Origin of the sequence: Promicromonospora sp. NPDC050262 (genome assembly GCF_040655935.1) — a bacterium.
GTDB lineage: Bacteria > Actinomycetota > Actinomycetes > Actinomycetales > Cellulomonadaceae > Promicromonospora.
The window spans coordinates 173,014-230,684 of record NZ_JBFAKX010000009.1 but is presented as its reverse complement, the minus strand read 5'-3'; the positions used below and the strand labels follow the sequence as shown (position 1 = coordinate 230,684).

Annotated in this window: 45 protein-coding genes (2 of these 45 only partly in view); 23 read left to right on the top strand and 22 right to left on the bottom strand. The window is 73.2% G+C overall.

Features of this window, described 5'->3' with window-relative positions:
- Positions 1–346, top strand: partial view of a DUF3499 domain-containing protein gene (locus AB0I29_RS15885; protein WP_026366101.1) — the 3' portion only. 17 nt of this gene lie to the left of the window's left edge; only the last 346 of its 363 coding nucleotides appear in the window; its start codon lies beyond the left edge, outside the window; it ends in the stop codon at positions 344–346.
- Positions 347–418: 72 nt separating this feature from the next.
- Here AB0I29_RS15885 and manA read toward each other — a convergent pair whose 3' ends face one another.
- On the bottom strand, positions 419–1,669 hold the full coding sequence (gene manA / locus AB0I29_RS15880) for a mannose-6-phosphate isomerase, class I (protein ID WP_285108203.1): 1,251 nt from the start codon (positions 1,667–1,669) through the stop codon (positions 419–421).
- 180 nt (positions 1,670–1,849) lie between these two features.
- Here manA and AB0I29_RS15875 point away from each other — a divergent pair, with 180 nt between their 5' ends.
- Both AB0I29_RS15875 and AB0I29_RS15870 read left to right on the top strand, forming a co-directional pair.
- On the top strand, positions 1,850–3,355 hold the full coding sequence (locus AB0I29_RS15875) for a phosphomannomutase/phosphoglucomutase (protein WP_357482940.1): 1,506 nt from the start codon (positions 1,850–1,852) through the stop codon (positions 3,353–3,355).
- On the top strand, positions 3,352–3,552 hold the full coding sequence (locus tag AB0I29_RS15870) for a hypothetical protein (protein WP_285108206.1): 201 nt from the start codon (positions 3,352–3,354) through the stop codon (positions 3,550–3,552). Before AB0I29_RS15875 ends, AB0I29_RS15870 begins: the two co-directional genes overlap by 4 nt.
- Positions 3,553–3,583: 31 nt before the next feature.
- On the opposite strand, the gene AB0I29_RS15865 is transcribed toward AB0I29_RS15870, so the two are convergent.
- A complete protein-coding gene (locus AB0I29_RS15865) occupies positions 3,584–4,960 on the bottom strand; it encodes a SpoIID/LytB domain-containing protein (RefSeq protein ID WP_357482935.1) in 1,377 nt (458 codons plus the stop codon).
- A gap of 155 nt (positions 4,961–5,115) precedes the next feature.
- On the opposite strand from AB0I29_RS15865, the gene AB0I29_RS15860 reads away from it, so the two are divergent.
- The 5 genes from AB0I29_RS15860 (at position 5,116) to AB0I29_RS15840 (ending at position 12,022) form a co-directional block, all read left to right on the top strand.
- Positions 5,116–7,080: an N-acetylmuramoyl-L-alanine amidase gene (locus AB0I29_RS15860; RefSeq protein WP_357482931.1), complete on the top strand. Its 1,965-nt coding sequence runs from the start codon at positions 5,116–5,118 to the stop codon at positions 7,078–7,080.
- Positions 7,081–7,163: 83 nt separating this feature from the next.
- Positions 7,164–8,099 (top strand): hypothetical protein, encoded by a 936-nt coding sequence (locus tag AB0I29_RS15855; RefSeq protein WP_285108210.1) that lies wholly within the window; start codon positions 7,164–7,166, stop codon positions 8,097–8,099.
- Between the two features lie 110 nt (positions 8,100–8,209).
- Positions 8,210–9,547 (top strand): polysaccharide pyruvyl transferase family protein, encoded by a 1,338-nt coding sequence (locus AB0I29_RS15850; protein ID WP_285108212.1) that lies wholly within the window; start codon positions 8,210–8,212, stop codon positions 9,545–9,547.
- A 106-nt stretch (positions 9,548–9,653) separates the two neighbouring features.
- Entirely contained in the window at positions 9,654–10,553 is a 900-nt protein-coding gene (locus AB0I29_RS15845; protein WP_357482926.1) for a hypothetical protein, read from the top strand.
- Positions 10,554–10,633: 80 nt separating this feature from the next.
- Positions 10,634–12,022, top strand: coding sequence for a polysaccharide pyruvyl transferase family protein (locus AB0I29_RS15840; RefSeq protein ID WP_285108215.1), 1,389 nt, complete (start codon positions 10,634–10,636; stop codon positions 12,020–12,022).
- Between the two features lie 198 nt (positions 12,023–12,220).
- Here AB0I29_RS15840 and AB0I29_RS15835 read toward each other — a convergent pair whose 3' ends face one another.
- The gene (locus tag AB0I29_RS15835) at positions 12,221–14,131 is read right to left on the bottom strand and encodes a glycosyltransferase (protein ID WP_285108216.1); all 1,911 of its coding nucleotides are present in this window, start codon (positions 14,129–14,131) and stop codon (positions 12,221–12,223) included.
- 66 nt (positions 14,132–14,197) lie between these two features.
- The gene (locus AB0I29_RS15830; RefSeq protein ID WP_357482920.1) at positions 14,198–16,306 is read right to left on the bottom strand and encodes a polysaccharide pyruvyl transferase family protein; all 2,109 of its coding nucleotides are present in this window, start codon (positions 16,304–16,306) and stop codon (positions 14,198–14,200) included.
- A 237-nt stretch (positions 16,307–16,543) separates the two neighbouring features.
- On the opposite strand from AB0I29_RS15830, the gene AB0I29_RS15825 reads away from it, so the two are divergent.
- The 3 genes from AB0I29_RS15825 (at position 16,544) to AB0I29_RS15815 (ending at position 20,014) form a co-directional block, all read left to right on the top strand.
- Complete coding sequence (locus AB0I29_RS15825) at positions 16,544–17,788, top strand: acylneuraminate cytidylyltransferase (protein ID WP_285108220.1); 1,245 nt, start codon at positions 16,544–16,546, stop codon at positions 17,786–17,788.
- 57 nt (positions 17,789–17,845) lie between these two features.
- Positions 17,846–18,739 (top strand): N-acetylneuraminate synthase family protein, encoded by an 894-nt coding sequence (locus AB0I29_RS15820; protein ID WP_036959513.1) that lies wholly within the window; start codon positions 17,846–17,848, stop codon positions 18,737–18,739.
- Positions 18,740–18,970: 231 nt separating this feature from the next.
- Complete coding sequence (locus AB0I29_RS15815) at positions 18,971–20,014, top strand: glycosyltransferase family 2 protein (protein WP_350224613.1); 1,044 nt, start codon at positions 18,971–18,973, stop codon at positions 20,012–20,014.
- A gap of 89 nt (positions 20,015–20,103) precedes the next feature.
- Here the strand turns inward: AB0I29_RS15815 and AB0I29_RS15810 are convergent, their stop codons facing one another.
- A complete protein-coding gene (locus AB0I29_RS15810; RefSeq protein WP_357482915.1) occupies positions 20,104–21,327 on the bottom strand; it encodes a DUF6716 putative glycosyltransferase in 1,224 nt (407 codons plus the stop codon).
- Entirely contained in the window at positions 21,324–22,397 is a 1,074-nt protein-coding gene (locus AB0I29_RS15805) for a hypothetical protein (RefSeq protein WP_285108223.1), read from the bottom strand. Before AB0I29_RS15805 ends, AB0I29_RS15810 begins: the two co-directional genes overlap by 4 nt.
- Positions 22,398–22,561: 164 nt before the next feature.
- On the opposite strand from AB0I29_RS15805, the gene AB0I29_RS15800 reads away from it, so the two are divergent.
- Together AB0I29_RS15800 and AB0I29_RS15795 are read left to right on the top strand one after the other, a co-directional pair.
- Positions 22,562–23,557 carry an ABC transporter permease gene (locus tag AB0I29_RS15800; protein ID WP_285108225.1) on the top strand — a complete coding sequence of 332 codons (996 nt, stop codon included), beginning with the start codon at positions 22,562–22,564 and terminating at the stop codon, positions 23,555–23,557.
- Positions 23,558–23,570: 13 nt separating this feature from the next.
- Entirely contained in the window at positions 23,571–24,563 is a 993-nt protein-coding gene (locus tag AB0I29_RS15795; RefSeq protein WP_285108434.1) for an ABC transporter ATP-binding protein, read from the top strand.
- Between the two features lie 122 nt (positions 24,564–24,685).
- Here the strand turns inward: AB0I29_RS15795 and cysC are convergent, their stop codons facing one another.
- A complete protein-coding gene (gene cysC / locus AB0I29_RS15790) occupies positions 24,686–26,008 on the bottom strand; it encodes an adenylyl-sulfate kinase (protein WP_357482911.1) in 1,323 nt (440 codons plus the stop codon).
- A complete protein-coding gene (locus AB0I29_RS15785; protein WP_357482908.1) occupies positions 26,005–27,057 on the bottom strand; it encodes a sulfite exporter TauE/SafE family protein in 1,053 nt (350 codons plus the stop codon). The genes cysC and AB0I29_RS15785 overlap by 4 nt, the downstream gene beginning before the upstream one ends.
- Positions 27,058–27,296: 239 nt before the next feature.
- Between AB0I29_RS15785 and AB0I29_RS15780 the strand changes: the two genes are divergently transcribed.
- The 4 genes from AB0I29_RS15780 (at position 27,297) to AB0I29_RS15765 (ending at position 32,756) form a co-directional block, all read left to right on the top strand.
- Positions 27,297–28,172, top strand: a complete 876-nt coding sequence (locus tag AB0I29_RS15780; protein WP_357482905.1) for an inositol monophosphatase family protein — start codon at positions 27,297–27,299, stop codon at positions 28,170–28,172.
- 3 nt (positions 28,173–28,175) lie between these two features.
- Positions 28,176–29,078: a sulfate adenylyltransferase subunit CysD gene (gene cysD / locus AB0I29_RS15775; RefSeq protein WP_285108233.1), complete on the top strand. Its 903-nt coding sequence runs from the start codon at positions 28,176–28,178 to the stop codon at positions 29,076–29,078.
- Positions 29,078–30,400 (top strand): sulfate adenylyltransferase subunit CysN, encoded by a 1,323-nt coding sequence (gene cysN, locus AB0I29_RS15770; RefSeq protein ID WP_285108234.1) that lies wholly within the window; start codon positions 29,078–29,080, stop codon positions 30,398–30,400. The genes cysD and cysN overlap by 1 nt, the downstream gene beginning before the upstream one ends.
- A gap of 193 nt (positions 30,401–30,593) precedes the next feature.
- Complete coding sequence (locus AB0I29_RS15765) at positions 30,594–32,756, top strand: acyltransferase family protein (protein ID WP_357482901.1); 2,163 nt, start codon at positions 30,594–30,596, stop codon at positions 32,754–32,756.
- 68 nt (positions 32,757–32,824) lie between these two features.
- Here AB0I29_RS15765 and AB0I29_RS15760 read toward each other — a convergent pair whose 3' ends face one another.
- On the bottom strand, positions 32,825–34,318 hold the full coding sequence (locus AB0I29_RS15760) for a S8 family serine peptidase (RefSeq protein ID WP_350224614.1): 1,494 nt from the start codon (positions 34,316–34,318) through the stop codon (positions 32,825–32,827).
- Positions 34,319–34,515: 197 nt separating this feature from the next.
- Here AB0I29_RS15760 and AB0I29_RS15755 point away from each other — a divergent pair, with 197 nt between their 5' ends.
- Both AB0I29_RS15755 and AB0I29_RS15750 read left to right on the top strand, forming a co-directional pair.
- Positions 34,516–36,627, top strand: a complete 2,112-nt coding sequence (locus tag AB0I29_RS15755) for an acyltransferase family protein (RefSeq protein ID WP_357482897.1) — start codon at positions 34,516–34,518, stop codon at positions 36,625–36,627.
- Positions 36,628–36,684: 57 nt separating this feature from the next.
- Positions 36,685–38,046 (top strand): hypothetical protein, encoded by a 1,362-nt coding sequence (locus AB0I29_RS15750; protein WP_357482894.1) that lies wholly within the window; start codon positions 36,685–36,687, stop codon positions 38,044–38,046.
- On the opposite strand, the gene AB0I29_RS15745 is transcribed toward AB0I29_RS15750, so the two are convergent.
- The 8 genes from AB0I29_RS15745 to AB0I29_RS15710 all read right to left on the bottom strand — a co-directional run bounded on the left by AB0I29_RS15745 (position 38,047) and on the right by AB0I29_RS15710 (position 48,734).
- Complete coding sequence (locus AB0I29_RS15745; protein WP_357482891.1) at positions 38,047–39,030, bottom strand: acyltransferase; 984 nt, start codon at positions 39,028–39,030, stop codon at positions 38,047–38,049. It lies immediately after the preceding gene.
- Positions 39,031–39,041: 11 nt separating this feature from the next.
- Positions 39,042–41,378 carry an acyltransferase family protein gene (locus AB0I29_RS15740; protein WP_357482888.1) on the bottom strand — a complete coding sequence of 779 codons (2,337 nt, stop codon included), beginning with the start codon at positions 41,376–41,378 and terminating at the stop codon, positions 39,042–39,044.
- A gap of 175 nt (positions 41,379–41,553) precedes the next feature.
- Positions 41,554–43,194, bottom strand: a complete 1,641-nt coding sequence (locus tag AB0I29_RS15735; RefSeq protein WP_357483032.1) for an ABC transporter ATP-binding protein — start codon at positions 43,192–43,194, stop codon at positions 41,554–41,556.
- Positions 43,195–43,262: 68 nt separating this feature from the next.
- Positions 43,263–43,835, bottom strand: coding sequence for a MarR family transcriptional regulator (locus AB0I29_RS15730; RefSeq protein WP_357482885.1), 573 nt, complete (start codon positions 43,833–43,835; stop codon positions 43,263–43,265).
- Between the two features lie 22 nt (positions 43,836–43,857).
- Entirely contained in the window at positions 43,858–44,793 is a 936-nt protein-coding gene (locus AB0I29_RS15725) for an ABC transporter permease (RefSeq protein WP_357482882.1), read from the bottom strand.
- The gene (locus AB0I29_RS15720; RefSeq protein WP_285108252.1) at positions 44,786–45,712 is read right to left on the bottom strand and encodes an ABC transporter permease; all 927 of its coding nucleotides are present in this window, start codon (positions 45,710–45,712) and stop codon (positions 44,786–44,788) included. The genes AB0I29_RS15725 and AB0I29_RS15720 overlap by 8 nt, the downstream gene beginning before the upstream one ends.
- Positions 45,709–47,130, bottom strand: a complete 1,422-nt coding sequence (locus tag AB0I29_RS15715) for a M14 family zinc carboxypeptidase (RefSeq protein WP_357482879.1) — start codon at positions 47,128–47,130, stop codon at positions 45,709–45,711. The genes AB0I29_RS15720 and AB0I29_RS15715 overlap by 4 nt, the downstream gene beginning before the upstream one ends.
- Positions 47,127–48,734, bottom strand: a complete 1,608-nt coding sequence (locus AB0I29_RS15710; RefSeq protein ID WP_357482876.1) for an ABC transporter substrate-binding protein — start codon at positions 48,732–48,734, stop codon at positions 47,127–47,129. Before AB0I29_RS15710 ends, AB0I29_RS15715 begins: the two co-directional genes overlap by 4 nt.
- Positions 48,735–48,907: 173 nt before the next feature.
- Here AB0I29_RS15710 and AB0I29_RS15705 point away from each other — a divergent pair, with 173 nt between their 5' ends.
- From AB0I29_RS15705 to AB0I29_RS15690, 4 genes are all read left to right on the top strand, one after another.
- Positions 48,908–49,552 carry an FMN-binding negative transcriptional regulator gene (locus tag AB0I29_RS15705; protein WP_357482873.1) on the top strand — a complete coding sequence of 215 codons (645 nt, stop codon included), beginning with the start codon at positions 48,908–48,910 and terminating at the stop codon, positions 49,550–49,552.
- Positions 49,549–51,150 (top strand): amidohydrolase family protein, encoded by a 1,602-nt coding sequence (locus AB0I29_RS15700; protein ID WP_357482870.1) that lies wholly within the window; start codon positions 49,549–49,551, stop codon positions 51,148–51,150. Before AB0I29_RS15705 ends, AB0I29_RS15700 begins: the two co-directional genes overlap by 4 nt.
- A gap of 164 nt (positions 51,151–51,314) precedes the next feature.
- A complete protein-coding gene (locus AB0I29_RS15695; RefSeq protein WP_357482867.1) occupies positions 51,315–51,578 on the top strand; it encodes a ribbon-helix-helix domain-containing protein in 264 nt (87 codons plus the stop codon).
- Positions 51,575–51,703: a hypothetical protein gene (locus AB0I29_RS15690; protein ID WP_357482864.1), complete on the top strand. Its 129-nt coding sequence runs from the start codon at positions 51,575–51,577 to the stop codon at positions 51,701–51,703. The genes AB0I29_RS15695 and AB0I29_RS15690 overlap by 4 nt, the downstream gene beginning before the upstream one ends.
- Before the next feature lie 111 nt (positions 51,704–51,814).
- On the opposite strand, the gene AB0I29_RS15685 is transcribed toward AB0I29_RS15690, so the two are convergent.
- The 5 genes in view from AB0I29_RS15685 to AB0I29_RS15665 are tightly spaced (at most 19 nt apart) and all read right to left on the bottom strand, a layout consistent with a single transcriptional unit that may run on beyond the window.
- On the bottom strand, positions 51,815–52,840 hold the full coding sequence (locus AB0I29_RS15685) for a formylglycine-generating enzyme family protein (RefSeq protein ID WP_357482861.1): 1,026 nt from the start codon (positions 52,838–52,840) through the stop codon (positions 51,815–51,817).
- The gene (locus AB0I29_RS15680; protein ID WP_285108265.1) at positions 52,837–53,592 is read right to left on the bottom strand and encodes a GntR family transcriptional regulator; all 756 of its coding nucleotides are present in this window, start codon (positions 53,590–53,592) and stop codon (positions 52,837–52,839) included. Before AB0I29_RS15680 ends, AB0I29_RS15685 begins: the two co-directional genes overlap by 4 nt.
- Before the next feature lie 19 nt (positions 53,593–53,611).
- Entirely contained in the window at positions 53,612–55,276 is a 1,665-nt protein-coding gene (locus AB0I29_RS15675; RefSeq protein ID WP_357482858.1) for an ABC transporter ATP-binding protein, read from the bottom strand.
- Positions 55,260–57,188: a gamma-glutamyltransferase gene (locus AB0I29_RS15670; RefSeq protein WP_357482855.1), complete on the bottom strand. Its 1,929-nt coding sequence runs from the start codon at positions 57,186–57,188 to the stop codon at positions 55,260–55,262. The genes AB0I29_RS15675 and AB0I29_RS15670 overlap by 17 nt, the downstream gene beginning before the upstream one ends.
- Positions 57,189–57,193: 5 nt before the next feature.
- Positions 57,194–57,671 carry the 3' portion of an ABC transporter permease gene (locus tag AB0I29_RS15665; protein ID WP_285108269.1) on the bottom strand. It continues 410 nt past the right edge of the window, so only the last 478 of its 888 coding nucleotides appear in the window; its start codon lies beyond the right edge, outside the window; it ends in the stop codon at positions 57,194–57,196.

Genomic DNA, 57,671 nt, shown 5'->3' with positions numbered 1-57,671 from the left:
GTGTTCGCGCTCGGCCTGCACCAATGCGGCCGTGGCGACGCTCACGTACGTGTACGCGGACTCGACCGCGGTCTTGGGTCCGCTGGCGCACCTGGCCGAGCCCCACAGCTACGACCTGTGCGCGGAGCACGCCGAACGGCTGACCGCGCCGCGCGGGTGGGAGGTGGTGCGCCTCATGCCCGAGTTCGAGGACGCGGGGCCGAGCCCCGACGACCTGTCCGCGCTGGCCGACGCCGTGCGCGAGGCCGGCCGCCGGCGTCGTCCGGCAGAGCCGCCCACGGTGACCGAGACGGCGCGCCGCGGCCACCTCCGGGTCCTGCGCGCGGACGACGACAACTCCGCCTGAGCTCCCGTCACGTGTCAGACGTACAGGTCACCGGAGTGACCTGTACGTCTGACACGGAACGGCGGAAGGGGATCAGGGGACCCAGGCGCAGACCGCGTGGCCCGCTCCGGTCAGCTCCAGGTTGCCGGCGTCGTGCGGCACGAAGACCGACTCGCCCTGGGCCAGGCGCTGCGGCCCCTCCTCGGACCGGTCCGCCGTGAGCACCAGCTCGCCGTCCAGGCACAGCAGGATGCGCGGCCCCGTCGCGGGCAGCGCCACGGGCTCGCCCGGGTCGACGTCGGCCGTGGTCAGCGCGAACTCCGTGACCGGGACGCGGTAGGTGTGCACCTGCCCGCGGCTGCCCGCCGTCGTCACCTCGGGGGCGGACGGCTGCTGCGGGGCGAACACGGTGCACGCGACGAGGTTCTCCTCGTCCACGAGCTTGGTGGTCAGGCCCGCACGGAGCACGTTGTCGGAGCTGGCCATGATCTCGATGCCCACGCCGGACAGGTAGGCGTGCACCACGCCGGCGGGCGTGAACGCCGCCTCGCCCGGCTCCAGCGAGAACCGGTTGAGCATGAGGGACGCGATGGCGCCCGGGTCGCCGGGGTGCTGCTCGGCGAGGTCGATCACCGTGCGGTCGGCGCGCTCGAACGGGGAGCCGGCCGCCAGGCGGGCCCGGACCGAGCCGAGGGTCGCCTCGATGTCGGCGGCGCAGGCCTCGTCGGCGCGCGCGGACAGCAGGTGGTTGAACGCCTCGCGCATGCCGTCGTGGCTGCGGTCGTGCAGCAGGGCGGCCCGCACGCTCGCGACCATCTCGCCCGACAGGCCCTCCAGCACGTCGAGGATGGTGCGCGGCGTGCGGAAGCCCGCCAGCCCCTCGAACTGCGAGAGCGCGACGATCATCTCGGGCTTGTGCTGGTCGTCCTTGAACGACCGCTTCGGCGAGGTCAGCGGCATCCCGGCCTTGTTCTCGCGCGCGAAGCCCTCCCGGGCCTGCCGCGGCGAGGGGTGCACCTGCAGCGACAGCGCCTTGCCGGCGGCCAGCACCTTGAGCAGGTACGGCAGGCGCGGCCCGAACTGCTCCGCGACCCGGTGGCCGAGCGTCTGCACGGGCGCCTCGCGGACCAGGCGGTCGAGGGCGACGTGGTCGACCTCGCCGTCGCGCGTGATCGCGCTGACCGACGGCGCGCTGGTGTGCGCGCCGAGCCACATCTCCGCCTGCGGCTCACCGTCCGGTTCCGCGCGGAGCAGGTGCGGGATCGCGTCGACGGATCCCCAGTCGTACCGCTGGATCGTGTTGGTCAGCGGGAGCGGGGCGTGGAACTGGGCAATCGCAAGCACCGCGCAAGGATAACCGTACGAAACATCCGGTTCCTGGACAGGATGCGGGGACGCCGTGCGGGGACGACGTGGGCGACGTGCCGCGACGCGCGCCGGCGGCCCGCGGTCGGGGCACCCCTACCCGCAGATCGGGGGCACCCCTGATCGCGGTGGGCCGCCCGGGTTCCGTAGGCTGGCGGCGTGGCCATCGACCTGAGCACCCTCGTCAAGGCGTACGACGTACGCGGTGTTGTTCCCGACCAGCTCTCCCCGCACGTCGCGCAGGCCCTGGGGGCCGCGTTCGCCCGGGTGGTCGTGCTCGCGGACGCCGCGGCCGGCTCCACGGACGGCGACGACGGCGCCGGCGGCGACCCGGCCGCCCGCCCCGCCATGGTGATCGGCCGGGACATGCGCGACTCCGGTCCGGAGCTGGTGGACGCGTTCGCCCGGGGGGTGACCGACCAGGGCGTGGACGTGACGCTGATCGGGCTGTGCTCGACCGACGGGCTCTACTTCGCGTCGGGGCGGCTGGACGTGCCGGGCGCGATGTTCACCGCGAGCCACAACCCGGCGCGCTACAACGGCATCAAGCTGTGCCGCTCCGGCGCGCGGCCGGTGGGGCAGGAGACCGGCCTGGCTCAGGTCCGGGAGCTGGCGCAGGGTTACCTGGACGGCGGGCTCCCGGAGCCGGTGGCCGAGCCCGGCCGGGTCACCGAGCAGGACGTGCTCGCCGACTACGCGGGGTTCCTGCGGGAGCTGGTGGACCTGTCGCAGGTGCGGCCGCTGAAGGTGGTCGTGGACGCGGGCAACGGCATGGGCGGCCTGACGGTCCCCGCCGTCCTGGGGGACGCCGCGGGCCTGGCGGGGCTGCCGCTTGAGGTGGTGCCGCTGTTCTTCGAGCTGGACGGCACGTTCCCCAACCACGAGGCCAACCCGCTGGAGCCGGCCAACCTGATCGACCTGCAGGCCGCGGTCGTGGCGAACGAGGCGGACCTGGGGCTCGCGTTCGACGGCGACGCCGACCGGTGCTTCGTGGTGGACGAGCGCGGCGGCGCCGTCTCGCCGTCGGCCATCACGGCGCTGGTCGGGCTCGCGGAGGTGACCAAGGAGCTGGCCGCGGGCCGCACGCCGACGGTGATCCACAACCTGATCACCTCCCACGCGGTCCCGGACCTGCTGTCCGCGGCGGGCGCTCAGACCGTGCGCACCCGGGTGGGGCACTCGTTCATCAAGGCGCAGATGGCGGAGCACGACGCGGTGTTCGGAGGGGAGCACTCGGCGCACTACTACTTCCGCGAGTTCTGGTTCGCGGACACCGGGATGCTGGCCGCGCTGCACGTGCTGGCCGCGCTCGGGTCGCAGGACCACACGATGTCGGAGCTGGCCGAGATGTTCGAGCCGTACGTCGGCTCGGGCGAGATCAACTCGACGGTGCCGGACGCCGCCGCGGCGACCGAGCGGGTGCTGGACGCCTACCGGGCGGCGTACCCGGGGATCGTGGTGGACACGCTGGACGGGGTGACGGTCTCGCACTGGGAGTCGCACCCCCAGTGGTGGTTCAACCTGCGCGCGTCCAACACCGAGCCGCTGCTGCGGCTGAACGTCGAGGCCGCCGACCAGGACATCATGGAGAAGGTGCGCGACGACGTCCTGTCGCTCGTGCGTGATCCGGCCGCCGAGCCGGCCGAGGGAGAAGAGACACCGTGAGCACTGCCAAGACCGAGGCGCTGGAGCCGTGGGTGCGCGAGATCCTGCGCTGCCCCGTGACCGGGGCGACCCTGACGGACGGCGTCGGGCCCGGCGGCGAGCCGGAGCTGCACTCGACCGACGCCGAGCGGCCGCTGGCCTACCCCGTGCGCGACGGCATCCCGGTGCTGCTGGAGTCGGACGCCCGCCCGCTCTGAGCGGCCGGTCGGGCCGAGCAGCCGGCCGGGCTCAGCCCGGCCGGATGCTCGTGAACCAGGACGACGGCACGTTGCCCGCCGAGGTCTTCACGCCCACGCGTGACCGGATCTGGTCGGCCTTGCCCGAGATGCTCCGGGTGGCGCCGCTCGGCGACGTGGCCACGAGCCGCTTGACCTGACCGCTCGAGTACCGGTCCGTCACCCTGATCGACGCGACCCGGTCCAGGCCGAAGAGCTGCTGCGCCCTGGCCTGGCTGAGCGCCCGCTCCCACCGCACCATGCCGTTGCCGGGGGCCGCCTTCGAGTACGGGTCCGTCTCGGACCGCTCGTAGGGCACGGCCGACGACCAGACGTCCTCGGACCGCGCGCTCCGCCAGCCGTACCGGCTGCTCCCGCCGCTCGACGAGTAGTAGTGGGCGGCCACCGGCCGGCCGCCGTAGGTCAGCACGCTCGCCCGGGTGAGCGTGCGGGCCGTGGAGCTGACGGCCTTGCGCCAGTACGTGCTGCCGTCACCCGACGCCTTCTTCCACCCGGAGAACTGCTGGTCGCGGATGTCGTCCACGACGTGGCAGCGGCAGACCGCCTTGCGCTGCCCCGTCTCCAGCACCGCGTAGGAACGGGCGACCACGGCCTGGGCGCGCAGCGCCTGCTGGCCGCCGGCCGAGCCCCAGGAGGAGGGCATCTCGGCGACGCCGTACAGGTAGTCGGTGTTCAACCGCAGCCGGTTGACGATGTTCGGCACCCCCTCGGAGGCGCTGAGCAGCAGCCGCCCGGACCGGTAGGAGCCGTGCGCGCCCTTGACGCTCGCCGTCGCCGGGCTCGCGCCGGGCTTGTAGTAGGGCGTCCCGGCCCACTGCAGCACGAGCTGGTCGTGCCGGTGCAGCACGCCGTCCGGGGTGCGCACCAGCACGTCGCCCTTGGCCGTGGACACGTTCAGCGTGCCCGCCGGGCCGAAGGCCACGGTCCGCTCGCCCGCGCGCAGCCGCCATCCGCCGCCGCGCACCGTGACCCTGGTGGCGCCCGAGTCGCCGTAGCTCGCGTACGAGTACGGGTCCGGCCCGTAGACCTGGACGTCGATCAGGGCCTTGGTGTTCACCCGTTTGGCCACGGTGCCCTGGTAGTAGTGCGCGAGGATGCCGGCGGCGGAGTGCCCCCGCCGGGACATCTCGTAGGCGCCGTACTGCGGCATCCCGACCCCGTGCCCGAAGCCCGAGCCCTCGATGACGAACCGGTCCGGCACCGCTGCGCTCGCGGTACCCGGGGCCGCGACGAGCGACGCCGCCGCGAGGACGAGGGGGAGGAACAGGTGGCGCCAGCGGTGCCGGCGACGCCGCCCGGGCTGGCGTTCGCGCCCGCCGCGCGAGGCGGGGGAGGGGACGGGTCGTTCGGCGTCGGCTCGTGTGCTCATGGTGATCACCCCTGACTGCACTGTGCATCACCGCCGGACGCTCGGCACCCGGGGTCGCCCCGGAGTCACCCGGGAGTCACCCGTGACTCACCCGAAACGGGTGATTGATGCCAACTTGGGTGCGGTGTCGCCCTGTCGTGCCTACGGTCGGGGCCATGACGCCACTCGTGCGGAGAACGACCACGACATCCCTGGTACTCGTGCTCTCCGCCGGTGGCGTGCTGCTGCCGGCGGTCGAGCTGCCCCTCCCGGAGGCCTCGGCCGTGACACCGGAGCTCGACGAGGTACGCCTGACCGGCATCGATCCCGCGGCGCGGCGCGACCCGACCGCCCTGCGCGCGGCGCAGGGGCACGACGAGGCCCACGCGGACGCCCACGCGGAGACGAAGGCCGACGCCGGGGCGGGCACGGAGGGCGGCACGCGGTCCGACGCCGCCGAGGCGGCACCCGGCCGGCTCGCGGCGCTGAGCCGCCGCACCGAGACCCTGGAGTTCCTCGTGGCCGGCGTCACCTGGGACGCCGGCACGGACGAGGAGGTCACCGAGGTCGCCCTGCGCGTCCGGGAGGACGACGGCTGGGGCGCCTGGCAGTCGGTCGGCGTCGAGGAGGTCGGTGCCGACGGCGCCGGGGTCCCCGGCGGCCGGGCCGGGACCGAGCCGTTCCTCTCCGCCGGCGCCGACGCCGTCCAGGCCCGCGTGCGGACGGTGAGCGGGCGGACGCCGTCGGGCCTCCGGGTCGACGTCGTGGACCCGGGCGCGACGGCCGCCGACGCGAACGCGGGGGCGGCGGCGCAGCCGGCGGGCTCGGCGAACGCGGCGACCGGCGACGAGATCCGGCCGGCGCTGGTGTCGCGCAGGAGCTGGGGCGCCGACGAGTCGCTGGGGGAGGTGTGGCCCGAGGTGTCGGGACGGCTGGACGCGATGTACGTGCACCACACGGCGGGCACCAACTCCTACAGCCGGAGCCAGTCGGCGGCGATCGTCCGGGGCATCTACGCCTACCACACGCGGTCCCGCGACTGGCCGGACATCGGCTACCAGTTCCTCGTCGACCGGTACGGGACGGTCTTCGTGGGGCGCCGGGAGGCGGCGACGGACAACCCGATCGGAGCGCAGGCGGGCGGCTTCAACACCGGCACCATCGGCATCTCCGCGATGGGCAGCTTCGACTCGGCGTCCCCGACGTCGTCCCTGCTGCGCAGCCTGGAGCGCGTGCTCGCGTGGAAGGCGTACCGCTACCACATGCCCGTCACCGGGACCGTCCGCCTGCCCAACGGCGGCAGCACGGGGTCCGGCACGCGCAGCGACCCGGGCGACGTGGTGCGGGTGCCCCGCATCCTCGGTCACCGCACGACGAACTGGACCGCGTGCCCCGGGACCCGGCTGGCCGAGCGCCTCCCGGCGATCCGCCGGGCGGTGAACGCGATGAAGAGGGCCGCGCTCGACCGGTACGGCACCGTGCGCTACACCACCGGCACGGTCACGGCCCGGGCCGCGGAGGGGAACCAGTACCCGGTCCAGTGGCCGGCCCGCACGCGGTTCCGATGGGCCGCCGAACCGGGGGCGGTGCGCTACCAGGTGCTGGAGCGGTACGCGGGCTACCGGTCGCCCATGCCGAACGAGCGCTACTGGCGCCGCATCATCACGGTGTCGGGCACCTCGGCCAACCTGTACGCCGCCGAGGGGCTCTCGGTGCAGTACGGCGTGCGCGCGGTCGACCGCAACGGCCGGCTCGGCCCGATCTCGCACCTCGTGCGGACCACCCGCCCCGTGTCCTTCGCCTCGATGGCCCGCACCACGGGCACGTGGGCCCTGGTGCGCAACGACGCCTACTTCCGCGACCGGGCCTGGTCCACCGTCCACGCCGACAGCCGGCTCGTGGTGTCCGACGTCGAGCGCGTGACCCAGGTCCGCGTCATGACCGCGACGGCGCCCGGGCGCGGGCGGGTGGCCGTGTACGTGGGGGCCACCCGGGTGGGCGTGCTCGACACCGACCGGCCGAGCGCGGCGCAGCGGGTCCTCACCGTCCGCCTCCCGCGGACGATGTCGGGGCGGGTGACGCTGCGCACGCTCGACGACGCCCGGGTGCGGGTCAGCGGGGTGGCGTTCGTGCGGTGGTGAGGTGCCCGGAAAGCACTTCACGGAGCGGGTAGGGACCGCCTGTATCCTCGTGGGCGTTCATCCGCCCCGAAAGGTTGGTTCCCGTGAAGCACCTCGTCCTGCACGTCGGCGCGCACAAGACCGGTACGACGCTGGTGCAGAAGGCCCTGCGTGCTAGTCGTGAGGCCTTCGCGGCGCGTGGTTACGACGTACTCATCCGCAACGAGTACGAGAACCTCACCGAGGGTTACCACTCCCGGTGGCGCAGGCAGGGCGGCACCCTCCGCAACGTGACCCGGGCCTTCGAGATGGTCCGGAACGCGGCGACGCAGGACAGCCTGATCATCTCGCACGAGGACCTCCTGGCCTCGGTGCACTCGTTCCGGACGGGTCCCCTGTACGCGCCCGCCGGCGACGTGCTGGGGATCGCCCAGGAGGTGCTGCGGCCGGAGCGCACCACGGTGCTGCTGTACGTGCGCCGCCAGGACCGGTTCGTCGAGAGCTCCTACCTCCAGACCGTGCGCGTGGGCTCCACCCAGTCGTTCGAGGAGTTCATGGAGCCCGTGACCACGGACAACCTGCGGTGGGACACCCTGGTCGAGACGATCAAGGGGGCCGTCCCCGCGGACGCCGAGGTGCGGGTCAACTACTTCGAGGGCATCAAGGAGCTGCACTCGCGGCCGTTCGTGCGCGAGTTCTACCAGCAGACCGGTGCGGGTGTGACGCCCACGTTCTCGTTCAACACCGAGGCCGTCAACCGCGGGTACTCTGACGCGGCGCTGAAGCTCGCGCTCGTCGGCAACGGCGAGCTCGACGCGGAGGACCGCCGTAAGCTCCGCCTGTTCCTCGACGCCAACTTCTCCAACGTGACGCACCCGTCGCCGCTGCTCCTGACGCCGGAGCAGCGCGAGCAGATGCTGACCGAGCTCGCGCCGTCCAACAAGGCGCTGCACGAGATGGTGACACCCGGCCTCTCCCAGGCCGCGGCGGACCTCGCGGTGAACAAGGGCGAGTCGCCGTACCTCCGCGGTGGGAAGTGACTCGAACCGCGACATGACGTTCCGTCGCCCAGGGGGCGGCGGGCTTGGCAGATCTGACCACAGTGATCAAGGATGGTTCCCGTGCATTCCAAGACCCGGCGCGTGACACGATGAAGCGACTTCGACTGTTCCATTTCGACATCAAGACGTACGGCAACTACGGGGACACCCTGCTGTTCGAGACCGTGCGCGAGCTCTTCGAGGGCTTCGCGGGCGGGGACGCCTTCGAGATCGTCCAGAGCCGACAGCTGCGCGACCCCGTGACCCCGCGTCTGGTCGACTTCATCAACGAGAACGTCGACGCCGTCGTCGTCGGCGGTGGTGGCCTGTTCCTCAGCGACACGAACCCGAACCAGCGCTCCGGCTGGCAGTGGAACATCTCGCTGGACCTGCTGCGCCGCATCGAGAAGCCGCTCATCATCTTCGCGGTGGGCAACAACCGCTTCATCGACCAGCCGGACTTCGAGGACCCGTTCCGCGAGCACGTCAACCTGACGCTCGAGAAGTCGGTCTTCTTCGGCCTGCGCAACCACGGCTCGGTGGAGACCATCAAGCCGTACATCACCCCGTCGAACCGGGACCGGGTCACGTACCAGCCGTGCCCGACGACGCTCTCGTCGTTCCTGTACCCGGACCTGTTCCGCGACGAGATCCCGCACGAGCGCCGCATCTCGGCCGAGTCGATCGTGGGCAAGCGCCAGGCGCGCGCCGGGTTCGACGCCGACAAGATCTACGCCGACCAGGTGGACGTGCTGGCCAAGCTCTCCGGTGAGGGCTGGCGCATCGAGAGCGTGCCGCACGCCCGCGCCGACATGGGCTTCCACGACCGGCTCACCGAGCGTGGCATCGTGGACAGCGAGCACGTGCTGTGGGGCAACCGCGACGTGCTCTACCAGGGCATCGAGTACTTCGCGGGCCTGCCGATGATCCTGGGCACGCGCGGCCACGCGCAGATGGTGCCGTTCGGCATGGGCGCGATCCCGCTGTCCCTGTACGTGCACCACAAGATCCGCTACTTCGCGACCGACATCGGCCACGCGGACTGGGCGATCGACCCGCGCGCGGACGGCTTCCAGGACACGCTGTACCGGACCATCAACGAGTCCTACGAGCGCCAGCCGGAGCTGCGCAAGGAGCTGGCGGGCGTCCGCCAGGGCTTCTTCGACACGTCGATGGACAACCTCTCGACGATCTACAAGAACCTCACGGGCGAGACGGTCACGCCGTCGTTCCGCGCGCTGACGCCGCCGGAGCGCCGCACCGCGGCGCGGGCGTACGACTCGTCCATGCGGTTCGACAAGCTCGAGCAGGACAACGGCCGGCTCAAGCGTGAGCTGAACAAGGCCCGCAAGGACCTCGAGGCCGTGGGCGGTCCCCGCAAGCAGCTGGTCCCGGACGGCCTGCGCCGTCGGCTGCGCCCGCTGCGCAAGCGCCTCATGGGCGGCTGACCGGCCGATCCGGCCGGCGAACGCCGGGGTGGTCCTGGACCACCCCGGCGTTTTCGCTGTCCGGAGCCGGATGGCACCGCGGCCGCTCGCGCGTAGTCTCGGTGCGATGAAGCACCTCGTGCTCCACGCGGGCGCCGCCAAGACCGGCAGCACGCTCGTGCAGAAGGCCCTCAACGCCAACCGGGAGAAGCTCGGGGCGAAGGGTTACGCGGTCCTGGTCCGGCACGACTACGAGGCCGCCACCGGCGGGGCGCACGCGCGGTGGCGCCGCAGGGGCGCCGGGATCGAGAACGTCAGCCTCGGCTTCGCGCGGCTGCGGGACCAGCTCGAGCACGAGAGCCTCGTGCTGTCGCACGAGGACCTGTTCGCGACGGTGCAGTCCTTCCGCAGGGGGCCGGTCTACCGGTCCGCGGGCGACGTGCTGCGCCTCGCCGTCAAGGAGCTGCGCCCCGAGCGGATCACGGTGCTGTTCTACGTGCGCCGGCAGGACCGGTTCGTGGAGAGCGCCTACCTGCAGACCGTTCGCATGGGCTCCACCCTCACGTTCGAGGAGTTCATGGAGCCGGTCGCCGACGAGTACCTGCGCTGGGACGTGCTCGTCGACCAGATGCGGGCGGCGCTGCCCGACGGCGCGGACCTGAGGATCAAGTACTTCGAGACCATCAAGACCCTGGGGTCGCGGGGCTTCGTGCGGGACTTCTTCACGGCGACCGGGGCGGGCGTGCCGCCGACGTTCTCGTTCAACACCGAGAGCGTCAACCGGGGCTACTCGGACGTGGCGCTGCAGATCGCGCTCCTCGGCAACGCCCTGCTGGAGAAGCAGGACACGCAGGAGCTCCGCCACTTCCTGGACGCGCGCTTCTCCAACCTCACGCATCCGCCGCCGCAGCTCCTGACCCCCGAACGGCGGGCCGGGCTGCTCGCCGCGCTCGCGCCGTCGAACGAGGCTCTGCACCGCCAGATCGGCGCGGACGGCACGTCGCCGTACCTGCCCGGCGCCGGGTGACACCGTAGCCGTCCCCGCGCAGGTCCGGCGGCTCGCGGCTATATTCCCCTCAGGGGGCAGCCGCGCGATGTGAGGGGACCATGCGACGCCAACGCCTTCTGCACCTCGACCTCAAGACCGTCTACAGCTACGGCGACCAGCTGCTCTTCGAGCTCGTCCGCCAGACCTTCAACTCCTGGGGCGGCGGTGAGCATCTCGAGCTCACGAGCAGCAGCCCGTTCCGCGAGCGGGCGACCAGCTCGTTCGTGGACGACATCAACGAGCACTTCGACGCCGTGGTCATCGGCGGCGGCGGCATCTTCCCGCGGCGCACCAACGCCACACCCGCCTCGGGCTGGCAGTGGAACATCACCACGGAGCTGCTGGCCCGGCTGAGGAAGCCGATCATCGTGTTCGGCGCGGGCAACCCGGCCCCGTTCGACCCGGAGCGCTACAACGAGGTGTTCCGCAGGCACGTCAACCGGACGATGGCGCAGAGCGTCTTCTTCGGGCTGCGCTCCACCGGCGCCGTCGAGGACATGCGTGACTGGCTGGAGGCGCCGGAGGACGCCCCGCAGCTCACCCTGCAGCCCTGCCCGACGACGATCGCGCGCGTGCTGCTGCCCCGCCTCGCGAGCGAGCCCCCCGACGACGACACCCGGCGGATCGGCATCCAGGTGGGCCTGGAGGTGGCGCACGTGGACTCGGGACTCGAGCCGGGTGCGATCTTCCCGCGGCTGCGCGACCTCGTCGTGGCACTCCAGGAGGACGGCTGGGCCGTCGAGTTCCTGGGCCACAAGCGCACGGACATGAAGTTCTTCCAGGAGTACGGCGCCGAGCTCGGGCTCGTGGGGCACCGGCTGTTCGGGAGCACCCGCGTGCTGTTCGAGGGGGCCCGCACCTACGCGCACCTCCCGGTGGTGCTCGGCGCGCGCGGCCACTCGCAGATGATCCCGTTCGGCCTGAACAACATCCCGCTGTCGCTGAGCACCAACAACAAGATCAAGTACTTCGCCCACGAGATCGGCCATCCCGAGTTCCTGGTCGACCCGTGGCGGAGCGACTTCGCGACCGACGCGTTCGCGCGGATCACCACGGCCGACCGGAAGCGCGCGGAGCTGCGCGCGGAGCTCGCGGCCACCCAGCAGCGCTTCGTCGACACGACCCGGCGCAACCTCTCGGTCATCTACGAACGCCTCACGGGGGAGCAGGTCGACGCGGACCTCGCCCCGTACAGCGAGCGGGAGCTCAGCCTCGCCCAGGCCTGCTACGACGCCGACTACGAGCGGCGCCGGCTGGCGGAGGCCGCCCGTGACGCGGAGGCCGGGGCGCAGGGGCAGAACGGTGGCGCGGCGGCCGCGCGCGCCGCCGCCGGCAAGCCCACCCGTGCGGCGGCGCACGCGGCCCCGGGCAGGAACGGGTCCCTGACCACCTTGCGGCGGATCGTGCGGGCCGGGCGGCGCAGGGCCCGGCGCGTGCTCAGCCGGTAGCACGAAGCCCGTGGGGCGGGAACCTTCCGGTTCCCGCCCCACGGGCTGTGTCGCGCACGGGTCAGGCTCTGTTTGCCTCGGCTCTCACCCTGCGCTGCGCCTCCGGCTCAGGCTCTGTTTGTCCGTCGCCTGAGCCTGCGGCTCCGCTCCGGGCGAGTGCCTCGTTCCTCGGCTCTCACCCTGCGCTGCGCCTCCGGCTCAGGCGAGCTTCTTCTTGATGGAGCGCGCCTGCGCCAGCATCATGTCCTTCATCACGCTGCGGCGCGGGTCCATGGCGTACGCCTGCTTGAGCACGCGGGCGCAGTCGTCGTGCCGGCCCAGCCGGCGGTAGGCCTTGGCCAGCTCGCGCAGCTCGCCCGACGTCGGCTGGCGCTCCGCGATGACACCCTCGAGCAGGCGCACGGCCTCGTTCGCCTTGTTGGTCCGGTTGGCCAGCTGAGCCTGCCGGAACGGGCTGCTGCTGCCGGCCTCCGGCGGCTTGCCGCCGGCCGCGGTGTGCCGCAGCTCGCGCACCAGCTCGTTCTTCTCCCAGTCGGAGAGGTAGTCGAGCCAGGCGTAGTCGAGCTGGTCGTACCGCTCGCCCTTCGACGTCGGCTCCCACGGCTTGCGGCCCACGTAGTGGAGAACCTTGACGTCCTCCTCGTTGAACACCTGCGGGTGGTGGGAGTAGATGCGCTTGGTGGTGTTGTACTCCAGGGGCAGCTTGCGCCAGTCCGAGAAGAACTGGTTGAGGAAGCCCTGGTCGCCGCCGTCGTACGACGTCGTGTGGCTCAGCTGCGACATCATCTTCTCGAACATCCCGTGCGAGGGGTTCACGGCGAAGACGCCGGAGTTGAACACGTTGCCGTCGGGCAGGTCCAGGCCGGCGTCGGGCACGGCGGCGAAGTCGTCGCCCTCGAACAGCTCGTCCAGGCTGCCCTTCACGACGGTGTCGCTGTCGAGGTAGACGACGCGGTCGAAGAAGTCGAGCCGGAACACGTGCAGCTTCGTGTACGTCATCGCGAAGCGCGCCTGGATCTTGTTGCCGCCCGAGTTCATCGGGTTGCGGATGCCCGGGACCTGGATGGTCCGGATGTCGCTGGCGGCGAGGGCGCTGCGATCGGCGTCAGGCGTGACGAGTGCGATGAGCGGGACGTCCGAGTGCTCGCGCAGCGAGTTCGCCAGGGCGCGCGCGCCGTGGTGGTACGAGCCGGAGACCACGGTGATGTACGCGCACTTGCGCCCGTCGATCTCCTTCCACAGCGGGCCGCCGACCGCGGGGACGATCACGGAGGTGTCCTCGCCGACCTCGGGGAGCTCGAGGTCCACCGTGTCCTTGGACACGGCGAGCGTCGGCACCGCCTCGGGCGTCAGGTGCGGGCGCTCGGTCAGCTCGTCGGCCGGGGGCACGAACAGGTGCAGCGTGTCCGACTGGCTCACCGAACGGATGGTCGCGTCCGGGAACTCGGCGAGGCAGGAGCGCAGGAACGCGAGGTCGGAGTCCAGGCCGTGGGCCGACTCGTAGCCCGGCGTGAGGTCCTTGTCCTTGAGCGCGGACTCCGCCGCCTGGGTGACCGTGTAGCCGTAGCGGCTGTCCTTGGACTCGTAGAGGTCGACACCGGCGAGGTAGATCTCGCGGAAGCCGACGCCGAGGCCGAACGCCAGGGCCTGCATGCCCGTGGTGGGCAGGCCCGGCCGGCTCATGAAGGCGCGGGCGAGGCGGGGGTGCCGCGCCGGGATGGACCAGGAGTCCAGCTCCTCGACGCCGGCGAGCGGGTCCAGGCCGTACTTGTCGCCGTCGCGGTTCGCGGCGTGGCGCATCGGGCTGAGGATCCGGCGGACGTCGTAGCGTCCCGAGCGGACCTCGTCCTGCAGCAGCTTCTCCAGCTTCTCGTTCGGGATGGCGCTGAAGTACGCGTCGACCCGGTCACCGAAGTGGTAGTTGCTCTCCAGGAAGAACCAGTTCATCCGGAAGACGACCACGTCCGCCGGGATCCGGTGATAGGGAGGCATGGCCGACGACGGCCCGTTGCCGACGATCAGCAGGGGCCTGTCGATCAGGTCGGCGAACGATGCGATCTCCGCGTCGCCCGGTTCACGGCCGAGCGGCACGCTCCGCATGGTGGGCATCGAGATAACTCCCTTTCGGTGTACTGAGACCGGTTGAGTCTAACGGCGATGTGGTGACACGAGAGGTCAAGCCTTCGCGACGTCCGCGGCCGCGGCGCGGACGTGCGGGAGCAGCAGCTGCTGGCGGTCGGCGACGTCGGCCCGGTACTCGTCCTCCCGGGCCAGCACGTCGAGGGTCCGCTCCGCGAGCCGGGCGCCGAGGTCGGCGTCGGCCACGTCGTAGCCCCAGTCCGGACGCTCCACGTCCTCCAGGAAGTACCGCATCTTCGGGTGCGACACGATGCTCAGGACGGGGGTGCCCAGGCCGAACGGGATCATCGTCGCGTGGCCGCGCATGCCGATCACGAGCGACGCCTGCCGGTAGACGGCGAGCGCGTCGGCCTGGTCCATGTAGTGGAGCTCGTCGACGGGCAGCGTCAGGTCGTGCGCCGCCTCCAGGTCCTTCGCCAGCTTGAGGTCGCCACGGGTGTGCGCGGCGATGCGGACCTCCGCGCCGCCCTTGCCCGCCTTCTCCGCGAGCTCGACGATCTGCTCCAGGAAGTCCGCGTACCCGGCGCCGAAGCGCCGCTCGCTGCGGTCGAACGCCGCGTTGACCAGCACCGTGCCGGAGCCGGTGCGTCCGGCGGGCAGGTCCGGGCGGATGTGCTCGAGCACGGTGGTGGGGCAGGGCACGAAGCGCACCTTGTCGTGCAGCTCGGCGGGCAGCAGGTCGCGCACGCGCTCCATCGAGCCGGTGTTGCGCAGGCCCAGGAACTCGGCCTTGCGCGTGAAGGCGATCAGGCTGCGGCGGAACAGGTCGCCCTTGAACCGCTGCCCGGTGAAGAGGTTGAAGCCGACGGCGAAGGCGTAGACGGGCACCGTCACCGCGTCGAGCGAGGCGGGCGGCACGTTCCACTGCCAGCCGCTGTTCGAGTTGGGCGAGGTGTCCGGGAGGAAGAGGCCGCCGCCGCCCACGACGAGCGCGCGCTGGGCGTTCGCGATCCGGACGAACTCGTCGTCGAACACCTGGTGCGCGTGGAACGACGTCCAGTCGGTGGGGCCGGCGGGCTCCGTGATCGCGTCCCGGACGGCGTCCGGCAGCACGATGTCGCCGAAGTTCTCCCCGCGGTCCACGTAGAACGCGACGTGGCCCATGCCGCCCGTGGGGGCGTCGGCCTCGGCCGGCGTGACCGGGTGCTCGGCCCGGGCGAGCACGGTCCGCACCGACGAGCGCGGCATGTCGTGGCGGATCGCCTTGCGGGCCAGGGTGTGCGCCGACTCGTCGTCGTGCATGATCCAGGCGACCTGCGCCGCGCGGGCCGAGCCGAGGCCGGGGCTGGCGATCCGGAAGGCCCGGCGCGCCGCGTCGTACCGGCTGAGCGCCGACAGCGTGGTGCCGAGGGCGACGAGGTACCGCTCGGTGACCATGCCGTACTGGCGGAACGTGCCCTGCAGCAGGTGCAGCGCGCCGGCGTGGTCGCCGTCGGCCGCGATGAACTCGGCGTTCTCGACGGCGACGTCGAGCAGGTCGGGCCGTGCCTCCAGCACCGTCATGCGGCCGGCTTCGGCGTACGCGTCCAGGAGGTCGCCCAGCGGTCCCTCGACGCCGTGGGTGAGGCACGCGACGAGGTACCGGCCGAAGGCGGCGTCGGCCGCCCTGCGGTTCGCGAGGGAGACCGACGCCGCGAGCTCCCGCAGGTCCGCCAGCTCCGCCGGGCCGTCGTCCTTGAGCATTCCCTTCCGGAAGTCCACGAACTGCTGCATGTCCTCGACCGCGCGCTGCGCGTTGGTGCGGCGGCGGGCCACCGAGCCCGTGCCCTTGGACGCGTCGTAGAAGTGCTGCTCCGCCGCCTCGGCGTCGCCGCCGAGCAGGGCGACGATGCCTGCGAGGCGGAGGGTCTCGGGGTCGGGCGACCCGGTCCGCAGCAGCCTGGTCAGCGTGGCCGCGGCGGTCAGGTCCCAGCGGTCGATCGCCGTGCTCGCGCCGGCGAGCAGCGCCGCGCGCACCTCGGGGACGTGCTTCCAGGCGATCACGCCCCGCGCGAGCGCGCGCGTGGTGGCATGGTCCAGCTTCGGCCGGGAGCCCGTGGCCCGCTGCAGAGCGCGCATCACCTCGGCGGTGCGCTGCGCGTTCTCACGCCGCTTGGTCCGGGACACGGCCCGAGGCACGTCGCCGTCGTGCGGGGAGTTCGCCATGCGACCTTCGGTTCCGGGCACTCGAGCTGTCTCCGTTCTCGGCACGGTCACGCCGGCTTCTGGGGCGCCGCATACCGTTTCGTGGGGATTCTTCTGGGGGGCCGGCGGCTGTCGCCGCGCTACGGCAGGATCCCACATCCTGCCCGACGCCGGGGGCGGGCCCGTGTGCGTCGGACGGCGCTGGTCACGCTACTGTGGACGGCGTACCCGTCCAGACCCGATCCGAGAGTGCCACGTATGTCAGTACCCGGTGAAACCCCGTCCGCCGTAGTAGTCATCCCGGCCCGGGGAGGTTCGCAGGGCGTACCCCTGAAGAACCTCGCGCGGGTGGACGGGATCACGCTGGTCGGGCGTGCCGTCCAGGCGTCCCTCGCCGCCCCCTCCGTGGCCGAGGTCATCGTCTCGACCGACCACGACGAGATCGCCGCCGAGGCGCGCCTGCACGGTGCGCGCGTGGTGGTCCGCCCCGCCGAGATCGCCGGCAGCACGGCGTCGTCCGAGTCGGCCCTGCTGCACGTGCTCGACCGCGTCGAGGCCGGGGACGGCGGCCTGCCCGCCCAGGAGATCCCGCCCGTGACCGTCCTGGTGCAGTGCACCTCGCCGTTCATCGACCCCGAGGACCTGGACACCGCGATCCGCCGCGTCACGCGCGGCGAGAAGGACGTCGTGGTCGCGGTCTCCGAGACGCACGACTTCCAGTGGCGCATCGACGACGGCGTCGCGACGCCCGTGGGCCACACCACCGACTTCCGCCCGCGCCGGCAGGACCGCGCCCCGCACTTCCGCGAGACCGGTGCGTTCTACGTGATGCGCACGGACGGGTTCCGTGAGACCGGCCGCCGCTTCTTCGGCGACGTCGGCATCCAGCCGCTGGCCCCCGAGTGGTCCATCGAGATCGACGAGCCCCGCGACCTCTGGCTCGCCCGCCAGCTCGTCGACCAGGAGAGCGACGCGGCACCGGTGCCGCTCGACGTGGACGCGCTCGTCACGGACTTCGACGGCGTGCACACCGACGACCACGCCTACGTGGACCAGGACGGCACCGAGCAGGTGCGCGTGAGCCGCGGTGACGGCATGGGCGTGTCCCGCCTGCGCCGGACCGGCCTGCCGTTCCTCATCCTCTCGACCGAGACCAACAAGGTGGTCGCGTCCCGCGCCGACAAGCTGAAGGTGCAGGTCATGCACGGTGTCGAGGACAAGGCCACCGCCCTGCGGGCGTGGATCGCCGAGCAGGACCTCGATCCGGCACGGGTCGCCTACGTCGGGAACGACGTGAACGACCTGGCCGCCATGGCCGTCGTCGGGTGGCCCGTCGCGGTCGCCGACGCGCGTCCCGAGGTCAAGGCTCAGGCCCGGCTGGTGCTGTCCCGCGAGGGCGGGAACGGTGCGGTCCGTGAGATCTGTGACCGTATACTCGCTGCGCGTCCGGGTGAAGTCACCGCCGGTTCGGCAGCCACCCAGACCCCCGTCGTCACCGGTTAGTCCCGACGACACGTAACAGCACTACCCTGTGCTCGACCCTTTCGGAAGGACCTTCTTATGAGCGCGACGAACGCGCAGCCCGCGCCGGTCACTATCGGCGACCTGCAGGTCGGCGCCGACCAGCCCGTGTACGTGATCGGTGAGATCGGCATCAACCACAACGGTGACGTCGAGATCGCCAAGAAGCTGATCGATGTCGCGGTCGAGGCCGGATGCCAGGCCGTGAAGTTCCAGAAGCGCACTCCGGAGATCAGCACGCCGAAGGACCAGCGTGACAAGATCCGTCAGACGCCCTGGGGCGAGATGACGTACCTCGAGTACAAGTACAAGGTCGAGTTCGAGGAGCCGGAGTACACGGAGATCGACGCGTACGCCAAGGAGAAGGGCGTCCAGTGGTTCGCCTCTCCGTGGGACGCCCCCTCGGTGGACTTCCTGGAGAAGATGGGCGTGCCGACCCACAAGGTCGCCTCCGCCTCGGTCACCGACCACGAGATGCTTCGTGCGCTCGCCGCCACCGGCAAGCCGATCATCCTGTCGACCGGCATGTCGACGCTGGAGCAGATCGACGCCGCCGTGGAGATCCTGGACACGAGCAAGCTCGTGATCCTGCACGCCACGTCGACCTACCCGCTTCCCCCCGAGGAGGCGAACCTGCGCACCATCACGACGCTGCAGGAGCGCTACGGCGTGCCCGTCGGCTACTCGGGCCACGAGACCGGCCTCCAGATCTCCCTCGCCGCCGTGGCGCTGGGCGCCGTGGCCGTCGAGCGGCACATCACGCTCGACCGCGCCATGTGGGGCTCGGACCACGCCTCCTCGCTCGAGCCCAAGGGCCTCGAGAACCTGGTGCGCGACATCCGCATCCTCGAGAAGGCGCTCGGCGACGGTCAGAAGCGCGTCATGCCCGGCGAGTTCTCGCCGATGTCGCGCCTGCGTCGCGTCGACGCCTGAGACGAAGGTTCAGCGCAGGGTGGGGGCCGAGGAACGAGGCACCCGCCCGGAGCGGAACCGCAGGCTCGGGCGTCAGAAGGACAGAGCCTGAGACCGCACACCGCACCACTGCTTGAGTCGTCGGAGGCGGGCCCCGCACGCGCGGCGCCCGCCTCCGATGTATCCGGAACTGACAGAACACGAGATCGTGGACCCATGGGTCCCGCCAGCGCGTCAACGAGAGGAGGCCTCGTGCCCGAGCGGGTAGAGGCGGCGAGCATGCCGTTGGTGACGGTGGTCGCCGTCGTACGTGACGAGGAGCCCTACCTCGAGGCGATGGTGCGCTCGATCCTGGGCCAGGACTACCCGCACCCGCTGCACATGGTGCTCGCGGTGGGACCGTCCAAGGACCGGACCCGCGAGATCGCGGACAAGCTCGCCGTCGAGACCGGACGCGTCACCGTGGTGGACAACCCGACGGGCTCCAAGCCGCTCGGCCTGAACGCGGGCCTCGAGCGCATGCCCGAGGGACACTCGATCTTCGTCCGCGTGGACGGCCACACGGTGGCCGAGCCCACGTACGTGCGCCGCGCGGTGGAGGCCCTCCAGGCCGCGGGCGCGGACGGCGTCGGCGGACGGATGCTTCCCGTCGGCGACACCCCGGTGCAGAAGGCCGTCGCGCGCGCGATGAGCCACCCGGCGGGCCTGGGCGCCGCGTCCTTCCACACGGGCGGCGTCGCCGGCCCGGCCGAGACGGTCTACCTGGGCACGTTCCGCCGCGAGGCGCTGGAGCGCGTGGGCGGGTACTCGCCCGTGTACGTGCGGGCCCAGGACTGGGAGCTGTGCCTGCGCCTGCGCACGAGCGGCAGCCTGCTGTGGTTCGACCCGTCGCTCGTGGTCGAGTACAAGCCGCGCCGCTCGCTGGGCGCCGTCGCCACGCAGTTCTGGCGCACCGGCATGTGGCGCCGCGAGGTGGTGCGCCGCAACCCCGGCACCGCGAACCTGCGTTACCTCGCCCCGCCCACCGCCGTCATCGTGCTCGGCGTGTCCGTGCTGGTGGCGATCGGCGGTGCCGTCGCGGGCTCGCTGCCCGTGACGCTGGTCGGCCTCGTGCCGCCGGCCGCCTACCTCCTGGGCGTGCTGGCGGCGTCGGCGCACGCGGCGACGCGTCGCCCGCGGCTCGACCTGCGCTCGGCGCTGGCCCTGCCGGCGACGCTCGTGACCATGCACATGGCGTGGGGCGCCGGGTTCCTGCGCGGGCTCACGGAGCGCGTGCGGGTCGACGACGGCGTCTGACGCGCCCGAACGTCGAACGAGGTGTCAGACATACAGGTCACTCGGGTGACCTGTACGTCTGACACCTCGTTCGGCTCTGGTCGGTCGGGTCAGGCCTTCTTGTCCAGGAACAGCAGCCGCACCGGACGGGTCGTCAGCCGGATCACGTCGTAGACGAACTTGGGCAGGTACATCTGCAGGGCCATCCGCAGGTAGCGGGCGCGCAGCCACGGCTTGACCTCGGCCAGCTCGGTGAGCGTCCCGGCCTCTCGGCGCGCGGCCAGCTCCCGGACCGTCGCGGGCAGCTCGGAGTCCGTGGCGTGCAGGTAGTTGTCCTCGAGCCAGGCGGTGTCGGGCTGCGGCCCCCCGGCGCGGAACGCCTCGGCGGCGTCGGCCACGTGCATCACGCAGCCGCTGCCGGCGAACGGCGCGTTGAGCAGCTCGGGGCTCACGCCGAAGTCGTCGATGATGACGGTCGACAGGCCGAGGGCCAGCCCCTCCATCGCGGCGGTCGAGCTGACGGTCATGAGCGCGGAGCCGGCCTGCAGCCACTCCGCCATCGGACCGTCGACGAACCGCAGCGCATCGCTGCGGTGCCCGAGCCGCTCGTGCTCGGTGTCCCACAGCTCGTCGTAGGGGAACGCCTCGTTGTGCGTCTGCCGCTCGCCCTTGCGGGCACGCAGCTTCACGATGACCTCGAAGTCGTCCTCGGCGAGCTTCGCGAGGCGGTCCAGGAGGGTCACGCGGTCGGGCCGGTTGTCCGGCACCTTCGCCTGTGCGGCGAACACGACGCGCTTGACCGGCTCGGTGCCCAGGCTCGCGGCCGTGTGCTCGAGGAACGGCAGGTGGGCCAGCGGCACCTCGGGCGTGACCCCGTGCGCGGCGAAGGCCTCGTGATAGGCGTCCACCTCGAGGCGGCTGTGCACCACGAACGCGTCGCACCAGCGGCGCCAGCCGGTGCCCTCGGGCGTGGCGGGCAGCGCCATGCCGGGCAGGCCGGTGATCAGGGCGGGCCGGCGCTTGCCCGCGGCGGCCACGACGGCGCGCGCCACGACCTCGGCGACGGGCCCGGTGGCCGCGATGAGCACGACGTCGGGGGTGTTGTCCCGGATCTGCGCGGCGAGGTCCCGGACGGGCAGGACGGCGGGCCGGACCACGGAGGACCCGGCGACGGCGGCGGCGATCTGACTGGTGGTCGGTGCGATCGGCGTCTTGACGATCACGGCCGAGCGGTCGAGCCCGCTCTCGTCGGCCGGTCCGAGCCTGTCCAGCGTCGCGCATGCCCACTTCAGATACGAGTCGCTGTCCGCGACCGCGAGCACGCGGATGGTCATTCGTTCGCCTCCGGGGAGTCGGTTTCCGAAGCGTCGTCGGCTGCGGCCCGGGCTTGCCGGGCGAGCTCGACGACGCTGGTCAGGTGTGCTCGTTGTTCGGCCGTGGCGCGCGGGGTCCACCAGTCGGCGGGCACGTCGAGCGCGGTGACGGGGACACCGAGCGGTGAAATGATAGTGGTCAACAGGATGGTCGATGTCGACGGCAGGCTCAGCACGCGCTGGCCCGCCCGCAGGCCCCGCAGCCGGATCTCGACGGGGGCCCCGGGCACGTCGACGGTCACGCCGTCGATCCCGGCCAGGGTAGCGAGCAACTCCGGCGTCTGACGGCGGTGCGGCACGTAGCGCAGGGCGCTCTCCTTGGCCAGCGACCGGATCCAGTCGACGTACCGGTGCGGGTCGATCAGCTTGTCCGCGGCCATCGCCGACCCGACGACGATCGTGGGCTCGGGCATGGCCTCGTCGGCGGGCTGCGCGGTGAGCCAGCCGAACTGGTTGTGCCGCACGTCGAAGCCCTGGGCCCGCAGGCCGGCGGACAGCTCGGGGGTCAGCGGCATCGCGGTGAAGATCGTGACGCGGCCGTCGGCGGCGAGCGACCGCAGGCGGCCGGCGGCGACGGCGCCGAGCCGGCGTCGGGGGGCACGCGCGGGCCGGCCGATCCGGACCAGCGGGTCACGGCGCACCAGGAGGCGGCACAGCTCGAGGGTGGCCAGGCCGTCGTCGACCAGGACCATGCGCTCCGGGCGCCGCAGGGGCGCGGTGGCCTGGAACAGGCCGGAGAAGGCGTCGCCCACGAGCCAGACGGGCTCGCGCGCGGTCAGGGCGCTGCGGCGGCCCGCCAGGTCGAAGGTCAGCCCGTCGGGGAGGCTGAGCTCGCGCACCGCGGACAGGGCGTCGCCCAGGGCGGGGACGTCGTCGCGCACGTGCACGTGGGTCTCTGTACCGCCGTACCCGGCGGCGTGCGCTTCGACCGTGCAGAGCAGCTGCAGCGGCGACTCGACCAGGGCGCCGGCGACACGCGGGGACGCGGTGCCCGGGTCGGTCGTTCGAGGAGCGGGACGGGGGTGCTGCACGCGTGGCAGTCTCTCACGGGAGACGTCCGCCGAGGTCCGGCGGGCGTGGTCCCGCGCTGTCGCCCAGGAATCCCGACCACACTGCTAGGGTTCGTGACCCGCTAGGATCGAACGGCCGGACAACGCCCGGCAGTGCCCCCGACCAGACAGGTATTTCACGCACCGTGAGCACACCTACTACCGACGCGGCAGCGCCTGCGAAGCCCGCCGCCAGCGGCAACGCCAAACAGCCGCCGCCGCCGCTCGTTCCCGGCACCACGTCGGCCGAGCGTCTCGCCCTCGCGAAGCAGTACGGACTGCGCCCCCTGAACGTCCGCCCGCCCCTGGGCGAGTACATCCGCGACCTGACCGGACGCTGGGCCTTCATCCGCGTCCTGGCCACGTCGACGGCGTACGCCAAGAACCAGAACAACTACCTGGGCCAGCTCTGGGCCGTGCTCAACCCCATCCTCAACGCGACCGTGTACGTGCTGATCTTCGGCATCCTGCTCGGGCTCAACCGCGGGGTGGACAACTCGATCGCCTTCATCGTGATCGGCGTCTTCATGTACCGCTTCATCGAGTCCTCGGTGACCGGCGGTGCGAAGTCGATCAGCGGCAAGACCCAGCTGCTGCGCTCCCTGCACTTCCCGCGGGCGGTGCTGCCGATGTCGACGGTGCTGTCGCTGCTGACCACACTGCTGCCCGCGATCGTGGTCATGTGCATCGTGACGCTGCTCAGCGGACTGCTGCCCGGCTACGAGATGATCCACGTGACCTGGTGGTGGCTCCTGCTGCCCGCCGCGATCGCGCTGATGTGGATCTTCAACACCGGGCTGGCGTTCTTCATGGCGCGGTACGTGGCCACGACGCCGGACATCGAGAACGTGCTGCCGTTCGTCATGCGCGTCGTGATGTACGCCTCCGGCGTCATCTTCCCGCTCGCCGACTACGTCGCGCGGCTGGAGATCCCCGAGACGTCGAAGGCGATCGTCGGCGGTGTCCTGGAGTACCAGCCGGTCGCGGTGTACCTGTACCTGGTGCGCTCCGTGCTGATGCAGGAGGAGCAGTTCCCACCCAGCGGCCTCATGTGGGCCCTCGGTGGTGTGTGGGCCGTCGTGTTCTTCGTGATCGGTTTCATCGTCTTCTGGCGCGGTGAGGAGAGGTACGGACGTGACTGAGGCCGACGAGCACATGGACTTCGACCTCGAGGTCGAGCCCGAGGACGCCGGGCAGGAGGCGCTGGAGACCGACCTGGGCGACCCGTGCCTCGTGGTGGACGACCTGCACGTCGTCTACCGCGTCATCGGCGGACGGGCCCGCAAGGAGGCCGAGAAGGGCGGGGCCGAGATCCGCGAGATCAAGGTCAAGGTGCCCTTCCACAAGCGGCTGCTCCAGGCCGGACGCCGGCACGTCGGCGCGGTGAGCGAGGTGCACGCCGTGCGGGGTGTCTCCTTCACGGTGCGGCACGGCGAGTCCATCGGGATCGTCGGCGTCAACGGCTCGGGCAAGAGCACCATGCTCCGGGCGATCGCCGGCCTCATGCCCCCCAAGAAGGGCAGCGTGCACGTCTCCGGCGAGCCGTCGCTGCTCGGCGTGAACGCGGCGCTCATGCCGCAGCTCACCGGCGAGCGGAACATCATGATCGGCGGCCTCGCGCTCGGGCTCACGCCCAAGCAGGTCGACGAGAAGTTCGACGAGGTGGTGGAGTTCGCCGGCATCGGCGACTTCGTCTACCTGCCGATGACGACGTACTCGTCCGGTATGGGCGCGCGCCTGCGGTTCGCGATCTCGTCGGCCGCGTCGCCGGACATCCTGATGATCGACGAGGCCCTCGCCACCGGCGACGCCGCCTTCAAGGAGCGCAGCAAGTCGCGCATCGAGGAGGTCCGCGCCAACGCGGGCACCGTCTTCCTGGTGAGCCACTCGATCTCCACGATCGAGGCCATGTGCACGCGCGTGCTGTGGATGCACCAGGGGCAGCTCGTCATGGACGGTCCCGTGCACGAGGTCGCCGAGGCGTACAAGAACTTCGTGCGCGCACAGCGTCCCGGCATGGGCCCGGCCCGTCGTCGGGCGCTGCAGCGCAAGCGTGCGGCGGAAGAGGCCGCGCGGAAGAAGGCGGAAGAGGCCGAGCTGAAGAAGGCCCAGGAGGCCGAGGCGAACAAGGCCGAGGCCACGGCCTGAGGCCCCGCCGGGCCTCGGCCCAGGGCCCAGGCCCGGCGGGTGATCGGTAGAAGGTCAGGTGATCGGCAGCCCGAGCTGCCGATCACCTGACCTTTTTGCCGGTCACGCCGATCCGCGCCGCGTCAGTCCAGCAGCGCCAGCAGGTGGCGGCGCACCTGCTCCACCGCCTCCGGGACCGGGACGTCGGTGGTGTCGATGACCAGGTCGGCGTCGTCGGGCTCCTCGTAGGGCGACGAGATGCCCGTGAACTCGGCGATCTCGCCGGCGCGGGCCCGGGCGTAGAAGCCCTTGCGGTCGCGGGCCTCGCACACCTCCAGCGGCGTGCTGACGTGCACCAGGACGAAGTGCGCCCCGGCCTCCTCGGCGAGGGCGCGCACCCGCGCGCGGCCGGCGGCGAACGGTGCGATCGGCGCGGCGACGGCGATGCCGCCGTGCCGGGCTACGAGCGCCGCCACGTAGCCGATGCGCTCCACGTTGGTCTCGCGGGACGCGCGGTCGAACCCGAGCCCCTTCGACAGGTGCTGGCGCACCTCGTCGCCGTCGAGCAGCGTGGTGCCCAGGCCGTCGTCCTCCAGCTCGGCCGCCAGGGCGCGTGCCACCGTCGACTTGCCCGAACCCGACAGGCCCGTGAAGAACACGACGGCGCCCCGGCGGTGGGCGCCGCTCGCGGCGCGGGCCAGCTCGGCCGCCGAGGCGGGCGGGTACAGCGCCCGGACCGCCTCGTCCCGCACGCCGGGCAGGGCCGCCACGCGCTCGGCCGTGGCCGGCGAGCGGTGCGCGGCCAGCCGCTCGACGCGCGCCGCGCCGTAGGCGGCCGCCACCTCGTCGAGGGACGGGTCGGCGGGCCCGGACCACGGCACGACGACGGTGGTCACCCGCGCGCCGGTGCGCTCGGTCAGGGTGCCGGCCAGCCCCTGCGCCGCCCGCACGAGCCCGGGGGCACCGACGACGCCGGGCTCGGGGGCGCGGCGGGCGACCGGCACGAGCAGCAGCACGGTGCCGGGGGCGGCGCCGTCCGGCACGGTGCTGCGGCCGGGGGCGGTGGCGCCGCCGGAGGCGAGCGCGACCGCGGCGTCCGACTCCTCGCGGGTCGGTACCTCGGTGACGAGCAGGCCGACGCTCGCTCCTGGGCCGCCGCCCAGGCTCGCCCGCACCTCGCGGGCCGGACGGCGCACGGCGGCGTCCCACTGCGGCCCGATCGCCGCCGCGAGGGGCTTGAGCGGTTCGACCGCGGGCGCCTCGCCGGGCCGGGCCGTGAGGCGGGCCAGAGGCGTGTTCTCGGCGTCGGTCAGCACGACGTCGGTGGGCGCGTCGTTCGGCGCGGCACCCGTGGGACCGTCCTGCAGGGCCGCCACGAGGGCCGACGGCGGGAGCGCGCCGCCGAGGGTGAGCTCGAGGACGTCCAGCTCGTCGGCGGACAGGACGCGGGCGGGGGAGTCGGTCATCGCTGCGGGCTCGTCTCTGCCGGGTCGTCGGCGGTGTCGGGTGCTGGTGCGGTCGGGGATCCGGCCGTGGGACCGGCCGCCGTCCCTGCCGGTGGTCCGGACGGTGGTCCGGCCGGGGCCGGGTCCTCGTACGTCGAGTCTGCTACGGACGCCGGCGGGGCGGCGCCGAACCGGCGCCTGACCCAGAACCACAGAAGGTTGCCGAACACCAGGGCGGCGCCCGCGGCGCCCAGCACCACGGGCAGGCTCGCGCCGAGCAGCTTGAGCGCGGACGCGAGCAGCAGGATCGCCAGGGCGCGCCGGATGATGCCGCCCGGCGCGCGGGACGACACGTGGGCGCCGAACCAGGCGCCGGGGATCGCGCCGACGAGCAGGGAGGTGGTCAGCCCGAGCGAGAAGTCGCCGTACAGGATGTGGCCCAGCGACGCCGCCGCCACGAGCGGCACGGCCTGGACCAGGTCGGTGCCCACGAGCTGGGACGCCTTGAGCGCCGGGTAGAGCAGCAGGAGCACCACGATCACCACGGAGCCGGCGCCGACCGACGTCATGCCCACCAGGAGCCCGGCCACGGCGCCGAGGACCACGGTGGGCACGGGGCGGACCACGAGCTCGCGCGGCGCGGACGCCGGCGTCGGACCCTCGCCGAGCGCCGAGCGGCTCCGCACCATCTGCAGCACGGCGCGCACCACGAGGCCGCCCGACGCGATGAGCAGGGCCACCCCGAGGATCGTCTGGAGCGCGGAGTCGAGCGAGTCGCCGAAGGGCAGCGCCTTGATGAGCAGGGCGCCGGAGAACGCGGCGGGCACCGAGCCGACGCACAGCCACAGCACGAGCCGCAGGTGCACCGTCCCGCGCCGCAGGTGCACGATCGCGCCGGCGGGCTTCATGAAGAGGCTGGCGACCACGTCGCTGGAGACCGCCACGAGCGGGTTCACGCGGAAGACGAAGATGAGCATCGGTGTCATGAGGGCACCGCCGCCCATGCCGGTCAGACCGACCACGAAGCCGACGGCGAGGCCGCCCAGGACCAGGGGAAGGTCGATGCTCATCCCGCGCGGACCTGGGGCCGGGCGCCGACCGTCGCCTTCCCGATCAAACTCATCGGAATAGTAGTCATTAGCGCTCCCTGCTGCCGGTAGTGATGCTTACTGGTCCACTGGCGCTGGATCGCATGGCGGAATGGTAGCCTCGGCGCGTCCGCCGGACTGCACCTGTGGCACCTTGGCCCCCTGTCGAGCGTCGCGTCAGGACGGCCGGATCTGCCGGAAGCCGTCCACCCTGGAGACCGATGAACGCGCTGTCCCCCACGCTCCCTCCGGCGTCGCTCGACGACGACGCCCTCGCCCGCGCACTCGCCCAGGGAGCGGCAGAGGTGCTCCTCGCTCTCCGCGCGGAGGTCGACGCCGCCGGCGGCGCCTTCGTCGCCAAGGAGCTCAAGGACGCCGGTGACGCCGCCGCCCAGGCCTGGCTCGCGGCCGCGCTGACCGCCGCCCGGCCCGCCGACGCCGTCCTCTCCGAGGAGGCCAAGGACGACGCCGCCCGCACCGCCGCGGACCGGGTGTGGATCATCGACCCGCTCGACGGCACGCGCGAGTTCGCCGAGCGGCACGCCGACGGGCCCCTGGCCGGGCAGTGGCGGGACGACTTCGCCGTCCACGTCGCGCTCTGGGAGCGGGGCGCAGGCCTCACCTCCGGCGCCGTCGCCCTGCCCGCCCGCGGAGAGGTCCTGACCACCGCGGACGGCATCGTGCCGGGCGACGACTCGGCCGCCGTCCTGTCCGGGGACCGGCCGCTGCGGATCGCCGCGAGCCGGAGCCGCCCGCCCGCCTTCGTGGCCGCCCTGGCCGAGCGCGACGACGTCGAGCTCGTGCCGATGGGCTCCGCCGGGGTCAAGGTGCTCGCCGTCGCCGACGCTGCGGTTGACGCCTATGTCCACGGGGGTGGGCAGTACGAGTGGGACTCCGCGGCCCCTGTCGCCGTGGCCCGGTCCCGCGGTCTCGTCTGCACCCGTCTGGACGGATCCGAGCTCCGGTACAACCGGGAGAACCCCTGGCTCCCCGACCTGTTCGTATGCCCCCCGGCACTGGCTCCGCGCCTGCGCGAGCTGCTCGACACCGTAGGTGTCGCGTCCGTGGTCGGGGCAGATAGCAAAGAAGGTGCTTGAGGAGTGAAGAGTCACGTCCTGAGCCAGCTGCGCAGCCTGGAGGCCGAGAGCATCCACATCATGCGCGAGGTGGTCGCCGAGATGCAGCGGCCCTGTCTGCTGTTCTCCGGCGGCAAGGACTCCATCGTCATGCTGCACCTCGCGGTCAAGGCGTTCGCCCCCGCGCGCGTCCCGTTCCCGATCATGCACGTCGACACGGGCCTGAACTTCCAGACCGTGCTCGACTGCCGCGACCGCTGGGTGGACCGCACGGGCGTGCAGCTCGTGATCGCCTCCGTCCAGGAGGGGATCGACCGGGGTCTGGTGCAGGAGGAGCCCAACGGCTCGCGCAACCGGATCCAGACGCCGGTGCTGCTGGAGGCGGCCGAGAAGCACGGCTTCGACGCCCTGTTCGGCGGCGGCCGCCGCGACGAGGAGAAGGCCCGCGCCAAGGAGCGCGTGTTCTCCTTCCGCGACGACTTCGGCCAGTGGGACCCGAAGAACCAGCGCCCCGAGATCTGGAACCTCTACAACGGCCGCGTGCACCAGGGCGAGTCGATCCGGGTGTTCCCGCTGTCCAACTGGACCGAGCTGGACATCTGGTCCTACATCGAGGCCGAGAACATCGACCTGCCCGACCTCTACCTCGCCAAGGAGCGCGAGGTCGTGGAGCGCAGCGGAATGCTCTACGAGGTCAACGACTTCACCCCGCTCAAGGACGGCGAGAGCGCCCAGGTGCTGTCGACGCGGTACCGCACCGTCGGCGACGCGAACCTCACCGCCTGCGTCGAGTCCGCCGCGGTCACGCTGCGCGACGTCGTCGAGGAGGTGGCCGCCGTCCGGCTCACGGAGCGCGGCGCCACGCGCGGCGACGACAAGGTGAGCGAGGCCGCCATGGAGGACCGCAAGAAGGAAGGCTACTTCTGATGACGACGACTCTTCCGGACGCGGGCGAGGCCGCCGGGGCGCACCACGAGGTCGTCAGCGGCGACCTCCTGCGGTTCGCCACGGCCGGCTCCGTCGACGACGGCAAGTCCACCCTGATCGGCCGGCTGCTGTTCGACAGCAAGTCGATCTTCGCCGACCAGCTCGAGTCGGTGGAGCAGGTCAGCCGGGACCGCGGCAACGACTACGCGGACCTGTCGCTCCTGACGGACGGGCTGCGCGCCGAGCGCGAGCAGGGCATCACCATCGACGTGGCGTACCGCTACTTCGCGACGCCCAAGCGCAAGTTCATCATCGCGGACACCCCCGGCCACATCCAGTACACGCGGAACATGGTCACGGGCGCCTCGACGGCGGACGTGGCCCTCATCCTCGTGGACGCGCGCAAGGGCGTGGTGGAGCAGTCGCGCCGCCACACGTTCCTGGCCACGCTGCTGGGCGTGCCGCACGTGGTGGTCTGCGTGAACAAGATGGACCTCGTGGACTACGACGAGCAGGTCTTCGAGAAGATCCGCGCGGAGTTCACCGAGTTCGCCTCCCGCCTGCGCGTGCCCGACCTGACGTTCATCCCGGTGTCCGCCCTGGCGGGCGACAACGTGGTGACGCGGTCCGAGAACATGCCGTGGTTCGACGGCTCGCCGCTGCTCAGCCACCTCGAGCGGCTGCACGTGGCCTCCGACCGCAACCTGGTGGACGTCCGGTTCCCGGTGCAGTACGTGATCCGGCCCCAGCAGAACGACACGCGCGACTACCGCGGCTACGCGGGCACGGTCGCGTCCGGCGTCATGAAGCCCGGCGACCGGGTGCTGGCCCTGCCCGCGGGGCTGGAGACCACCATCGCGTCCATCGACACGGCCGACGGTCCCGTCGAGGAGGCGTACCCGCCCATGTCGGTGACGGTGCGCCTGGCCGACGAGATCGACATCTCGCGCGGCGACATGATCTGCCGCCCGAACAACGCCCCGACGGTGACACAGGACGTCGACGCGCAGATCTGCTGGATGGACGAGTCGGCCGCCCTGGTGCAGGGCAAGAAGTACGCGATCAAGCACACCACCCGGTGGGCGCGCGCGATGGTCAAGAACATCAACTACCGCGTGGACGTGAACACCCTGCACCGCGACGAGGAGGCCACGGAGATCAGGCTGAACGAGATCGCGCGCATCCGCCTGCGCGTGACCCAGCCGCTGTTCGTGGACTCCTACCAGGCCAACCGCCAGACGGGCGCGTTCATCCTCGTGGACGAGGCGACCAACAAGACCGTCGCCGCCGGCATGATCGGCGGGGCCGCGCACCAGTACTGAGTCACCTCCGGGTCACCGCTCGGGCGGGGTCCGGCCAGCGCTGGGTGCGTCCACCCGGTCCTGATACGCTCCGCAGCGCCAGAGGGCCGCCGACCTCGGTCGGCGGCCCTCCGACGCTGCCGAAGTGGTCCCTGGCCAGGGCGCTCGTCCCCTCCGCCGGACCACACGCTCCGTGCACCGACCCGGAGGATCAGTGACCGTTGTCTCCGACCCGCTGCCGCCCTCGGGCGTGACGGCGGGCCCGGCCGGTGCGCCCGACGACCGGCCGCTGCCGTTCGCCGTCGTCCGGCCCCGCGCGAGCGCGCACATCCCCGAGCTGCACGGCCTGCGCGGCCTGGCCCTGGCCCTCGTGGTGACGTTCCACCTGTTCGGCAACGGGCGGGTCTCCGGCGGCGTCGACGTGTTCCTGGTGCTCTCGGGGTTCCTGGCGACCGGCTCGCTGCTGCGCCGCGCCGACACCCGGAGCCTGCGCCTCGGCGAGCACTACGGGCGCACGTTCGCCCGCCTGGTGCCCCCGGCCCTGCTGGTGCTGGCCGCGACGGCGGCCCTCACCTGGTGGGTCCTGCCGCGCGGTACCTGGGTGCAGACCGGCCGTGAGCTCCTCGCCTCCGCGCTGTACTACGTGAACTGGGAGATGATCGCCGGCCAGCTCTCCTACGGCGCGGCCGGCCCCCAGACCAGCCCGCTGCAGCACTTCTGGTCGATGTCCGTCCAGGGGCAGTTCTTCCTGGTCTGGCCCGTCGTGGTGCTGCTCGTGGTGGCGGTCGCGCGCCGGCTGTGGATCAGCTCGCGCGACCTGCTGCTCGTGGTGGTCGGCGCGCTGACCGTGGCCTCGTTCGTCTTCGCGCTGAACCTGCACGGTACGGACCAGCCCGTCGCCTACTTCCACTCCTGGGCGCGGTTCTGGGAGCTGGGCGTGGGCGGCTTCCTCGCCCTGCTGCTGCCCTGGCTGCGGGTGCCCCACGGCCTGCGGCCGCTGCTGGGCTGGGCGGGGCTCGGCCTGGTGGTCTCCAGCGGCTTCGTGCTCGACGGCGGCGTGCTGTTCCCGGGGCCCTGGGCCCTGTGGCCGGTCACGGGCGCGCTGCTCGTGCTGCTGGGCTCCGGCGGAGGCGCCGCCTGGGGGCCGCGCCGGCTGCTGCAGGTGGCGCCCCTGCGCTTCGTGGCGGACATCTCCTACGCGCTCTACCTGTGGCACTGGCCGCTGCTCATCGCCTACCTGCACCACGCCGGGCTGGACCGGGTGGACCCGCTCGGCGCCGCGGCGATCATGGCGGTCTCGGTGGCGCTGTCCTGGCTCACCACCAAGCTGGTGGCCGATCCCGCGCAGCGGTTCCGGGAGGCGGTGGGCGGCGCGCGTGCGCTCGTGGCGACCGCGGTCTGCGTGTCGCTGGTGGCGGGCGGCACCGTCGTCGGCATCCGGCTGCTGGAGCGGCAGGACGCCGCCCTGCTCGCCGCCGCCGAGGCGGCCGCGCAGGCGGACGCGCGGGCCTATCCCGGGGCGCTCGCCCTGAGCCCGGCGCACGGCGCGGACGTGCCGGACGACGTCGAGGTGCTGCCGGCGCCCGCCGTCGCCGCGCTGGACCTGCCCGCCGTCGACGACGACGGCTGCATCCAGGAGAACGTGGTGAACCCGGGCACCGACGTGCCGATGACGTGCACGGTCACCGACTCGCCGGACGCGGACCACCTGGTGGTCATGGTGGGGGACTCCCACATGATCCAGTGGGCGCCGGCCATGGCCGAGGTGGGCAGCAGGGAGAACTGGGAGGTGCTGCTCCTGGCCCGGCGTGGCTGCCGCCTCGCGGCGCCCGTGGGTCCGGTGGACCCGGCGGACATGTGCTGGTCGTGGCGGATCAACGCGCTGGAGCGGCTCGAGGAGCTGCGGCCCGACGCCGTGGTGGTGATCGGCAGCCGCACGTCGACCACGGAGCCGGGCGACACGGTGATCCCGGCGGAGGCCCGGGCCTGGCGGCAGCTCGCGAACGCGGGCATCCGGGTGGTCACCCTGCGCGACAACCCCCGGTTCGGGTTCCAGGTGCCCGCGTGCGTGGAGCAGCACGCCGACAGCGTGAGCTGCGCCCGGGCCCGCGCGGACGTGTACTCGCCGGTCAACCCCGTCGAGGACGCCGAGGGCGTGCCGGACTCGGCCGTGCACCTCGACCTGACCCGGTACATCTGCGGGGACCAGCTCTGCCAGGGCGTGGTGGGCAACGTGCTGATCTACCGCGACGACAACCACATGACCGCCACCTACGCGGGGACCCTCGCCCGCCCGCTGCACAACGCGCTGCGGGCCAAGGCGCAGTGGCTGTTCGTGGACCCGATGAAGCCCCCGGCGGTGCGCACCCGCTTCTGACCCCCGAACGTGTCAGACCCTCAGATCCCCGGAGGGATCTGAGGGTCTGACACGTTCAGGGCGCGGCGTCAGCGGTCGACGGCGTCCAGGGCGTCGGCGATGCCGTCACCGTAGAAGCTGTTCTCCGCCGGCGTGCCCACGCAGGCCGGTCCGGCCGTCGTGGTGGTGCACTCGTGGTCGTCGGCCTGGGCCCGGACGGCCGCCTCCAGCCGGGCGGGCGACCAGCGCGGGTGCGCGGACTTCAGGAGCGCCAGCACGCCCGCGACGTGCGGCGACGCCATCGACGTGCCGCTCTTGAGGCCCCACGTGCCGTCCAGCTCGGTGGACAGGATCGAGCTGCCCGGCGCGGAGACGTCGATCTTGCCGAGGCCGCGGTTCGAGAACGAGCTCAGGTTGCCCGCCTGGGTCAGCGACGAGACGGACACGACGCCGTCCAGCTCGGCGGGGATCTCCTCGCAGCCCGAGTTGATGACGCGCTGCACGGCTGCCGAGTCGTTCGGGCTCGACGCGTCGGAGGTGTTGTTCGCTAGGTCGGTGGCCGCGTTGCCCGCGGCGGCGGCGTGCACCACGCCCCGCGCGGTCGAGAACTCCACCGCGCGGCGCACGGCCTCCTTGGCGGCGGCCTGGTCGGGCTGGTCCTCGCACCAGTACATGAACGGGTCCACGTAGTACGAGTTGTTCGTGACGTCCATGCGCTCCAGGCCGGCCCAGACGAAGCCGCAGACCGCGTACTCGGGGTAGATGTAGCCGTCGTCGTTCACGACCTTGACCGAGGCCAGCTTGACGCCCGGGGCCACGCCCACGATGCCGGTGCCGTTCTGCGCCGCGGCGATGGTGCCGGCCACGTGCGTGCCGTGGTCGGACGTGGTGGGCAGCCAGCCGGTCGCCGACAGGTCGGGCCTGCCGCCGTCGGTGCAGTTCACGGACTGGTCGGCGTCGACCTGGGAGGCCAGGTCGGGGTGCGCCGCGTCGATGCCGGAGTCCAGCACGCCCACCGTGACACGCGACGACCCGGGGTTCACCTCGATCGCCTGGTCGGCCTTGATCATCTCCATGTCCCACTGCGTCACCTCGCCCGGGTCGGGGTCGGCCGCGGTGGAGCGGGACGGCCCGTCGACGGTGCCGCCCACGGAGCTCTTCTGCCCCTTGCCCACCACGGACCGGCTCTCCTTGGCGCCCGCCGGGGCGTCGGTGCCGGGCGTGCCCTCGGTGGGGGAGACGGTGCGCGTCGCGCCGACCGACTCGATGACGCCGAGGCGGTCGAGCGCCACCACGTCCTCGCGGAACGAGCCGTTCGCGGAGTGCACCACGACGACGCCGATCTGCGGCCAGCTCTGCACGACGACGCCGTCGGCGCGCTTGACCGCCTTGGTGGCGAGCGCCGTCTGGGCGGCGCCGGCCCGCTCCGTGTTCACGACGTACGAGAACAGAGCCCCGTCCGGCGTGACGATCGGGACGGGGGTCGACTCGGGCTCGTCCGCGGCGCCGGCGACACCGCCGAGCGCGGTGAGCGCGAGCGTCGTCGCCGTGGCGACGGCGAGTGCTCGACGGGAGTGGGACATGCGCATGCTTCACTCTCCAGTGGCTGAAAGTTCGAGTCCCCCTGCGGGACCCCGTAGGGCAACCTACGCGTCCTGACCAGGATCGCCATCGCATCCGCACATCTGAAACGGACGCGAAACACGAAATTCTTCACCCCACTGTTTCTGTGGGACACTCGGCCCCGTCCTTGCCCCCGAAGCGAAGAGTCTGACACTCCATGACGGCAACGACGACGGCACCCGCCGCCACTGAGGACCGCGCCTCCACGACGTCCGAGGCCCCCGTCCGCACCCGCAAGTTCCGTCCCGAGGTCCAGGCACTGCGAGCCCTCGCGGTGCTGCTCGTGGTCGTCTACCACATCGATCCCGCGGTCCTCCCGGGCGGCTACATCGGTGTCGACGTCTTCTTCGTGATCTCCGGGTTCCTCATCACGGGCCACCTGTGGCGCGAGGTCTCGACCACGGGATCCGTGAGCCTCAAGAAGTTCTGGGCCGCCCGCGCCCGGCGCATCCTGCCCGCCTCGGTGGTCACCACCGTCGGCGTCATCGTGCTCTCGCTCGTGCTGCTGCCGCCCTCCCTCGTGGAGTCGTGGTGGCGGCAGGCGCTCGCCTCCGTGCTCTACGTCGAGAACCGGGCGCTCGCGGCCGAGGCCGTGGACTACCAGGCGGCCAGCAACGACCCGACCGCGTTCCAGCACTTCTGGTCGCTGGGCGTCGAGGAGCAGTTCTACCTGGTCTGGCCGCTGCTCGTGCTGCTGGCCGTCGGGATCTGGGGCGGCGCGCGCCGCGGCGTCGTGGTCAAGGACCCCGAGTCGCTGCGCCGCGTCCTGCTGGTGATCTTCGGCGTGGTGGGTGTCGCCTCCCTGGTCTGGGGCGTCCGGCAGTCGCTCGCCGACGACCCGGTGGCCTACTACTCGACGCTGACCCGCGTCTGGGAGCTCGCCGCGGGCGGCATCCTGGCGCTGCTGATCCGGGACACGCAGCGGTTCGCGCCGCTGCGCAGCACGATGGCCGTGTTCGGCGCCGCGACCATCGTGGCGGCCGCGTGCCTGTTCGACGACGGCACCCCGTTCCCCGGCTTCGCCGCCCTCGCGCCCGTGCTGGGCGCGTGCGCCGTGATCCTGGCGGGCCGCACCACGGGCCCGGGCTCGCTGCGCACGGTCACCGAGTCGTGGGGCGTGCAGCGCATCGGCGACATCTCCTACTCGCTGTACCTGTGGCACTTCCCGGTGATCGTGTTCTTCGGCGTCTACACCGGCCGCGACCCCCGGTTCACCGACATCATGGTGATCCTCCTGGCCTCGTTCTCGATGGCCATCGCCAGCTACGCCCTCGTGGAGCAGCCGGTGCGCGCGTCGCGCTGGTTCCGGGCCGACGGGCGCATGCTCGTGACCGCCCTCGTCGCGATGCTCGTCGTGGCCGGGCTCACCCTGACCCTGCCGTGGCGGGTGCAGGGCATCATCGAGCGCTGGGACCACAACGCCCAGGAGGCCGCGGGCGAGGCGGACCAGACCATCCCCGAGGGGATCCAGCGGGACTTCGCGCCGTTCGTCGACGGCAGCACCGCGATCTCGCCCAACCCGATCAAGGCCGCACAGGACAAGAGCCCCGAGGTCGACGCCTGCCAGGCGGGACAGCGGGACTCCGTCACGACCCCGTGCGAGTTCGGCGCGACGGAGGACCCGACGGCGACCGTGGCCGTGGTGGGCGACTCGCACGCGGCGATGTTCACCGAGCCGCTCGTCCAGGTCGCCACGGAGCGCAACTGGCGCGTGGTCACGTACCTGCACTCCGCCTGCCCGTACAGCGCCGACTCGCGCAACGGCGCGAGCCCGGAGATCGACGCCTGCAACGCGGCCAACGCGCAGACCCGGGCCGAGCTGCGCGAGCTCGCGCCCGACATGGTGGTCACCACCTTCCAGGAGTCGTACTCGCTCGCCCCGCGCGACGGCGAGGAGCACTCCGGCGCCGCGGGCCTCGCCGAGGTCTGGAACGAGCTCGCCGACCTGGGCTCGCAGGTCGTGGTGCTGCGGGACACCCCGCACGCCCGGGACGACGTGATCGAGTGCGTCACCGAGAACTACACGGACCCGACGCAGTGCGACCAGCCGAGGAGCGACGCCCTGGGCGGCCGGGACACCGTGCCCGGCGCGCTGGAGGAGGCGCCGCGGGTCACGTCCGTGGACGTTCTCGACTACTTCTGCGACGAGGAGACCTGCCCCGCCGTGATCGGGAACGTGCTGGTCTACCGCGACCCGAACCACGTGACACGCACCTACATGACCGAGCTCACCGACCGGCTGCGCGAGGCGCTGCCCGCGCGGCTCTGACCGGCCGGGTGCGCGTTCGTCCTGCGCGTTCCGCGGGTCGGACGTAGCCTGCCGGACATGTGGCGATCTTTCGCTCGGCAGCCCGGTGCGGGGACGGACCGGGCCGCCAGGGGCGCGCGGACGACGCCACGGCACGCGGGGCGGACCGGCCCGCGCAGGCCGCGCCGCTGGGTCGGCACGGCGCTGGCGGTCGCGCTGCTCGTGCCCACCACGGGTGTCGCGGCGAGCACGACCGCGGCCGGAACGCCGGCCGGCGGGACCGGGGCCGGAGCGGCACGCGCCGCGGCGCCGGGCACCACGGTCGACGCCGTCGCCACCGCCGCGCGGTCGAGCGCCCTGACCGGCGCCGTCACCGAGCGGCGACTGCGCAAGGGCGAGACGTTCTGGATGTTCGGCCGGCTCACGGTGAGCGGCTCACCGGCGCGGGGCCGCGCCGTCGTCGTGCAGAAGAAGCGGATGGACGAGTCCGGCTGGCGCACGGTGGGCACGGACACCACGAACCGGTCCGGGCGGTACAGCGTGCGCGTGCGTGCGGGCGCCGTCTACGAGTACCGGGCGATCTACCGCGGCTCGTCGAGCACGCGGTCGTCATGGACGGCGCGGATCGGCGTCGGGTTCACCACGGCGGACCGGACCATGACCTCCCGCGAGCGACAGATGGGTGCCGCGATCGGCAGGCCGACGTCGGGCCACCGGCAGGTGACCCGCACCGTGGTGTCCCGCTCCTACGGGAAGGGGATCCTCGTCAAGGTGACCCGCTCGGGCCGCGACCGCACGTGGTGGGTGCACGGCGGCATCCTCGGCGAGTACCGGCACCTGGGCGGCGCCACGGGCCGCATGGGCGCCCCGGTGATGGACCCGCTGTGCGGCCTGGCCCGCGGCGGCTGCGTGCAGCGGTTCGAGGGCGGCGTGCTGTACTCCAACGGCGACGGCGCCGAGGCGGCGACCGGGCTGAGGGGTGCGCTGGGCGAGGTGGTGGCGGCGGCCCGGTCCCAGGTGGGCTACCGGGTGCGGTACGACGGCGACAACGGCTCGCGCTACGACTGGTACAGCAAGTACAACGTGTGGGCGCGCACGAACGCGCCGTGGTGCGGCCTGTTCCAGTCCTGGATCTTCAAGGCCTCCGGCCACGCGGGGCTCGTGCCGCAGTCCACCACGTGGGGCGCCTACAAGGACTCCGTCCGGCGCAAGCTGCCCACCGGGTCGACGCCGCGGGTCGGAGCACTGGCCTTCGTCTCCTACATCGCCTCCGGTGCGGCGTCGCACACGATGTTCGTGGTGCAGGTGGACGGCTCGCGGATCAAGGTGATCGACGGGAACACGGGGGGTGGCGGCGCGCTCCCGTCGGGCGTCCGCGGCGTCGTCGAGCACTGGGTGCCCGAGTCCCAGGTGCTCTACTACGCGTACCCGCGGTACTGACTAGCCGAGCCTGCGTGGCCGACGGCGCCACACGCCGACCCGCTCCAGGACGCCCGCCACGACGCAGCTCGCCACCAGGATCGCGACGGTCACGGCGGCGCCGAGCGCCATCGAGCGCGCCCAGCCGATCTCGGGGGTCTGCAGCGCGTCCGTGACGAACGGGTGCAGCAGGTACACGTACAGCGAGTACTGGCCGACCGTGCGCAGGCCCTCGCCGACGATCGGCAGGGGTGTGCGCAGGGCGTCGCGGAGCGCCGGCACGCACAGGGACGCGCCGATCGACAGCACGGTGAACGCGGCGACGCTCCACCAGGGCCCGGCGGCGTCCGAGGTGTAGACCCAGCTCCGGGCCACGAGGCCGACCGCGACCACGGGCAGCCCCCACGCCAGGGCGAGGCGCGGGAACCACCCGTTGCGCACCGCCACACCGAGCAGGATCCAGACGAAGTACCCGGCGTACCGGGCGTCCACGTTGTCCAGGACGACCTGCGGGACCAGCTCCTTCAGCGGCGTCTGGAACAGCAGCGCACCCGCGACGGCGGCCAGGCCGAGCGCCGCCCGGGCGGTGACGGAGCGGTTGAGCGCCGGCCCGAGCAGGCGCAGCAGCAGCACGCTCAGGAACAGCATCGGCACGTACCAGAGGTGGAACGACGGGCGCAGCAGCAGCACCTCGACGAACGACCGCACCGAGTCGAAGGCGTCGGGCTCCTGCACCGCCAGCCACAGCACGCTGACCACGAGCCAGGCCGCGATCATGCGCTTCCAGTAGTGACGCAGCAGCTCGCCCCACGGCCGGGTGCCGAACCGTGCCATCGAGATCATGTACCCGGACAGGAACAGGAACATCGGCATGTGGAAGCCGTAGATCATCCACTTGGCCCACGACTCGCCGACGCCCTGCCAGAAGGTGTGCCCGAAGATCACGAGCACCATGAGGATGCCCTTGAGCTGGTCCGGTCCCGGGTCGTGCTGCGTGCTGCTCATCGCCGCAGAGGTTACCCCGGTCCGGCGCTCCGCCCGTCCTCGAACAGCCAGGGCGCGCCCGACCGGAGCTGCCGCCCCACGGCGGGCGTGAGGGTGCGCACGTACGTGTCGGTCAGGTGGTCGTCGTCGCGGTAGACCAGCACGTTGCCCACCACGGCCGCGCACACCTCGGGCCCGCAGATCGAGTCGGTGAGGTCCAGGTGAACCGTGGACGCGGGCACGCCGGGCGCCGTCGGCACGGGCGAGACGGCGGCGAGCTGCTCGGCACGGGGACGCCCGCAGGCCTCCGGGAAGGTCGTGGTGTCGAGGCACTCGGGCACGAACCACTCGAAGCGGGGGTTGTCGCGGACGGTCACGACGCGGATCCCGGCGCCGTCCAGCGTGCGCCACGCGCTCACCTGGCCGGGCAGCACCTGCTCGGGCGAGCCGTCCTCGTACGTGCGCGTGCCGATCACCACGACGGCGTCCGGGCGGGCCGCCACCAGCGCGGCCAGCGCCCGCTCGTTCCACGTGGCGCACGACGGCGGGGGCACCGGCCCGGCCGACCCCTCACCGCCGCCCGACGTCGCGAGGCGGCACCCGTGCTTGAGCATCTCGCGCAGCTCCCAGCCGTGCGCCCGGGCCAGCGCGGCGAACGCCTCCTCGTACTGCTGCTCGTGCGACGCCCCCGCGAGGTAGAGGACGGCCGCCGGGTCGGCCTGCGCCACGATCGTGCACTCCAGCAGCTCGGACCGGTCGCCGCCCTGCGCGCAGTCCGGCCGGTCGGGATGGTCGTCGTAGGCCACCCACGTGGCGGGCCGGAACGGGACGGCGTCCGGACCCCGGGGAGGGTCCGCGTCGGGCGCGCCCGGGGCGAGCACCGCGGCGCCCGGATGGTCCAGCGAGGGCGCCAGCAGGTCGTCGACGCTCTGCCGCACCGTCACGTCGTGCGCGGTGGCCGCGGCCTGGGCACCGCCCAGCATCAGTACGGCGGCGCCCGCCAGCACGGCGAGCGTCCGCCTGCCCGACGGCGGCGCGGCGGCCCGGGAGGTCACGTCGCCCGCCAGGTCGGCGGGGCCGGGTCGACGGGCCGGGTCGGCGGGGCCGACGGCGCTCGCGGGCCGGCGTGCGGCCAGGCGTGCCGTGACGTGGGCGAGCAGCGGCTCGGCGACGTACCGCGTGGTGAGCCAGGCGAGCCCGGCCGAGACCACGAGCACCCCGGCGGCGGTCAGGGGGCTCGCGCGGTGCGCCCCCGTCGTCAGGAGCCAGAACACCAGGACGGGCCAGTGCCACAGGTACAGCGCGTACGAGACGCGCGCGCCGAGGCGCAGCGGGGCGCTGTCCAGGAGCCGCTCGACGCCGTGGGACGGATGCCCGGCGGGGCGGGCTCCCGCCGTCGGCCCCGGGACGGTAGCGATCAGCACCAGCGCCGCGCCGCCGACGGGCACGAGGGCCCAGGCCCCGGGGAACACGTCGGCGCCGTCGACCAGGAAGCCCGACCCCACGACCAGGGCGAGGCCCGCCCACCCGAGCAGACTCCGCACGCCACCGAAGCGGGCGGCGGCCTGCCCGGACGGTGCCGGGGCGACGCGCCCGGCCCGGGCCATGGCGCGGCCGGGGTGCGGGAGGAGCAGGGCGAGCAGCGCGCCCACGCCGATCTCCCAGAACCGCGTGAAGGTGCTGAGGTAGGCGACCTGCTGGTCCGCGTGGACGAGCCACAGCGCGTGGGCGAACGACGCGGCGGTGGCCGCGGCCGTCACCGCGGTGACCAGGCGGCGGGGCGGCAACGGGGTGCGGCCGGCCCACGCGCGGCGTCGGGCGACGGCCACCAGGCCCAGCACCACCAGCGGCCAGACGGCGAAGAACTGGCCCTGCACGGAGAGCGACCAGAAGTGCTGCAGCGGGCTGGCGTCGGGCCCGGCCGCGCCGTACGCGAGCGCGGAGTGCACCAGCTCCCAGTTCTCCCAGAAGGTCGCGGCCGCGCCGACCTCGCGCAGCCCCGCCGACCAGCGCAGCCGGGGAGCGAGCGTGAGCAGGGCGACCGTGACGGCGGCCAGCACCACGAGCGCCGCCGGGAGCAGGCGCGCGAGCGTGCGGGCGTAGTGCGCCGCGAGCCGGAGGGTGCCGGCCTCGGCGCGTCGTAGCAGGGCGGCGGTCGCGAAGTACCCGGACAGCACCAGGAACACGTCGACGCCGCCCGAGACCCGGCCCTGGCCGAAGAGGTGGAACGCGACCACGAGGAGCAGGGCGAGACCGCGCAACCCGTCGAGGGCGCCGACCCGCCCGGTGGCGCCGACCCGCCCGGTGGTACTGACCTGCTCGGTGGCGCCGGCTCGTGGTGCTGCGCCGGCGGGGTGAGGTAGGGGCACGGCGGCACGCTAGGGCCCGCGCCTTACGACGGGGTTGACCGCAGGTCACGGCCGGATCTCGGCTGCCGATACTGGCCCCGGTTCAGCAGGCGGTCCGCGACCGTCAGCGGGGTGCACGCGGTCGCAGACCGCCTGCTGAACCTCCGTCAGCCCACGGCCGCTCAGCCCACCGCCGTCAGCCCACCGCCGCTCGGCGGGCCGCCTGTTCGGCCGGGTCCGGGACCGGGGCCGCCGCCAGGAGGCGTCTCGTGTAGTCCTGCTCCGGGCGGCCGAGCACCTGGGCGCGCGCGCCCGTCTCCACGAGGCGGCCCCGGTGCATGACGGCGACGCGGTCGGCGAGCTCGTCCACCACCGCGAGGTCGTGGCTGATGAACAGGCAGGCGAAGCCGAGGGACTGCTGCACCTGGCGGAACAGGTCGAGCACGGTGGCCTGCACGGACACGTCCAGGGCCGACGTCGGCTCGTCGGCGATGAGCAGGTCCGGGCCCAGCGAGATGGCCCGGGCGATCGAGACGCGCTGGAGCTGGCCGCCCGAGAGCTCGTGCGGGTACCGGGACACCCACGACGCCGGGAGCTCCACGCTCTCCAGCAGCTCGGCGGTGCGCCGTTCGAGCTCGGGTCCGCGCAGGCCGGCGTGGACCCGCAGCGGCTCGGCCACGGACTCGCCGATCGAGTAGCGCGGGTTGAGCGACGCGGCGGGGTTCTGGAACACCACCCCGATCCGGGCCCGGGCGGCGCGCACCGTCCGCGGGGTGTCCTGGCCCGGGCGGGTGCCCACCACCTCGACCGAGCCGGAGGTGACGGGCGCCAGCCCGAGCGCGCAGCGGCCCATCGACGACTTTCCGGAGCCGGACTCGCCCACCAGCGCGACGATCTCGCCGGGCTGCACGCTGAGGGTCACGCCGTCCACGGCACGCACGGCGCGGCCCCGTCGGTCGCGGTACTCCACCACCAGGTCGTCGAACGCGAGGGCGGGCCGGCCCGCGCCGTCGGCCCCGCTCGGGCGGTCCGGCGTGCCCACGCGGGGCACGGCCGCCAGCAGCTCCCGGGTGTACGCCGCGCGCGGCGCCTCGAAGAGCTGCCGCACCGGCGCGGTCTCGACCACCTCGCCGCCGCGCATCACGACCACGCGGTCCGCGAGGTCCGCGACCACGCCCATGTCGTGCGTGATCAGCACGATCGACGTGGCGACCCGCTCGCGCAGCCGGCGCAGCACGTCCAGCACCTCGCGCTGCACGGTGACGTCGAGCGCCGTCGTCGGCTCGTCCGCGAGCAGCACCTCGGGGTCGCAGGCGAGCGCCATCGCGATCATCACGCGCTGGGCCTGGCCCCCGGAGAACTGGTGCGGGTAGAACTTCAGGCGCTCTGCCGGGTCGGGCAGCTCGACCAGGCGCAGCAGCTCCACGGACCGTTCCCGGCGCTGGGCACGCGTGAGGTCCGGCGCGTGCCGCCGCAGCATCTCGTCGAGCTGGTAGCCCACGGTGAACACGGGGTCCAGCGCACCCGACGAGTCCTGGAAGACCATCGCGACGCGGCGCCCCCGCACGTCCTGCAGCGCGCGCCGGTCGAGGCCGATCAGCTCGACCCGCTCCTGCCCGGCCCCGCCGAGGAGGGCGCTGCCGCCCACTTCCGCGTGCCGGCCGAGCAGCCCGAGCAGGGCGAGCGACGTGACGCTCTTGCCCGAGCCGGACTCGCCGACGACGGCGAGCACCTCGCCCGGCAGCACGTCGAACGACACACCGCGCACGGCGTGGACGTCGGGGGCGTGCCCGTCGTCGACGCGGAACGTGACGGTCAGGTCGCGGACCTCCAGCACCGGGGAGGTGCCGGACGACGGGCTGGGCTCGGTCTCGGGCGAGGGGCCGGAAGCGGTGGCGACGTCGGTCACGGTTCTCCTGTTCCGTCCGCCGGCTGGGCGTCGCGGTACGCCTCCCAGTCGGCGAGCATCTTGCGGTGGTACCCGGCAAGCCATTCCATGTAGTTGCGCGCGTTGACGAGGCGCTTGTGGGGACCGTCGGCGTCGCCCGCGATGGCGAGCCCGTCGTCGATCACGTTCCGCAGGTGGGACAGGTAGTTCCGCTCGCCCGCGAGGAAGCTGCCCCAGATGTCGTCCTCCACGCGGAAGTAGTGCTGGCGGTCGCCGAGCACGGAGTGGCGCTTGATGAACCCGGCCTCCGCCAGCCGGCGGGTGCCGGTGGACACGGCCCCGGCGCTGGCCTTGAGCAGCCTCGCGATCTGCTGCGCGGACAGGTACGGCCGGTCCATGATCATGAGGAGCGCGATGATCCGGCCCTCCATCCGTGGGCTCCACGTCAGGGCGAACTGCTCCACGAAGTGCTCCGCGGCGGTATCGAGCAGGGGCTCGTCGGCGCCATCGGCGGGCAGGTCGGCGGGCAAGTCGGCGGGCAGGACGGTGGGCTGGTCCGCGGGCTGGTCAGCGGGGGTGTGGCTGCTCATGCGCCCACCCTAGGAGCCGGGCTCACGAGCGACCCCTCGGGTCGAGCACGTCGCGCAGCACATCACCCAGCGTGATCATGGCCAGCACCGTGATCGTGAGCACCACGGCGGGCGCCACCAGCATGTGCGGCGACGTCTGGAAGAACGACTGCGCGCTGGAGAGCTGCAGCCCCCACGAGATCGACGGCGCGTTGAGGCCCAGCCCGAGGAACGTGAGGGTGGACTCCGCCACGATCACGCTGCCCACCATGATCGTCGCGACCGCCAGCACCGGGCCGAGCGCGTTGGGCAGCACGTAGCGCGCGATGATCCGCCGGTCGGGCAGGCCCATGGCGCGCGCCGCCTCCACGTAGGGCGCGTCCCGCACCGTGCGTACCGAGCCGCGCACCAGCCGGGCCATCGTGGGCCACGAGAACAGGGCCAGCACCAGGGCCACGGACACGGCGGACCGCGAGCCCACCGACGTCAGCACCACCACGGCGCCGAGCAGGAACGGGAACCCGAGGAACACGTCGGTCAGCCGGGCCACGACCCGGTCGAGCCAGCCGCCGTAGTACCCGGCCAGCGTGCCGACCACCAGCGCGACGGCCAGCGCCACCGCGGTGCACAGCAGCCCCACGGTGAGCGACGCGCGCGTGCCGAACACGACGTTGGCCCACACGTCGCAGCCCTGCACGTCGGTGCCGAGCACGTGCCCGCCGCCGGGCGGCAGGGCGCTGGAGGCCAGGTCGCAGGCCCGCGGGTCGGGGTGGCCGAACCAGCCGGCGAACGCCGACGGGACCAGCGCGACCAGGCCGAGCACGGCCAGCACGGCCGCCGACACCCAGAACAGCGGGCGACGGCGCAGGGTGCGCCACACGCCACGCCGGGCGACGGCCGGTGCGGTGGCGGGGGCCGTGGCGGTGGGTCCAGTGGTGGGTCCCGCGGCGACGGGGGCGGCGGGCAGGGGTTCACTCATGGCGGATCCTCGGGTCGAGGACGGAGGCGAGCAGGTCGACGAGCAGGTTGGTCAGCAGGAACACGAGGATGAGCGCGGTGGACACGCCCACGATCGTGGGTCCCTCGTGGGCCCGGATCGCCTGGAACAGCAGCTGTCCGACGCCGGGCAGGTTGAACACGCCCTCGACCACGACGGTCCCGCCGAGCAGGTACCCGAGGTCGATCGCGAGGTAGGTCAGCACCGGGATCGCGGAGCTGCGCATCACGTGCACCCCGACCACCTGGCGCTCGCGGAGGCCCTTGGCCCGCAGGGTCCGCACGAAGTCGGTGCGCAGCGTGTCCACCACGGAGCCGCGCATCAGCCGGGCCACCGAGGCGAGCCCGAACACGGCGATGACCGCAGCGGGCAGCAGGTACGCCGTCGGCCAGCCCGCGCCCGTGCCCGCCACGGGGAACCAGGCGAGCTCCACGCCCAGCCAGAGCTGGGCGGAGACGGCGAGGACGAACACAGGGATCGACGTCGCCACGACGGTGCCGGCCAGGACCAGGCGGTCGCTGACGGCGCCGGCGCGCAGCCCGGCGACCAGGCCGAGCAGCACCCCGAGAAGCACCTCGATGCCCCAGGCCGTCAGCGCCAGGGTGATGGTCACGGGCCAGCGCAGGGCCATCCGGTCGGCCACGGACTGGCCCTGGAACGTGGTGCCGAGGTCGCCCTGGAGCAGCCCGCCGAGGTAGCGCAGGTACTGCTGCAGCACGGGCTCGTCCAGGTGGTACCGCTCGCGCAGCTCGGCCACCACGTTCGGGGCCAGGGGCCGGTCGCCGCCGAGGGCGGCGATCGGGTCCCCGGGCAGCGCGAAGACCATGAGGTAGATGATCAGCGTGACGCCGAGGAAGACCACGAGGAGGTCCACCAGGCGCCGGGTGACGCGCCGGGTCATCGCCGTCCGCCCCCTCCGCCGGAGCCGGACCCGCGCGCCGCGAGCACGTGCGACACGGCCAGCGTGGCGCCGTACTGCACGCCCACGAGCCGCTCCACCGGCAGCACCTCCAGGCCGGCCACGGACCGGGCGTCGGCCAGCCAGCCGTCGTACAGGTCCCGGGCCCGCGCGTGCACGCGGTGCAGCCGGGCCGTGGCCAGCCCGGCCGTGGCCTCGGCCTCCAGCGCACGGACCAGCATGCCGCCGAAGCGCAGCCGGAACATCCGCACGACCTCCTCGTTGCTGAACACCTCCGCGCCGGTGGCGGGCCGGGACGGCAGTCGCCCGGCCCGCACGAGCTCGCTGGTGCCCGCGTCCGTCATCATCGGCACGAAGGACTCGCTGGCCCGCAGGAATGGGCTGCGCAGCGTCAGGTCGCCCCGGGCCTCCTCCAGCAGGCCGGTCAGGGTGCCCCCGAGCTCGACGAGCGCCTCGGCCTTGGTCCGGACGACGTCCGCGTAGTCGGCGTCGGTCTCGGCCGTGTCGTCCGCGGCCGGGTGCGACCAGTACGGCAGCTCGGCGATCAGGCTGACCGTCCCGTGCCGCCGGGCGTAGGCCGCCGACCCCTCGCCGCCCACCAGCGACGGGGCGTCGAGACCGAGGGACTCCAGGTAGTCGTACTCGTCGCGGGTCGAGCCGGCCCGGTAGATCGCGGGCGCCAGCCGCTCCAGGGCGGGGGACTCGGGCTCGCCCGTGTCGAGCGGCAGGCCCAGCGCCGCGGGCACGGCGTGCAGCGGCGCGACGGCGTCGGGCAGGTCCTCGCTGAGGTAGTAGTACACGCCGCCCAGCTCGGCGTTGTGCAGGCTGACCATCAGCTCGGGCCGCAGCTCGTCGATCAGGCGCATGAGCGCCTGGGTCTCCGGGATCACGTCGTCGAAGTACGCGTCCTTGTACGCGAAGGGGAACGTCCACTCCACCTGCTCCGACGGCGCCGGACGGTAGAAGCCCCGGGCGTAGGCGGCGCGGTCGGCGGGGTTGCCGAACCAGGACTCGTTGAGCCGGGTGCCGTCCGGGTCGATGCACGGCACGAGGTGCCACGTGGCGCCGGTCGAGGCGCGCAGCCCGGGGTCGGCCACCAGCTCGGCGGCCAGGTGCTGCAGCGTGCGGAACCCGATGGGCTCGTTGGGGTGCACGCCCGCGAAGAGCAGGTGCGGCCGGGGCCCGTCGCCCACCGAGAACATCTCGATGGGCTCCCCGAGCCGCGACGTCCCCACCCGCCGCCGGCGCACCAGCGACGGGTGGTCGTCGGCCAGGGCCGAGAACCAGTCCAGGAGCGCGTCGACGGTGGGGAAGTCGCTGATCGGGGGGACGGCGCGGGCCCGGTCGAGCACGTCGTCGAGCAGGCCCGCGTCGAGCCCCCCGGTGGTCACGCCGCTCATGCGCCCTCGGCGAGCACGACGGCGGAGAAGGTCGGGTTGCCCACCGCGGACGTGGGCAGCTCCGCGACGCGCTCCGAGGTGACGTAGGAGTACGTCTCGAAGAACAGCGGCGGCGCCGGGAAGTCCTCCAGGATCCGCTCCTGCACCGCGGCGTAGGCCTCGCCGGCCGCGTCGGGGTCGGCCTCGGCGTCGGCCGCCGCGATCAGCTCGGCGACGTCGTCCTCGTAGTAGGGGATGCAGTTGGGGCAGCCGCCGTTCTCCACGAAGAACGAGCGCAGCGTGTTCTGCTGGCTGGGGTACAGGGCGCCCCAGCGGGAGAAGAACGGGCCGTCGATGTCCCCGTTGGTGCGGTTCTCGGAGAACTCGGCCCAGTCGGCGCTCGGCGTGGCGACGGCCTCGACGCCCAGGTTCTGGCGGAGCTGGTTGGCGATGGCCTTGTACAGCTCGTCGAGCCCGATGCCGCCCGGGAAGTAGATGTCGATGGTGCCGTCGAACCCGCCGGCCTCGTCCAGCAGGGCCTTGGCCGCGGTCGGGTCGTACGTGCAGAACTCGCCGCAGATGCCCTCGGGCGTGCCCGCCTCGACGGCCGGGGTGAACGCGGTGGCCGGCGTGTAGAGGCCGCCGTAGACCACGTCGGAGATGGTCTCGCGGTCGATGGCCATCGAGATGGCCTGGCGCACCCGCACGTCCTCGTACCGCTCGTCCCACAGCGGGAGCCCGAGGAACGAGATGCCGGGCGCCTCGAAGGTGTGGAGGCGCTCGCCGAAGTCGCCGGAGGCCTGCGGCAGCCGGGCCGCCGGCACGCTCGCGACGTCGATGTTGCCGGCCTGCACGTCGGTGTAGGCGGTGGTGGCGTCGGCGTACGGCACGAACGAGATGGCGTCGACCGTGGGGGCGGTGCCCTGGTAGTCGGCGTACGCCTCGGTCTCGATCGGCTCGTTCTCCACATAGTCGCCGACCACGGCGAACGGGCCGTTGCCCACGGGGTGGGCGTTGTAGGCGTCCATGTCCTCCAGGGCGGAGGCGGGCATCGGGTACATGGCGGTCTGGGCCTGGCTGACCTGCATCGGGAACTGCCCGTCGGGACCGTCCAGCGTCACGGTGAACGTCAGGTCGTCCGTGACCGCCAGGCCCGACATCTCGGTGGTCTTCGGCTCGCCCTCCGCCGGGTTCAGGTCGTCGTACCCGGCGATGCCGGCGAGCTGGCCGGAGTTCTCGAACGCGTCGGGGCCGTAGGCCACCGCGTTCCAGGAGTCGACGTACGACTGGGCGGTCACGGGGGTGCCGTCGTGGAACGTCCAGCCGTCCCGCAGCGTGACCGTCCAGGTGGTGGCGTCGTCCGACTCGATCGACTCGGCGGCCACGTAGGTGAGCTCGCCGTCGGCGTCGATCCAGGTCAGCGGCGACCACACGGCCATGTTCAGGTCGTAGGCGACGGTCTGGCGGCCGGGGATCGTCTGGATCGGGTCGGTGACGGCCACGCTGATGGAGCCGCCGCCGGCGTCACCGGCCGCGTCGTCGGCGCCGGCCGAACCGCAGGCGGACAGGGCGAGGGTCAGCGCGAGGGCGGTCGCGACAGGGAGCGGCCGGAGTCTCGGGTTCATGGTTCCTCCACGGGTAGCGCGCTCTCGCGCACCGGGGTCCTGCTCGGGTGGCGAACAGTTGAGCGCACACCGTCGATCAAGGTCAATGAAGTTTCAGAAGGAAATGAAAGTTTTACGCGGCGGTCACACGGGACGGGTCCCGGACAGGCCCGTCCTGATGGTTCGATGACCCTGTGATCCACACGACCGACTACGAGATCCAGGACGAGGCCCGCGTGCGCGACCTGGTCCGCACCCACGGCTGGGCCACCTTGGTCTCGGTGGCCGACGACGGCGCGCCCGTCGCCTCCCACCTGCCCGTGCTGCTGGAGGACACGCCGCCGGGCGAGCCCATGAGCCTGCTCAGCCACGTCGGCCGGCCGGACGAGGTGCTGCACGCCCTGGACAGCGGCCGCGAGTCCCTGCTGATCGTGCAGGGCCCGCACGGCTACGTCTCGCCCGGCTGGTACGACATGACGCCCGCCGTGCCGACGTGGAACTACCTCGCCGTCCACCTGTGGTGCACGGTCGAGCTGCTCGGGCCGGAGGAGTCGTACGCGGTCCTGTCCGACACCGTCGACCGGTACGAGTCGGTCATGCCCGAGCCCGTGCGGCTCCCCGGTGTCGAGGAGTACGCCCACCGCATCGCCAAGGGCGCCGCCGGCTTCCGCCTGCGCGTGATCCGCTGGCAGGGCAAGGCGAAGCTGAGCCAGGACAAGCCGCGCGCCGTCGTGGAGCGCGTCGTGACGGCGCTCGGGTCCGACCCGCACTACGCGCAGCCGGCGCTCGCGGCCGAGGTGCGCGCCGAGCTCGACCGCCGCCCGGACGGCGCGGCATGACCGCCCTGCTCCTGACGAACGCCCGCCTGGTCGGCGCGTCGCCGTCGAACGTAGGGAACGTCGGCGCAACAGGGGGTGTTGCGCCGACCGGTCCTACGTTCGACGGGTCCGTCGGCGAGTCGGGCGGGCTCGTCGACGTGCTGGTGCGGGACGGGCTGGTCGAGGTCGTCGGGGCGGCCGGGCTCGTCGGCGACGGCGGTGTCGAGCGGGTGGACCTGGGTGGGCGCATCCTCATGCCCGGGCTCTGGGACGCGCACGTGCACCTCACGCAGTGGGCGCTGGTGCGGCGCCGGCTGGACCTGTCGGGCGCGCGCTCCGCCGCCGAGGCCGTCGCGCTCGTGCGCGACCGCCTCGCCGAGGGGCCGCCCGAGCCCGGCACGGCGCTGGTCGGCTACGGGTTCCGGGACGGGCTGTGGCCCGACGTCCCCACGGCGGAGCTGCTGGACGCCGGCGCGGGCGAGGTGCCCGTGGTGCTCGTCTCCGGCGACCTGCACTGCGCGTGGCTCAGCACCGCCGGCCTGCGGTTCGTCGGCGTCGGCGCGCACCCCACGGGCGTGCTGCGGGAGGCCGAGTGGCTGCCGCTGGCCGCCGCCGTCGACCGGGCGCCGGATCACCTGGCCGACGCCTGGGTGGCCGACGCCGCCGCGGCCGCCGCGGCGCGGGGCGTGGTCGGCGTCGTCGACCTGGAGATCACGGACAACCTCACGGCCTGGCGCCGCCGGTTCGCCGGCGGGTTCGGCGCGCTGCGGGTCCGGGCGGGGGTGTGGACCCCCTGGCTGGACGACGTCCTGGCCGAGGGGTTGCGCAGCGGCGACGTGCTGCCGGGCACGGGCGGCCTGCTGGAGCAGGGTCCGTTCAAGGTGGTCACGGACGGCTCGCTCAACACGCGCACCGCCTACTGCCACGACCCGTACCCGGGGCTGACCGGGCCCGAGGCGCACGGGATCCTGTCGGTGCCGCCGGCCGAGCTGGTCCCGCTCATGGCCCGTGCGCACGCCGGCGGGCTGCGGTGCGCGATCCACGCGATCGGTGACCACGCCAACACGCTCGCGCTGGACGCGTTCGCCGCGACCGGGGCGCGCGGCTCGGTCGAGCACGCGCAGCTCCTCGACCCCGCCGACCTCGCCCGCTTCGCCGAGCTCGGTGTGATCGCGTCCGTACAGCCCGAGCACGCCATGGACGACCGCGACATCGCCGACCGGCACTGGTCGGGGCGCACCGGGCGGGCGTTCGCGTTCGGCGCGCTGGACGACGCCGGGGCCGTGCTCGCCCTGGGCTCGGACGCGCCGGTCGCGCCGCTCGACCCCTGGTTCGCGGTCGCGGCGGCGGTCAGCCGGTCGCGGGACGGCCGCAAGCCCTGGCACCCGGAGCAGCGGATCGGCCTGCGCACGGCCCTGGAGGCCTCGACCGACGGCCGCGGCCTGGTCCCGACGGCGGGGGCGCCGGCCGACCTGGTGGTCCTGGACGCCGACCCGCTGGCGCCGGGCTCCGGCTCTGGCTCCGAGGCCGACGACGCGGACGCCGCCGCGGCAGCCCTGCGCGAGATGCCGGTGGCGGCCACCCTCCTGGCGGGCGCCTGGACCCACCGCACGTTCTGACCCCGGCCCCGGCCCCGGCCCTGGCCCCGGCGCTGGCCCCGACCCTGGCAGCCGAACGTAGGAGCAGTCGCCGCAAGAGCGCTCATGCGGCGACTGCTCCTACGTTCACCTGATCAGCGGAGCATGGCCGTTGACTGCCACCACTTTACGTATACGATATTCACATGAGCGACGGGAAGATCCGCGGACAGGCGGTGAGCGAGGAACAGATCCAGGCGTGGGCCGACGAGGCCGAGGCCGGCTACGACGTGACCAAGCTGCGTCGCCGCGGTCGTCCGCCGGCCGGTGACGGGCCGGGCGAGGTGGTGCCGGCTCGGCTGGACGCCGCGACCCTCGCGGCCCTGGACCGGCAGGCCAAGGCAGAGGGGCTGGCGAACAGGTCCGAGGCGATCCGGGCGGCCGTGCGTGCCTGGGCGCACGTCGTGTGAGGCTGCACGACTCCGCCCGTAAGCACTTTCGCCGCGACCGGCTGACCGAGGCAGGCGTCCTGCGCGCCGTCGAGCAGCCCGCCTATCGTGCGCTGCTGGACGATGAGGACGACCCGCGCCGCTGACTCCTGCTCGGGTTCGACGACGCCGGGCGGCTGCTCGAACTCGTGACCCTCGACTTCGACTCCAGAAGGCCCGCGCGCAGTACCGCGACCTGCTGACCTGAACGGCCCCGCTCACAGACCCGGGGCGAGGGCCACCGTGCGGAAGCCCGCGTTGCCCATCGACGAGTCCGGCGTGTTCGACGAGCGCGCGGAGTTCCGGTAGCGGTTGCAGTACGAGATGTGGCACAGGTAGCTGCCGCCACGCAGGATCCGCTGGGCGCCCCGGTCGGGGCCCGCCGGGTTGGCCGCGGGGGAGTGCGCGTAGTAGCCAGGGTCGAACCAGTCCTGGCACCACTCCCAGACGTTGCCCACGGGCTGCCACAGGCCGTACCCGTTGGGCTCGAACGTCCGCACCGGCGCGGTGGTGAGCCAGCCGTCGTCCAGCGTGTTCGTCCGCGGGAACGAGCCCTGCCAGATGTTGGCGCGCCACCCGCCGTCGTCCACCTCGGCGTCGCCCCAGGGGTACTTCGCGTCCTCGACGCCGCCGCGGGCGGCGTACTCCCACTCGGCCTCCGTGGGCAGGCGCCGGCCCGCCCAGGCGCAGTAGGCGATGGCGTCGTTCCAGCTCACGTGGGTTGCGGGGTGGTCGTCGAGGCCGTCGACGACGGAGCGCGGCCCGCCCGGGTGCGCCCAGTCCGCGCCGCGGACGCCGAACCACCACGGGGTGCCGTCGGCCTGGCCCATGATGTCGCCGGGGTCGGCCGCGACGGCGAGGTGGAAGACCGCCGAGAAGCCGAACGTCTCCGCCTCGGTGCGGTAGCCGGTGTCGTCGACGAACCGCGCGAAGTCGGCGTTCGTCACCGTGGTCGCGTCGATCTCGAACGCGTCGAGGGCGACCTCGTGGAGCGGTGCCTCGCCGTCGCCGGGGTTCCGGTCGCCCGACGAGTCGCCCATCGTGAACCGGCCGGCCGGCACCTGGGCCTGCTCGACGTCGTGCCGGCCCCGGGCGGGTGCCGCGGCGGCGTCGGCCGGGCGGGAACCGAGCGGGAGGAAAGCCTCCCGCCCCGGGGCGCCGCACCCGCACCCGCAGCCCTCGTGCCCTGCCCCGGTCTGCTCGCCCCCGGTCTGCGCTGCGCCGGTCTGCTCGTCGCTCGTCACGCCCCCACGGTATCGGCGCCGGGCCGGGCGCCGTCGGGCGCACCACCCTGCTGCTGCCGCACCGCGGCGGCGACCTCGGGGTCCGAGCTGGGCCTCGTGATGCCGTAGCGCGACAGGTAGCCGATCCGCGACTCCCGGACGTGGGCCGCCATCAGGGCGGCGGCCCGCTCGCCGTCGCCGGCGTCGATCGCCCCGACGATCACCCGGTGGTCGGGCCAGAGCCGCTTGCCGCGCGACTGCATGTCGGCGGCGTAGAGCCACTCGATCTTCCAGGAGAGCTGGCGCAGCAGCCGGGTCAGGGTCGCGCTGCCGCTGAGCTCGGCGATCGCGATGTGGATCTGGTCGTTGATGCCCACCAGGGGGTCCAGGTCGCCGGCGGCGACGTGTGCGTCCCCGGCGTCGAGCAGCCCGGCGATCTGCCGTCGTAGGCGCCACCAGTCCTCGGGGCTCTCGTCGCCCGAGTAGAGCGCCGCCGCCCGCCGGGCGGCGCTGCGCGCCGTCGACACCTCCAGCGCCTCCCGCACCGCGAACAGGTCGTCGGCGTCGTGCACCGGGATCGCGGCGACCCGCGAGCCCACGTGCGGCCGGGAGTCGATGAAACCCTCGCTCTCCAGCCCGCGCAGCGCCTCCCGGACCGGCACCCGCGAGACGTCGTACCGCTGGGCCAGCGAGGCCTCGGTCACGCGGGCGCCGGGCGTCAGGACGCCGGCGATGATGTCGCGCCGGATCGCGTCCTGCACGGTGGGTCGCACCAGAGGGGGGAGCGCGGGCTCATCGGGCGAAAGCGGCACCGGGGATGGCTCCTAGCAGGTCTCGGGTGTAGTCGGCCCGCGGGGAGTGGAACACGTCGTCGACGGACCCCTGCTCCTCGACGCGGCCCTGCCGCAGCACCACCACATTATCCGCTATGCCGCGGACCACCGCGAGGTCGTGGCTGATGAAGAGGTACGACACGCCGAGCCGTTCCTGCAGGTCAGCGAGGAGGTCCAGGATCTGCTCCTGGACCAGCACGTCGAGCGCCGAGACCGCCTCGTCGAGCACCAGCAGCTCCGGCGCGGGAGCCAGCGCCCGCGCGATGGCGACCCGCTGCCGCTGCCCGCCGGACAGCGCGCCCGGGTGCCGCTGCGCGACGTCCCGGGGGAGCGCCACCTGGTCCAGCAGCTCCGCGACCCGCGCCCGGCGCGACTCCCGGTCGCCGATGCCGAAGATCCGCAGCGGCTCGTCGACGACCCGCTCCACGGTGTGGGTCGGGTCGAGCGACGCGTACGGGTCCTGGAACACCGGCTGCACCCGACGGCGCAGGGCGCGCCGGTCGGCCCGGCCCGCCCCGGCGATGGCCTTCCCGTCCACCAGCGCCTCGCCGGAGGTGGGCGTCTCCAGGCCGAGCAGGATGCGCGAGACCGTCGTCTTGCCCGAGCCCGACTCGCCCACCAGCGCGGTGGTGCCGCCGCGCGGCACGGAGAAGGACACGTCGTCGACGGCGCGCAGCAGCCCGCCGCGCCCGCGCACCCGGTACTCCTTGACGAGGTTCCGGACGGTGACGACGTCGCCGGCCCCGGCCGTGGCGGACGGGTCGCCGTCCGCAGGCACGACGGAGGGCGGACGGACCTCGCTCCGCACCCCCGCGTCGCCCTGCGCGACGACGGCCGCGGGCGCCGCCGCGACCAGCCGCCGCGTGTACTCGTGCTGCGGGGACCGCAGCACCTGCTCGGGCGAGCCCTGCTCCACGATCCGGCCGTCGAGCATCACGATCACCCGGTCCGCACGGTCCGCCGCGAGCCCCAGGTCGTGCGTGACCAGGATCATCGCGGTCCCGTGCGCCTCGGCCAGCGCCACCAGGTGGTCCAGGATGCGCCGCTGCACGGTCACGTCCAGGGCCGATGTCGGCTCGTCGGCGAGCAGCAGCTCCGGCTCGCGGGCCAGCGCCGTCGCGATGAGCACGCGCTGGCGCATGCCACCGGAGAACTCGTGCGGGAACTGCTTCGCACGGCGCTCCGGCTCGGGCACGCCGGCCTCGGCCAGCAGCTCCAGCACCCGCTGCCGCACCGCCGGACCCCGCAGGCCGCCCGCGCGCAGCGCGTCGGCCACCTGGTCGCCCAGCCGCATGGCCGGGTTGAGGTTGGTGCCCGGGTCCTGCGGCACCAGCCCGATCCGGCCGCCCCGGACGGCCCGCATCCGGGCCTCGCCCGTGGTGGCCAGGTCCTCGCCGTCGAGCTCGACGGTCCCGCCGGTGATTCGGCCCGCGCCGGGCAGCAGCCGCAGGAGCGCGGCGATCACCGTCGACTTGCCCGAGCCGGACTGGCCCACGATCGCCACCCGCTCGCCCCGCGCGACGTCGAGGTCGACGCCGCGCACGACGGGGGTGTCGCCGTACGCGACGTCCAGGCCGCGCACGCGCAGCAGCGGCGCGGCGGAGTGGTCAGCGTCCTGCGGCATATCCCTGCGCTCCTCTCGGGTTGGCGGCCGCGCCCAGCAGGCCCGTGGCCGGGTCGCGGGTCACGGCGGACAGGCGCCCCAGCGCCCAGTCGCCGGCCCGGGTCACGACGTGGCCGCGGGCCTCCAGCGCGGCGATGACGTCGTCGCCCAGCCGGTCCTCCACGACCGCCCCGCCGGGCGTCCAGGTGCGCGGCCAGAACGAGCCGGGGAACGACGTCGTGTGCAGGGCGGGCGCGTCGATCGCCTGCTGCGGGGTGTACCCGCCCACCAGCACCCGCAGCAGGAACAGGAGCTGCCACTGGTCCTGCTGGTCGCCGCCCGGCGAGCCGAGCGCGATCACGGGCTCGCCGTCGCGCAGCACGAGGGTGGGCGTCAGCGTGGTCCGGGGGCGTCGACCGGGCGTCAGGGCCGACGGCGACGCCTCGTCCAGCCACGTCATCTGCAGGCGCGTGCCCAGGCAGAAGCCCAGGCCGGGCACGGTGGGCGAGGACTGCAGCCAGCCGCCCGACGGCGTGGCCGAGACCATGTTGCCCCAGCGGTCCACGACGTCGATGTGGCACGTGTCGCCGCGGGTGGCGCCGGTGTGCTCGGGGGAGTCGGGCTCGGTGGTGGGCGCCGGCACGGTCGGCTCGCCCACGCCGGGCGCCGGCACCGTCGGCTCGCCCACACCCGCAGCCGCGCCGCTCCCGGGCGCGCCCGGCAGCGACCCCGCGGGCGCGCTGGTGGCGTACTCGGTACGCAGCACCGGCAGGGCCGGCGTCGTCCGGCCCGGCACGTCGCCCGCGCGCAGCTCGTGGCTCGCGGCGTCCGTGATGAGCGCCCGGCGCGCGGCCGCGTACTCCTCGCTCAGCAGGTACGTCAGCGGCACGTCGTCCGCGGCCGGGTCGCCGTACCAGACGTCGCGGTCGGCCAGCGCCAGCTTCTGCGCCTCGATGACCGTGTGCGCACCGAGCTCGGTGGACGGGTCCAGCGCGGCGTCGTCGAGCCCCTCCAGGATCTTGAGGGTGGCCAGCAGCGCCGGGCCCTGGCCCCAGGCGCCGGTCTTGGCGATCGTGTACCCGCGGAAGGTCACGGTGGTCGCGTCCTCGTACGACGCCGAGAAGGCCGCGATGTCGGCCGCGGTGATGACGCCGGCGTGGTCGCCGCCGTCGGAGTGCCGGTGCGGCGTGGCCACGAACTCCTCGACGGCCGCGCCCACCCGCTCGCGCCACGCGGCGCGGGCCAGGTCGATCGCCGCCGCGCGGTCCGGGGCCTGCGCACCCGCGGCGACCACGGCGTCCAGCAGGTCGGCGTACTCCGGGTTGGTGACGACCGTGCCCGCGGCGGGTACCTCGCCGTCGGGCAGCCAGCGCGCCGCCGACGTGGGCCAGTGGTCCCGGAACAGGCCCGCGACCGTGCGCAGGGTGCCGGCGACGCGTTCGAGCAGGGGGTGCCCGTCGCGGGCGTACCCGATCGCGTAGGCCAGCACGTCGCCCAGGTCCCAGGTGCCGTGGTCGCGCAGGAGCAGCAGCCAGGCGTCGACGCTGCCCGGCACCGCCGCCGCCAGCGCGCCCGAACCGGGCACCAGGTCGAGGCCCTCGGACCGGTAGTGCTCGATGGTCGCGCCCGTGGGCGCCGGACCCTGGCCCACCAGCACGCGCGGGTGCGCCGGCTCGTCCGCCGTCACGAAGACGCCGGTCATGTCACCGCCCGGCCCGTTGAGGTGCGGCTCCACGACGTGCAGCACGAACGCGCCGGCGACCGCCGCGTCGAACGCGTTGCCGCCGCGCTCGAGCACGGCCTGGGCGCTCGCGGTGGCGATCCAGTGGGTGGAGCCCACCATCCCGAACGTGCCCCGCAGGTCGGGCCGCGTGGCCGGGGTGGTGGGGCGGACGAACGGCGAGGTGGGCCGGGCGGACGGAGCGGAGGTCATGACACTCACTTACGGTCGGTGGACGGGTCGAGGGCGTCGCGCAGGGCGTCCCCGAGGAGGTTGAAGCCGAGGCAGATGGCCACGATGGCCAGGCCGGGGAACAGCGCGGCGGTGGGCGCGCGGCCCAGGTACTGCTGCGCGTCCGAGAGCATGATGCCCAGAGACGGGGTGGGCGGCTGGATGCCGAGCCCCAGGAACGAGAGCACGGCCTCGCCCAGGACCGCCGCCGGCATGATGACCGTGGCCTGCACGATGATCGCGGACAGGCAGTTGGGCAGGACGTGCTGGGCGAGGATCCGGGGGCCGGACGCGTCCATCGCGGTCGCGGCCAGCACGAACGGGCTCTCCTTGAGGCGCATCGTCTCGGCGCGCACCACACGCACCATCGTCGGCACCTGCGCGATGCCGAGCGAGATGGCGGCGCCGGCCAGGCTGGGCCCGTTGATGGCGGCCAGGCCCACGGCGAGGATGAGGAACGGGAAC

Excerpts from the sequence above, each read along its gene's own strand:
- AB0I29_RS15820 (WP_036959513.1), top strand. The coding sequence starts at position 17,846 with ATGAGCGCGACGAACGCGCAGCCCGCGCCGGTCACTATCGGCGACCTG.
- AB0I29_RS15715 (WP_357482879.1), bottom strand. The coding sequence starts at position 47,130 with ATGAGCGGCGTGACCACCGGGGGGCTCGACGCGGGCCTGCTCGACGAC.
- AB0I29_RS15830 (WP_357482920.1), bottom strand. The coding sequence starts at position 16,306 with ATGGCGAACTCCCCGCACGACGGCGACGTGCCTCGGGCCGTGTCCCGG.
- AB0I29_RS15725 (WP_357482882.1), bottom strand. The coding sequence starts at position 44,793 with ATGAGTGAACCCCTGCCCGCCGCCCCCGTCGCCGCGGGACCCACCACT.
- AB0I29_RS15750 (WP_357482894.1), top strand. The coding sequence starts at position 36,685 with ATGTGGCGATCTTTCGCTCGGCAGCCCGGTGCGGGGACGGACCGGGCC.
- AB0I29_RS15860 (WP_357482931.1), top strand. The coding sequence starts at position 5,116 with ATGACGCCACTCGTGCGGAGAACGACCACGACATCCCTGGTACTCGTG.
- AB0I29_RS15825 (WP_285108220.1), top strand. The coding sequence starts at position 16,544 with ATGTCAGTACCCGGTGAAACCCCGTCCGCCGTAGTAGTCATCCCGGCC.
- AB0I29_RS15670 (WP_357482855.1), bottom strand. The coding sequence starts at position 57,188 with ATGACCTCCGCTCCGTCCGCCCGGCCCACCTCGCCGTTCGTCCGCCCC.
- AB0I29_RS15850 (WP_285108212.1), top strand. The coding sequence starts at position 8,210 with ATGAAGCGACTTCGACTGTTCCATTTCGACATCAAGACGTACGGCAAC.
- cysC (WP_357482911.1), bottom strand. The coding sequence starts at position 26,008 with ATGACCGACTCCCCCGCCCGCGTCCTGTCCGCCGACGAGCTGGACGTC.
- AB0I29_RS15845 (WP_357482926.1), top strand. The coding sequence starts at position 9,654 with ATGAAGCACCTCGTGCTCCACGCGGGCGCCGCCAAGACCGGCAGCACG.
- cysN (WP_285108234.1), top strand. The coding sequence starts at position 29,078 with ATGACGACGACTCTTCCGGACGCGGGCGAGGCCGCCGGGGCGCACCAC.
- AB0I29_RS15745 (WP_357482891.1), bottom strand. The coding sequence starts at position 39,030 with ATGAGCAGCACGCAGCACGACCCGGGACCGGACCAGCTCAAGGGCATC.
- AB0I29_RS15795 (WP_285108434.1), top strand. The coding sequence starts at position 23,571 with ATGGACTTCGACCTCGAGGTCGAGCCCGAGGACGCCGGGCAGGAGGCG.
- AB0I29_RS15810 (WP_357482915.1), bottom strand. The coding sequence starts at position 21,327 with ATGACCATCCGCGTGCTCGCGGTCGCGGACAGCGACTCGTATCTGAAG.
- AB0I29_RS15835 (WP_285108216.1), bottom strand. The coding sequence starts at position 14,131 with ATGCCCACCATGCGGAGCGTGCCGCTCGGCCGTGAACCGGGCGACGCG.
- AB0I29_RS15720 (WP_285108252.1), bottom strand. The coding sequence starts at position 45,712 with ATGACCCGGCGCGTCACCCGGCGCCTGGTGGACCTCCTCGTGGTCTTC.
- AB0I29_RS15755 (WP_357482897.1), top strand. The coding sequence starts at position 34,516 with ATGACGGCAACGACGACGGCACCCGCCGCCACTGAGGACCGCGCCTCC.
- AB0I29_RS15785 (WP_357482908.1), bottom strand. The coding sequence starts at position 27,057 with ATGAGCATCGACCTTCCCCTGGTCCTGGGCGGCCTCGCCGTCGGCTTC.
- AB0I29_RS15760 (WP_350224614.1), bottom strand. The coding sequence starts at position 34,318 with ATGTCCCACTCCCGTCGAGCACTCGCCGTCGCCACGGCGACGACGCTC.
- AB0I29_RS15695 (WP_357482867.1), top strand. The coding sequence starts at position 51,315 with ATGAGCGACGGGAAGATCCGCGGACAGGCGGTGAGCGAGGAACAGATC.
- AB0I29_RS15865 (WP_357482935.1), bottom strand. The coding sequence starts at position 4,960 with ATGAGCACACGAGCCGACGCCGAACGACCCGTCCCCTCCCCCGCCTCG.
- AB0I29_RS15700 (WP_357482870.1), top strand. The coding sequence starts at position 49,549 with ATGACCGCCCTGCTCCTGACGAACGCCCGCCTGGTCGGCGCGTCGCCG.
- AB0I29_RS15710 (WP_357482876.1), bottom strand. The coding sequence starts at position 48,734 with ATGAACCCGAGACTCCGGCCGCTCCCTGTCGCGACCGCCCTCGCGCTG.
- AB0I29_RS15730 (WP_357482885.1), bottom strand. The coding sequence starts at position 43,835 with ATGAGCAGCCACACCCCCGCTGACCAGCCCGCGGACCAGCCCACCGTC.
- AB0I29_RS15780 (WP_357482905.1), top strand. The coding sequence starts at position 27,297 with ATGAACGCGCTGTCCCCCACGCTCCCTCCGGCGTCGCTCGACGACGAC.
- AB0I29_RS15675 (WP_357482858.1), bottom strand. The coding sequence starts at position 55,276 with ATGCCGCAGGACGCTGACCACTCCGCCGCGCCGCTGCTGCGCGTGCGC.
- AB0I29_RS15840 (WP_285108215.1), top strand. The coding sequence starts at position 10,634 with ATGCGACGCCAACGCCTTCTGCACCTCGACCTCAAGACCGTCTACAGC.